Annotated in this window: 53 protein-coding genes, 1 tRNA gene and 1 pseudogene (2 of these 55 running past the window's edge); 30 read left to right on the forward strand and 25 right to left on the reverse strand. The window is 59.2% G+C overall.

Going from position 1 to position 57671, the window contains the following annotated elements:
• The 4 genes in view from CRO62_RS06995 to CRO62_RS07010 are tightly spaced (at most 14 nt apart) and all read right to left on the reverse strand, a layout consistent with a single transcriptional unit that may run on beyond the window.
• Positions 1-414, reverse strand: partial view of a branched-chain amino acid ABC transporter permease gene (locus CRO62_RS06995; protein WP_097099693.1) — the 5' end (the start) only. The gene continues 474 nt to the left of window position 1, outside the view; only the first 414 of its 888 coding nucleotides appear in the window; its start codon is at positions 412-414; its stop codon lies beyond the left edge, outside the window.
• Positions 415-416: 2 nt separating this feature from the next.
• Positions 417-1118: an ABC transporter ATP-binding protein gene (locus tag CRO62_RS07000; RefSeq protein WP_004431956.1), complete on the reverse strand. Its 702-nt coding sequence runs from the start codon at positions 1116-1118 to the stop codon at positions 417-419.
• Between the two features lies 1 nt (position 1119).
• Positions 1120-1905, reverse strand: a complete 786-nt coding sequence (locus CRO62_RS07005; RefSeq protein ID WP_025595206.1) for an ABC transporter ATP-binding protein — start codon at positions 1903-1905, stop codon at positions 1120-1122.
• A gap of 14 nt (positions 1906-1919) precedes the next feature.
• The gene (locus CRO62_RS07010) at positions 1920-3128 is read right to left on the reverse strand and encodes an ABC transporter substrate-binding protein (protein ID WP_013762102.1); all 1209 of its coding nucleotides are present in this window, start codon (positions 3126-3128) and stop codon (positions 1920-1922) included.
• A 232-nt stretch (positions 3129-3360) separates the two neighbouring features.
• Between CRO62_RS07010 and CRO62_RS07015 the strand changes: the two genes are divergently transcribed.
• Both CRO62_RS07015 and CRO62_RS07020 read left to right on the forward strand, forming a co-directional pair.
• The gene (locus tag CRO62_RS07015) at positions 3361-4278 is read left to right on the forward strand and encodes a LysR family transcriptional regulator (RefSeq protein ID WP_097100413.1); all 918 of its coding nucleotides are present in this window, start codon (positions 3361-3363) and stop codon (positions 4276-4278) included.
• Between the two features lie 135 nt (positions 4279-4413).
• A pseudogene (locus tag CRO62_RS07020) lies at positions 4414-5437 on the forward strand (LLM class flavin-dependent oxidoreductase).
• Positions 5438-5628: 191 nt separating this feature from the next.
• On the opposite strand, the gene CRO62_RS07025 reads toward CRO62_RS07020, so the two are convergent.
• Positions 5629-6747, reverse strand: a complete 1119-nt coding sequence (locus CRO62_RS07025; RefSeq protein WP_097099694.1) for a mandelate racemase/muconate lactonizing enzyme family protein — start codon at positions 6745-6747, stop codon at positions 5629-5631.
• 282 nt (positions 6748-7029) lie between these two features.
• On the opposite strand from CRO62_RS07025, the gene CRO62_RS07030 reads away from it, so the two are divergent.
• Positions 7030-7704 carry a GntR family transcriptional regulator gene (locus tag CRO62_RS07030; protein WP_097099695.1) on the forward strand — a complete coding sequence of 225 codons (675 nt, stop codon included), beginning with the start codon at positions 7030-7032 and terminating at the stop codon, positions 7702-7704.
• An 88-nt stretch (positions 7705-7792) separates the two neighbouring features.
• Here CRO62_RS07030 and CRO62_RS07035 read toward each other — a convergent pair whose 3' ends face one another.
• From CRO62_RS07035 to CRO62_RS07075, 8 genes are all read right to left on the reverse strand, one after another.
• Positions 7793-8638, reverse strand: coding sequence for an ATP-binding cassette domain-containing protein (locus tag CRO62_RS07035; RefSeq protein WP_004431943.1), 846 nt, complete (start codon positions 8636-8638; stop codon positions 7793-7795).
• Positions 8635-9474 (reverse strand): ABC transporter ATP-binding protein, encoded by an 840-nt coding sequence (locus CRO62_RS07040; RefSeq protein ID WP_051489722.1) that lies wholly within the window; start codon positions 9472-9474, stop codon positions 8635-8637. Before CRO62_RS07040 ends, CRO62_RS07035 begins: the two co-directional genes overlap by 4 nt.
• 3 nt (positions 9475-9477) lie before the next feature.
• On the reverse strand, positions 9478-10392 hold the full coding sequence (locus CRO62_RS07045) for an ABC transporter permease subunit (RefSeq protein ID WP_097099696.1): 915 nt from the start codon (positions 10390-10392) through the stop codon (positions 9478-9480).
• Positions 10389-11396 carry an ABC transporter permease subunit gene (locus CRO62_RS07050; RefSeq protein WP_004431937.1) on the reverse strand — a complete coding sequence of 336 codons (1008 nt, stop codon included), beginning with the start codon at positions 11394-11396 and terminating at the stop codon, positions 10389-10391. Before CRO62_RS07050 ends, CRO62_RS07045 begins: the two co-directional genes overlap by 4 nt.
• Before the next feature lie 63 nt (positions 11397-11459).
• Positions 11460-13064 carry an ABC transporter substrate-binding protein gene (locus tag CRO62_RS07055; RefSeq protein WP_004431933.1) on the reverse strand — a complete coding sequence of 535 codons (1605 nt, stop codon included), beginning with the start codon at positions 13062-13064 and terminating at the stop codon, positions 11460-11462.
• A gap of 121 nt (positions 13065-13185) precedes the next feature.
• Positions 13186-14373, reverse strand: coding sequence for a M24 family metallopeptidase (locus CRO62_RS07060; protein ID WP_097099697.1), 1188 nt, complete (start codon positions 14371-14373; stop codon positions 13186-13188).
• A gap of 555 nt (positions 14374-14928) precedes the next feature.
• On the reverse strand, positions 14929-15678 hold the full coding sequence (locus CRO62_RS07070) for an SDR family oxidoreductase (RefSeq protein WP_097099698.1): 750 nt from the start codon (positions 15676-15678) through the stop codon (positions 14929-14931).
• Positions 15675-16289, reverse strand: a complete 615-nt coding sequence (locus tag CRO62_RS07075) for a nucleoside 2-deoxyribosyltransferase (protein WP_097099699.1) — start codon at positions 16287-16289, stop codon at positions 15675-15677. The genes CRO62_RS07070 and CRO62_RS07075 overlap by 4 nt, the downstream gene beginning before the upstream one ends.
• Before the next feature lie 182 nt (positions 16290-16471).
• Here CRO62_RS07075 and CRO62_RS07080 point away from each other — a divergent pair, with 182 nt between their 5' ends.
• From CRO62_RS07080 to CRO62_RS07095, 4 genes are all read left to right on the forward strand, one after another.
• Positions 16472-17098 (forward strand): ribonuclease D, encoded by a 627-nt coding sequence (locus CRO62_RS07080; RefSeq protein ID WP_004431923.1) that lies wholly within the window; start codon positions 16472-16474, stop codon positions 17096-17098.
• An 82-nt stretch (positions 17099-17180) separates the two neighbouring features.
• Positions 17181-18413 (forward strand): hypothetical protein, encoded by a 1233-nt coding sequence (locus CRO62_RS07085; protein ID WP_097099700.1) that lies wholly within the window; start codon positions 17181-17183, stop codon positions 18411-18413.
• Positions 18414-18463: 50 nt separating this feature from the next.
• On the forward strand, positions 18464-18772 hold the full coding sequence (locus tag CRO62_RS07090; RefSeq protein ID WP_097099701.1) for a hypothetical protein: 309 nt from the start codon (positions 18464-18466) through the stop codon (positions 18770-18772).
• A 259-nt stretch (positions 18773-19031) separates the two neighbouring features.
• Entirely contained in the window at positions 19032-20588 is a 1557-nt protein-coding gene (locus CRO62_RS07095; protein WP_097099702.1) for a hypothetical protein, read from the forward strand.
• Between the two features lie 100 nt (positions 20589-20688).
• Here the strand turns inward: CRO62_RS07095 and rpsA are convergent, their stop codons facing one another.
• Together rpsA and cmk are read right to left on the reverse strand one after the other, a co-directional pair.
• Complete coding sequence (gene rpsA / locus CRO62_RS07100) at positions 20689-22389, reverse strand: 30S ribosomal protein S1 (RefSeq protein WP_004431908.1); 1701 nt, start codon at positions 22387-22389, stop codon at positions 20689-20691.
• A gap of 149 nt (positions 22390-22538) precedes the next feature.
• Complete coding sequence (cmk, locus tag CRO62_RS07105; protein WP_038494660.1) at positions 22539-23219, reverse strand: (d)CMP kinase; 681 nt, start codon at positions 23217-23219, stop codon at positions 22539-22541.
• A gap of 198 nt (positions 23220-23417) precedes the next feature.
• Between cmk and CRO62_RS07110 the strand changes: the two genes are divergently transcribed.
• Positions 23418-23807: a TIGR02300 family protein gene (locus tag CRO62_RS07110; RefSeq protein WP_004431900.1), complete on the forward strand. Its 390-nt coding sequence runs from the start codon at positions 23418-23420 to the stop codon at positions 23805-23807.
• Positions 23808-23959: 152 nt separating this feature from the next.
• Positions 23960-24035, forward strand: a tRNA-Ala gene (locus CRO62_RS07115).
• Between the two features lie 71 nt (positions 24036-24106).
• Here the strand turns inward: CRO62_RS07115 and CRO62_RS07120 are convergent.
• Both CRO62_RS07120 and CRO62_RS07125 read right to left on the reverse strand, forming a co-directional pair.
• On the reverse strand, positions 24107-24607 hold the full coding sequence (locus CRO62_RS07120) for a hypothetical protein (RefSeq protein WP_097099703.1): 501 nt from the start codon (positions 24605-24607) through the stop codon (positions 24107-24109).
• Between the two features lie 73 nt (positions 24608-24680).
• The gene (locus tag CRO62_RS07125; RefSeq protein WP_097099704.1) at positions 24681-25055 is read right to left on the reverse strand and encodes a PAS domain-containing protein; all 375 of its coding nucleotides are present in this window, start codon (positions 25053-25055) and stop codon (positions 24681-24683) included.
• 207 nt (positions 25056-25262) lie between these two features.
• On the opposite strand from CRO62_RS07125, the gene CRO62_RS07130 reads away from it, so the two are divergent.
• From CRO62_RS07130 to CRO62_RS07160, 7 genes are all read left to right on the forward strand, one after another.
• Positions 25263-26165, forward strand: coding sequence for an NUDIX hydrolase (locus CRO62_RS07130; protein WP_097099705.1), 903 nt, complete (start codon positions 25263-25265; stop codon positions 26163-26165).
• Between the two features lie 69 nt (positions 26166-26234).
• Positions 26235-27206 (forward strand): quinolinate synthase NadA, encoded by a 972-nt coding sequence (gene nadA, locus CRO62_RS07135; protein ID WP_179784472.1) that lies wholly within the window; start codon positions 26235-26237, stop codon positions 27204-27206.
• Positions 27203-28768 (forward strand): L-aspartate oxidase, encoded by a 1566-nt coding sequence (locus CRO62_RS07140; protein ID WP_097099707.1) that lies wholly within the window; start codon positions 27203-27205, stop codon positions 28766-28768. Before nadA ends, CRO62_RS07140 begins: the two co-directional genes overlap by 4 nt.
• Before the next feature lies 1 nt (position 28769).
• Positions 28770-29627, forward strand: a complete 858-nt coding sequence (nadC, locus tag CRO62_RS07145) for a carboxylating nicotinate-nucleotide diphosphorylase (protein WP_097099708.1) — start codon at positions 28770-28772, stop codon at positions 29625-29627.
• Between the two features lie 136 nt (positions 29628-29763).
• Positions 29764-30015, forward strand: coding sequence for a GlsB/YeaQ/YmgE family stress response membrane protein (locus CRO62_RS07150; RefSeq protein WP_004431872.1), 252 nt, complete (start codon positions 29764-29766; stop codon positions 30013-30015).
• Positions 30016-30027: 12 nt separating this feature from the next.
• Positions 30028-30447 carry a DUF3597 domain-containing protein gene (locus CRO62_RS07155; protein ID WP_097099709.1) on the forward strand — a complete coding sequence of 140 codons (420 nt, stop codon included), beginning with the start codon at positions 30028-30030 and terminating at the stop codon, positions 30445-30447.
• Between the two features lie 22 nt (positions 30448-30469).
• Positions 30470-30658 carry a hypothetical protein gene (locus CRO62_RS07160; RefSeq protein WP_004431853.1) on the forward strand — a complete coding sequence of 63 codons (189 nt, stop codon included), beginning with the start codon at positions 30470-30472 and terminating at the stop codon, positions 30656-30658.
• Positions 30659-30744: 86 nt separating this feature from the next.
• Here the strand turns inward: CRO62_RS07160 and cydX are convergent, their stop codons facing one another.
• The 7 genes from cydX to CRO62_RS07195 form a co-directional block, all read right to left on the reverse strand.
• The gene (gene cydX, locus CRO62_RS07165) at positions 30745-30867 is read right to left on the reverse strand and encodes a cytochrome bd-I oxidase subunit CydX (protein ID WP_097099710.1); all 123 of its coding nucleotides are present in this window, start codon (positions 30865-30867) and stop codon (positions 30745-30747) included.
• A 27-nt stretch (positions 30868-30894) separates the two neighbouring features.
• On the reverse strand, positions 30895-32052 hold the full coding sequence (gene cydB, locus CRO62_RS07170) for a cytochrome d ubiquinol oxidase subunit II (RefSeq protein WP_097099711.1): 1158 nt from the start codon (positions 32050-32052) through the stop codon (positions 30895-30897).
• A gap of 6 nt (positions 32053-32058) precedes the next feature.
• Complete coding sequence (locus tag CRO62_RS07175; protein WP_097099712.1) at positions 32059-33636, reverse strand: cytochrome ubiquinol oxidase subunit I; 1578 nt, start codon at positions 33634-33636, stop codon at positions 32059-32061.
• Between the two features lie 69 nt (positions 33637-33705).
• A complete protein-coding gene (gene cydC, locus CRO62_RS07180) occupies positions 33706-35397 on the reverse strand; it encodes a thiol reductant ABC exporter subunit CydC (RefSeq protein ID WP_097099713.1) in 1692 nt (563 codons plus the stop codon).
• Positions 35394-37178, reverse strand: coding sequence for a thiol reductant ABC exporter subunit CydD (cydD, locus tag CRO62_RS07185; RefSeq protein WP_097099714.1), 1785 nt, complete (start codon positions 37176-37178; stop codon positions 35394-35396). Before cydD ends, cydC begins: the two co-directional genes overlap by 4 nt.
• A gap of 17 nt (positions 37179-37195) precedes the next feature.
• Entirely contained in the window at positions 37196-37771 is a 576-nt protein-coding gene (locus CRO62_RS07190) for a GbsR/MarR family transcriptional regulator (RefSeq protein ID WP_097100414.1), read from the reverse strand.
• A 291-nt stretch (positions 37772-38062) separates the two neighbouring features.
• Positions 38063-39094: an L-idonate 5-dehydrogenase gene (locus CRO62_RS07195; protein WP_097099715.1), complete on the reverse strand. Its 1032-nt coding sequence runs from the start codon at positions 39092-39094 to the stop codon at positions 38063-38065.
• Positions 39095-39314: 220 nt separating this feature from the next.
• Between CRO62_RS07195 and CRO62_RS07200 the strand changes: the two genes are divergently transcribed.
• The 3 genes from CRO62_RS07200 (at position 39315) to CRO62_RS07210 (ending at position 42163) form a co-directional block, all read left to right on the forward strand.
• Positions 39315-40070 (forward strand): SDR family oxidoreductase, encoded by a 756-nt coding sequence (locus tag CRO62_RS07200; protein ID WP_065658778.1) that lies wholly within the window; start codon positions 39315-39317, stop codon positions 40068-40070.
• Positions 40071-40113: 43 nt separating this feature from the next.
• Positions 40114-41007, forward strand: coding sequence for an NAD(P)-dependent oxidoreductase (locus CRO62_RS07205; protein ID WP_097099716.1), 894 nt, complete (start codon positions 40114-40116; stop codon positions 41005-41007).
• Positions 41008-41179: 172 nt separating this feature from the next.
• Positions 41180-42163 (forward strand): aldose 1-epimerase, encoded by a 984-nt coding sequence (locus CRO62_RS07210; protein WP_097100415.1) that lies wholly within the window; start codon positions 41180-41182, stop codon positions 42161-42163.
• Between the two features lie 20 nt (positions 42164-42183).
• Here CRO62_RS07210 and CRO62_RS07215 read toward each other — a convergent pair whose 3' ends face one another.
• Complete coding sequence (locus CRO62_RS07215; protein WP_003498392.1) at positions 42184-42645, reverse strand: Lrp/AsnC family transcriptional regulator; 462 nt, start codon at positions 42643-42645, stop codon at positions 42184-42186.
• Positions 42646-42813: 168 nt separating this feature from the next.
• Here CRO62_RS07215 and CRO62_RS07220 point away from each other — a divergent pair, with 168 nt between their 5' ends.
• From CRO62_RS07220 to CRO62_RS07275, 11 genes are all read left to right on the forward strand, one after another.
• On the forward strand, positions 42814-43527 hold the full coding sequence (locus CRO62_RS07220; protein WP_013762076.1) for an aspartate/glutamate racemase family protein: 714 nt from the start codon (positions 42814-42816) through the stop codon (positions 43525-43527).
• The gene (locus CRO62_RS07225; protein ID WP_097099717.1) at positions 43528-44298 is read left to right on the forward strand and encodes a class II glutamine amidotransferase; all 771 of its coding nucleotides are present in this window, start codon (positions 43528-43530) and stop codon (positions 44296-44298) included.
• A gap of 442 nt (positions 44299-44740) precedes the next feature.
• Positions 44741-47203, forward strand: a complete 2463-nt coding sequence (locus CRO62_RS07235) for a glycogen/starch/alpha-glucan phosphorylase (protein ID WP_004431815.1) — start codon at positions 44741-44743, stop codon at positions 47201-47203.
• Positions 47203-49410: a 1,4-alpha-glucan branching protein GlgB gene (gene glgB / locus CRO62_RS07240; RefSeq protein ID WP_097099718.1), complete on the forward strand. Its 2208-nt coding sequence runs from the start codon at positions 47203-47205 to the stop codon at positions 49408-49410. Before CRO62_RS07235 ends, glgB begins: the two co-directional genes overlap by 1 nt.
• A gap of 21 nt (positions 49411-49431) precedes the next feature.
• The gene (gene glgC, locus CRO62_RS07245) at positions 49432-50694 is read left to right on the forward strand and encodes a glucose-1-phosphate adenylyltransferase (RefSeq protein ID WP_004431809.1); all 1263 of its coding nucleotides are present in this window, start codon (positions 49432-49434) and stop codon (positions 50692-50694) included.
• 5 nt (positions 50695-50699) lie between these two features.
• Positions 50700-52142, forward strand: coding sequence for a glycogen synthase GlgA (gene glgA, locus CRO62_RS07250; RefSeq protein WP_004431807.1), 1443 nt, complete (start codon positions 50700-50702; stop codon positions 52140-52142).
• 4 nt (positions 52143-52146) lie between these two features.
• On the forward strand, positions 52147-53775 hold the full coding sequence (locus CRO62_RS07255; RefSeq protein WP_004431805.1) for an alpha-D-glucose phosphate-specific phosphoglucomutase: 1629 nt from the start codon (positions 52147-52149) through the stop codon (positions 53773-53775).
• 133 nt (positions 53776-53908) lie between these two features.
• Complete coding sequence (gene glgX, locus CRO62_RS07260) at positions 53909-55864, forward strand: glycogen debranching protein GlgX (RefSeq protein ID WP_097099719.1); 1956 nt, start codon at positions 53909-53911, stop codon at positions 55862-55864.
• A gap of 54 nt (positions 55865-55918) precedes the next feature.
• A complete protein-coding gene (locus tag CRO62_RS07265; protein WP_097099720.1) occupies positions 55919-56407 on the forward strand; it encodes a MaoC family dehydratase in 489 nt (162 codons plus the stop codon).
• Between the two features lie 36 nt (positions 56408-56443).
• Complete coding sequence (locus CRO62_RS07270; RefSeq protein WP_097100417.1) at positions 56444-57166, forward strand: transporter substrate-binding domain-containing protein; 723 nt, start codon at positions 56444-56446, stop codon at positions 57164-57166.
• Positions 57167-57194: 28 nt separating this feature from the next.
• A protein-coding gene (locus CRO62_RS07275) for a DUF2332 domain-containing protein (RefSeq protein ID WP_097099721.1) crosses the window boundary here: on the forward strand, positions 57195-57671 show its 5' portion. It continues 564 nt past the right edge of the window; only the first 477 of its 1041 coding nucleotides appear in the window; its start codon is at positions 57195-57197; its stop codon lies off the right edge, out of view.

The following is a 57671-nucleotide window of genomic DNA, read 5'->3' on the forward strand; positions in this document are numbered from 1 at the left end:
GCCGCCGGCAAGCTCGCGCGGAACCGAATAGGGCTGACCCGCCGCACCGTAAAGCCAGCGGAACGTGCCTTCCACCACCAGCGCCAGGCCGAAGGTGAAGAGCAGCCCATACAGCGGATCGAGATCGTAAAGCCGCGACAGTAGCAGGCGCTCGATGATCGCGCCGAAAAGTGCAACGACAAGCGGCGTCACCACCAGTGCCCACCAGAAGCTGATGCCGAAATATTGCAGGCCGAGAAAGGCGACGAAAGCGCCAAGCATATATTGGGCACCATGGGCGAAATTGATGACGCGCAGCAGGCCGAAAATGACGGCAAGGCCGAGCGACAGCAGCGCATAAAACGACCCGTTGATGAGGCCGATCAGCAATTGCCCGAGCAGGGCCTGAACCGGAACGCCGAAGAGCATCGTCATCGTTAAACCCCCAGCACTTTATTGAGTTCGCCCATGCGGCCGGAAAGCTCGCCCACCGGAAAATTGCTGACCATCTGGCCATGATCCATCAGGTAGAAACGATCCGCGATGCGGCTGGCGAAGCGGAAATTCTGCTCGACCAGAACCACGGTCATTCCACGACTTTTCAAGGTCTTCAGCACCTCGCCGATGCGCTGCACGATTACAGGCGCAAGCCCTTCGGTCGGCTCATCGAGCAGGAGAACCTTGACCCCTGTGCGCAGGATGCGCGCCATGGCCAGCATCTGCTGTTCGCCGCCGGAAAGCTTGGTGCCGGGGCTCGCCCGACGTTCATAAAGATTGGGAAACAGCTCGTAGATTTCATCGAGCGTCATGCCGCCGGATGCGACGACGGGCGGAAGTTTCAGATTTTCCTCGACGCTCAGTGTCGCGAAGATGCCGCGCTCTTCCGGCACGAAACCGAGGCCGTATTTCGCCGTGCGATGCAACGGCACCGGCATCAGATCCTTGCCGCCGAGCTTGATCACGCCCTTGCGGTTGCGGATGATGCCCATGATGGTGCGCAACGTCGTGGTCTTGCCGACCCCATTGCGCCCGAGAATGGTGATGGTTTCGCCTTCGCCGACGGTCAGATCGACGCCGTGCAGCGCCTGGCTTTCTCCGTACCAGGATTTCAGGTTGGAGACTTCGAGCATTGCCGCCATATCACGCCTCCTCCGTGCCCATATAAGCCGTGCGCACGCGCGGATCGGCGGAGACGGTGGCATAATCGCCCTCCGCCAGAATTTCGCCCCGCTGCAGCACCGTCACCTGATGGCAGATATCTGCCACGACCTTCAGATTGTGTTCGACCATCAGCACCGCGCGCGTTTTGGCCACTTCGCGGATGAGATCGGCGACATGCGCGACATCCTCGCCCCCCATGCCCGCCATCGGCTCATCGAGAAGCAATACCTTCGGGTCGAGCGCAAGCGTGGTGGCGATTTCAAGAACGCGCTTGCGACCGTAGGAAAGATCGGCCGCAAGTGCATTTTTTTCCCGTGTCAGGCCAACCGTTGCGATCAACTCCTCGGCACGTGCATTGAGCCTGTCGAGTGAAGAGAGCGGCAGCCAGAATTGCGTTGAAAGGTTATTCGGCCGCTGCAACGCCACCCGCACGTTCTCCAGAACCGTCAGATGCGGAAACACCGCCGATATCTGGAAAGATCTGACGAGACCGAGCCGCGCCACCTTGTCCGGCGGCGTCTTTGTTATATCCGTTCCCATGAAGGTGATCGCCCCGCCTGTCGGCTGGAGAAACTTGGTCAACAGGTTGAAGACCGTGGTTTTGCCGGCGCCGTTCGGACCAATAAGTGCATGTACCCGGGCATGATGGACGTCGAGATCGACGTTTTTCACGGCCGCGAATGCGCCGAAGGTCTTGGAGAGACCGCGCGCCGAAAGCACGACGCGGGGTTCCGCCTGACCGGCAGGGGCGGGAGCGATCATCATGAAGTTCCCCCTTTTTACTGCGTTACCAGCGGGCAACCGCTTTTTGCGGGGTCCATGAAGGCTTCCTTGCCGGGGATCGTGGCAAGCACCTTGTAGTAGTCCCACGGCTGCTTGCTCTCATCCGGCTTCTTCACTTCCATCAGATACATATCGTGGATCATGCGGCCATTGGCGGCCACATGGCCATCCTTCGAGAAGACGTCGTTGACAGGCATTTCCTTCATGGCCTTTGCCACGGCGTCGGCATCGTCGGTGCCGGCCTTATCGATGGCCTTCAGGTAATGCAGCACGGCGGAATAGGTACCAGCGTGGACCATGTTCGGCATGGCGCCGGTGCGTTCCTTGAACCGTTCGCCGAATTTGCGCGATTCATCGTCGCGGTCCCAATAGAACCCTTCCGTCAGCGTCAGGCCCTGAGCCGCTTCGAGACCGAGGCCGTGCACTTCGGCAAGTGTAAAGAGAAGGGCCGCCAGCCGCTGCCCGCCCGCGACGATACCGAATTCAGCGGCCTGCTTGATGGCGTTGGACGTGTCAAGACCGGCATTGGCAAGGCCGATGACCTTCGCGCCTGATGACTGCGCCTGCAACAGGAAGGAGGAATAATCCGTAGAGGCCAGCGGATGGCGCACGGAACCCAGCACCTTGCCGCCATTGGCCTTGACGAAGTTGGACGTGTTTTCTTCCAGCGAATAACCGAAGGCGTAATCGGCAGTCAGAAAGAACCAGCTGTCGCCGCCCTGTTTCACCAGCGCACCGCCGGTACCGACTGCCAGCGAATAGGTGTCGTAGGCCCAGTGGAAACCATAGGGGCTGCACTGCTTGCCCGTCAGCTCGGTGGTTGCCGCGCCCGTGTTGATGGTGATCTTCTTTTTGTCCTTCGAGAGTGCCTGCACGGCAAGGCCGACCGACGACGAGGTCAGTTCCATGATCGAATCGACCTGTTCGGTGTCGTACCACTGCCGGGCGATGTTGGAGGCGACATCCGCCTTGTTCTGGTGGTCAGCCGTTACCACTTCCACCGGCGCGCCCAGCACCTTGCCGCCAAAATCCTCGACCGCCATCTTCGCGGCCTCATAAGAGTATTTGCCGCCGAAATTGGCGTAGACGCCCGACTGGTCGTTCAAGATGCCGATCTTGACCTTGCCGTCCGAAATCTCGGCAGCGTAAGCGGCGGTGCCTGCCGCCAGTGCCATGGCCGTGGATAAAACGATACTCTTGCGCATGACTTCTCCTCCCAGAGATGATTGCGAGCCTCAGATAGGTCTGTGCAACGGTGAACGAAGGCGCATGGCGATCGTCCCACGGTGTTGCATCACAACGGTCGCGCCACCCTCCTCAAAGCAGCGCCTCCCTATGTAGACTTCTCGAATTCGGCCGTTGACACAAGAGCGGGGCATCATCAAATTGCGAACAGGAACTGTTCATTTTTGAACAGACCTGGCAATGGAGACCGAATTGGCCACGCCTTTTACCTGGGACGACCTGCAATATTTTCTGGCGGTGGCCCGCACCGGACAACTTTCATCGGCAGCGCGTAGCCTGCGCACCAGCCACGCCACCGTCTCCCGCCACATCGACCGGCTGGAATTCTCGCTTAAAACCAAGCTGTTCGAGCGAAATCCGCGTGGTTACGAACTGACGACGGTCGGGCGGCGGCTGGTCGATACCGTCGAGCGCATCGAGGCGGAAGCGGAAAGATTGCAATCGGATATTTCCGAAAGCGGCAGCCTGCTACGCGGCGTGGTCAGGCTCAGTGCGCCTGAAGGTTTTTCCAACTTTTTCTTCGTGGAAAGGCTGAAAGACTTCGCCACCACCCATCCGCACATCATGGTGGAGATGGTGACGATCCAGCAGATCATGGCATTGTCGAGGAAAGAAGCGGATGTGGCGGTCACGCTCGATCCACCGAAAGCAGGCCCCTACATCAACGAACAGATCGTCGATTACACGCTGCATATCTACGCATCGCGTTCCTATCTTGCCAGCCACCCGAAAATCACCCGGCGCGAAGATTTGCCCGATCATTTCTTTATCGGTTACGTGCAGGATCTGATCTTCTCGCCGGGCCTCGATTACATGCGCGACGTGATGCCCGGCCTCAGGCCCAACTTCCAGTCATCGAGCATTTTTGCGCAGTTGACCGCAACGCTGAGCGGCCGTGGCCTTTGCATATTGCCCAACTTCATCGCCGCACGCTTTCCGGACCTGCAGATGGTGCTGGCAGGCGAAGTGGAACTGCGGCGGGGTTACTGGCTGACGAGCCATCAGGACCTCGCCAATGTGCCGCGCGTGCGCTCGCTGATGGATTTCATTCTCACGACGGCGCGCGCGCACCAAAATCTCTTCATCCTCGACCGCAAGACGATCGCCTGAAACGACCGTCGTTCACATTTCGGCGACACCGTGTCTACGCGTGGCGGATTGGAGAATCCGCACTGCTGCCTATATGACTGACAACAACGATGCCGGCTCAAGTCAGCTGCATCCTTAAACATTTGGAAGGTCATCATGAAAAAGATCGGATTTCTATCCTTCGGACACTGGACGCCCTCGCCCCAGTCGCAGACCCGCTCTGCCGCAGACACCTTGCTGCAGTCGATAGACCTCGCCGTTGCTGCGGAAGAACTCGGCGCCGACGGCGCTTATTTCCGTGTCCACCACTTCGCCCGCCAGTTGGGATCACCTTTCCCGCTGCTTGCCGCCGTTGGCGCCAGAACGAAAAGCATCGAGATCGGCACCGGCGTCATCGACATGCGTTATGAGAACCCCTTTTACATGGTGGAGGATGCGAGTTCAGCCGATCTCATCGCCGGCGGACGCCTGCAACTCGGCATCAGTCGCGGTTCTCCCGAACAGGTGATCGACGGCTGGCGCTATTTCGGCTACCGCCCTGCCGAGGGCCAGACCGAAGAGGACATGGCGCGCCAGCACACCGAAGTCTTCCTCGAGCTTCTGAAGGGCGAAGGTTTCGCCGAGCCGAACCCACGGCCGATGTTTCCCAACCCGCCCGGCCTGCTGCGGCTGGAGCCTCATTCCGAAGGGTTGCGCGAGCGCATCTGGTGGGGTTCCAGCTCCAATGCGACGGCGGTTTGGGCGGCAAAGCTTGGCATGAACCTGCAAAGCTCCACCCTGAAAACGGATGAGACCGGCGAGCCCTTCCATGTGCAGCAGGCCCGAACAGATCCGTGCTTACCGCGCCGCATGGAAAGAGGCTGGACACGCCCGCGAGCCACGCGTGTCGGTCAGCCGCAGCATCTTCGCTCTCGTCAACGATCGCGACCGGTCCTATTTCGGTTACGGCAGCGAGGGTGACGACAAGATCGGTTACATCGACGACAAGACGCGCGCGATCTTCGGGCGCAGCTACGCCGCCGAACCGGAAGCGCTGATCGAGCAGCTAAAAGCCGACGAAGCCATCGCCGAGGCCGACACACTGTTGCTGACCGTGCCGAACCAGCTGGGCGTCGACTACAACGCCCATGTTATCGAGACGATCCTCAAACAGGTGGCTCCTGCACTCGGCTGGCGCTAAGTCTGGCAAAACCTGCATCATACCCACACCGTCACCCCGGATTAGATCCTGGGTGACGGTGTGATCAAGCCTTTGATCGCGCACGATTCCTTTGACGGCACCGACGCTCCGTGGCCGGATGCCGGGTAAAGCCCGGAATGACGGAGAGAGGGCTTTCGCTTTTCCTGCAATCCGGGCTGAACGCCTCTGTTTCATTTCACCGCTTTGCCGTAGCGGGCGATGCTTTCGGCCAAAGGCGTGGTGCTGGCGCCGGGATGCTCCGGGCGTTTGTAAACACCGTCGCGAACATGGATCGGCTCTTCGAAATGGTCCTTTATCCACGGAATATATTCGAGGATGGTCGATGCCGGATGCCAGTAACTCAGATGCACATGCACCTGGCTCATCTCACCGGCATGCGGAACGACGGGCAGGCGATGGGCGAGCGCGAGGTCAGCGACCTGGATATATTCGGTGATGCCGCCAAGCCGGGTTACATCCGGCTGGACATAGGCAACCGCGCCCGCATCGATGAATGACCGGAACGCATCCACCGTATAAAGCTGCTCTCCGAGAGCGATGGGAATGGATGTGTTGCGTGCCAGCCGCGCGTGGCTGGTCACATCGTCGTACCAGAGCGGTTCTTCGAACCAATAAATATCCAGATCCTTTGCCACCGCGCAGAAGCGCTGGCATGTCGGCAGATCCCACTTGCCGTTGCCATCGATAGCGATGCGTATCGAGGAGCCGAGACGCTTGCGCACCGCCGCGAGGCGTCCGATATCGATATTCGGATCATCGTGCCCGACCTTGATTTTCAGGCGGGTAAAGCCATCCTCTTCCACTGCCCTGGCGCTGCCCGCCAGCAGATTTTCGAGATTGAAGGAAAGCCACCCTATATCGGTATTGTAGGCTTCGACCCCTGCGGTGCGCGCGCCGCCGAGATATTGCCAGAGTGGCACGCCCGCCTTCTTCGCCTTCAGATCCCAGAGCGCCACATCGACCGCGGCCAGCGCCAGATGGGTAATGCCCGCGCGGCCGACCCATTGCAGGGACGGATAACGAGCAAGTTTTGTCCACAGCCGCGAATGTTCGGATGCATCCTCGCCGATCAGCAGAGGTGCATAGCAATCGCTGATGCAGGAGGTGATCAACCGGTCGGACGGCAGATGCGCATGGGTGCCGGTAAAGCCGTAACCCTCAAGACCGTCACTCGTCGTAATTTTTGCGCCGACGACGCCCCAGTGGGTGATGCTGTGGGTGGAATCGGAAATGGATTCCGATGTCAGCGGCAGATGCAGGATGAAAGGTTCGACAGCGGTTATTTTCATGATCGGTCAATTCCTCGACGCTTGAGCAGCCTTTGGGGAGGAAAAAACGGAAGTCCAGTCCTGATCGAAGCTCCACCGATTAATCGGCGGAATATCGCCACTGCCCGCGATCATTGACCGCAGGAGATGAAACCTCAGGGGATTGCCCGGCCACCCTCCTCCAGCAGCCAGCTTCCGATGACCGATACAGCTAAAGCAAAATCGATCATTGTAAAATAAAAAATTTTTTATTTTTTATATTCTGTCATTGCCTGTCATTCGCGGTTGGGCGATGGTGCTGCCATGAACACACTGATCAAAGTCACGCTCGCCGACCAAGCGCATCAGGAACTGCGGGCGCGCATCGTCAGCGGCAGATTGCGCGGCGGTGAACGCCTGTTGCCCAACGAACTTGCCGCCGATCTTGGCATCAGCCCCACGCCGGTCAAGGAAGCATGCCTGAAACTCGAGGCAGACGGACTGGTGGTCAATTCCTCAAGGCGCGGCATGGTGGTGCGCGATTTTACCGTGGAGGATGTGGAAGAACTCTACGCCGCCAGAATGCTGCTGGAAAAAGGCGCCGTGGAAGTGGCCTTCGATGCCGGGCAGCTGGACGAAGCCTTGCATGCGCAGCTTCTGGAAAGCCTTGCGAAACACCGCGAATTTGCCAAGAGCGCGACGCTGGACGATCTCTCCAAGGCGCTGTTTCACGATCGCAGCTTCCACACGGCCCTTGTTTCGGCCGCGCGCATTCCGGTCATTTCCGGCACGCATGGGCGCATTCTCGACCAGACCCACACGGTTTTCGTATCGATCCTTGGCGACTACGCCCGCTCTGTCGAGGAACACCAGAATATTGCCGACGCCATCGCCGCCCGCAGCAAGGCTCAGATCGTCGACGCCCTATGGCGCCATCTGGAGCGTAGCAGGCAGAATACGCTGCGGCAGGTGCGTCTGCTGAGAGAGGTCGGGGCCTGAGCGTGCCCCCGCAATCTTTTGAAGTCCTGAAAAAACAACAGGCCGGAAATCCGGCCTGTTCCATTTATTCATCGGTCAATCGTCGATCTCAAGCCGTCGCGGCCTGCCGTGCCGCCTTGCGGCGCTCCACGCGAGCGCGGATGGCGTCTACATCCGTTACCGGAGTGGCGGCAAAAAGCTGGCGCGTATAGGCGTGTTTCGGATCGGCGAATAGTTCCTCGCGCGTGCCCTGCTCCACGGCTACACCCTTGGAAATAACCATGACGTCATCGGCGATATAGCGAACGACGGAAAGGTCGTGGCTGACGAAGACGTAGGTCAGCTCGAACTCTTCCTGAAGGTCTCTCAGCAGGTTCAGCACCTGCGCCTGCACTGAAAGATCGAGTGCCGAGACCGGCTCGTCCAGCACCAGAAGTGCGGGGTTGAGCATCAGCGCCCGCGCAATCGCGATGCGCTGCCGTTGGCCGCCGGAGAACATGTGCGGATATCGGTTGAAGTGTTCGGGACCCAGCCCAACCTTCACCAGCATGGCTTCAGCCCGCTCACGACGCTCGGACGCCGGCATTTTGGTGTTGATGACAAGCGGCTCCATTAGCACGTCGCCCACCTTCTGGCGCGGATTGAGGCTGCCATAGGGGTTCTGGAACACCATCTGCACCTTGGAGCGCATGTCCGTGCCGGGACGGCGCTTTGCGATATCGACCGGCTGGCCGTCGATCTTCAGCTCGCCACCGGATGCCGGGTCGATCAGCGCGATGATGCGCGCAAGCGTCGATTTGCCGGAACCGGACTCGCCGACGATGGCGAGCGTCTTGCCGCGCTCGACGGCAAAATCGATGCCTTTCAACGCCTGCACGGTCTTTGCTCCGCCGAACAGGCCGCCGGGAACGTGATAATGGCGGGTAATGCCCTTGCCTTCGACAACGATGCTCATTGAACGCCCTCCTTGCCGAAGAAGTCGGAAACCGTGGGCAGGCGGTCGCCGGTCGCATGTTCCGGCAGCGCGGAAAGCAATGCCTTGGTATAGGGATGTTGCGGGGCCTCAAACAGGCTCAGCACATCCGCTTCCTCCATCTTGCGGCCCTTATATTGCACGACCACGCGGTCTGCTGTTTCGGCCACGACACCCATGTCATGGGTGATGAGGATCAGCGCCATGCCGTATTCTTCCTGCAGATCCATCAACAGATCGAGGATCTGTTTCTGGATCGTCACGTCGAGCGCGGTGGTCGGCTCGTCGGCGATCAAGAGACGCGGTTTGGAAGCGATGGCGATGGCGATCATCACACGCTGGCATTGACCGCCGGACATCTGGTGCGGATAGGCATTGAGCTTGGTCTCCGGCTCGGGAATGCCGACGGACCGGAAGAGCTCCAGTGCACGTGCACGCGCCGCAGACCGGCTCATGCCGAGATTGAGGCGCAGCACCTCCTCGATCTGGAAACCGACCGTAAAGGACGGGTTGAGCGAGGCAACCGGCTCCTGGAAGATCATGGTGATCTCACGGCCGATCAGCTTGCGGCGCTCCTGCGGCGACATGGCCAGCAGGTTTATACCGTCGAAGATCATCTCGTCGGCGGTGATCGTCGCCGTATCGGGCAAAAGCCCCATGACGGCGAGCATGGATACCGACTTGCCGGAACCGGACTCGCCGACGATAGCCAGCACTTCATGCTTGTCCACGGAGACGTCGATGCCGTTGACGGCCGTGAACGCGCCGGTGGCGGTGGCGAACTTGACGGTGAGGTTCTTGATTTTCAGCAGGCTCATCGCTTAGCTCCGCTTCAGTTTGGGATCGAGCGCATCGCGCAGCCCGTCACCCATCAGGTTGATGGCGAGCACCGATACGAGGATCGTCAGGCCGGGAAGGGTAACGACCCACCAGGCGCGCAGGATGAACTCGCGGGCTTCGGCCAGCATCGTGCCCCATTCGGATGCGGGCGGCTGCGCGCCCATGCCGAGGAAGCCGAGAGCCGCCGCATCGAGAACGGCAGATGAGAAGGAGAGCGTCGCCTGCACGATCAACGGTGCAAGGCAGTTCGGCAAAATGGTCTTGAACATCAGCCGGAAATTGCCGGCACCCGCCACACGGGCGGCGGTGACATATTCACGCCGAAGCTCGCTCATGACAGCTGCACGCGTCAGACGCGCGAAATGCGGCTGGTAGACGATGGCAATTGCGATCATGGCATTGGTCAACCCGGGACCCAGGATCGCGACCAGCACCAGTGCCAGAAGCAGCGATGGAAACGCCAGGATGACGTCCATCACGCGCATGATGACAGTGTCCACCCAGCCGCCGAAGAAGCCGGCAACGAGACCGATGACAATGCCGCCGACAAGGGCGATGGAAACGACGACGACGCCGATGAAGAGCGAATATTGCGCGCCGTAGATCAGTCGGGACAGCATGTCGCGGCCGACAGCATCGGTGCCGAGCAGGAATGCGGCACGGCCTCCATCCTGCCAGACCGGCGGGACGAGCAACGCATCTCTATATTGCTGGGTCGGGTCATGCGGGGCAATCACGGCTGCGAAAACCGCGATCAGAACCAGAAGAAGGAAGACGGCGAGGCCGATGACGGCGCCACGGTTCTGGCGGAAGTAGAACCAGAAATCGGCGATCATCCGGCGGCGGATGGCGGCGTCGGAAAGCCTGACGCCGGGAGCTGTGGTCACATCGCTCATTTGTGACGGATCCTTGGATTGATGAGGCCATAGGTGAGATCGACAAGCAGGTTGACGATCATCACCAGACCCGCAATCAGAAGCAGGCCGCTCTGCACGACCGGATAGTCGCGGCGCGAGATTGAATCGATCATCCACTTGCCGATGCCCGGCCAGGAGAAGATGGTTTCGGTCAGGATTGCACCCGCCATCAGCACGCCGATCTGCAGGCCGATGGTGGTGATGACCGGGATCATGGCGTTGCGCAATGCGTGAACGCCGACGACACGGGACGGCGACATGCCCTTTGCACGCGCTGTCCGCACATAATCCTCACCGAGGACTTCGAGCATTGCCGACCGTGTCTGGCGGGCAATAACTGCAAGCGGGATGGTGGCAAGCACCACCGAAGGCAGGATGAGATGTGACAGAGCCGAAGCGAAAGCACCCTTCTGCCCCGAAATCAGGCTGTCGATCAGCATGAAACCGGTGACGGAAGGGAAGAAATACATCAGCGAGATACGGCCCGACACCGGTGTCCATTGCAGGATGCCGGAGAACATGATGATAAGCAGCAGGCCCCACCAGAAGATAGGCATGGAGAAGCCAACCAGCGCCGTCGTCATGGAAATCTGGTCGAACCACGAGCCGCGGCGGATGGCGGCGATGACGCCGACCGGCACACCGATCAGGGTGGCGAGGATGATGGCGACGAGGCCAAGCTCGACTGTCGCGGGGAAGAGCGCCAGGAACTCGGTCAGAACGGGTTTCTTGGTGACCAGCGAATTGCCGAGATCACCCTGAAGGAGCCGCCCCAGAAAATGGAGATATTGCTGCCAGATAGGCTGGCTGAAGCCGAGCTGTTCGGCAAGTTGTGCATGCCGCTCCGGCGAAATGCCGCGCTCACCCGCCATCAACAGCACGGGATCGCCCGGCAGGACGCGAACGAAGGCAAAGGCAACGATGGTAATCCCGAGAAATGTCGGAACGAGATAGAGAAGTTTGCCGAAAATGAACCGGATCATGGTTTTTTCCTGAAAAGACGCGCGAAAGAACCTGAGTTCTTCCGCGCGTCCTGTTGTTTGGGATTACTCAGCGATATCGACGGATTCGAAGGTGAAGTCGCCAAGCGGGCTCATGGTGAAGCCGGAAACCTTGGCGGACATCGGAACGAACTGCGTGGAGTGCGCGAGCGTCGCCCACGGAGCCTGTTCCTTGAAGATCACCTGCGCCTGCTCATAAAGCTTGGTGCGCTCGGCAACGTCAGTGGTCTGTTTTGCCTTGGAAAGCAGTTCGGAGAACTCCTTGTTGCACCACTGAGCGCGGTTTGCACCGCCTTCGCCGGTTGCAGCGCAGGAAAGCAGAACGCCCATGAAGTTATCAGGGTCACCGTTGTCGCCGGTCCAGCCGAGGATGACGGCACCGTCGCGGTTCACTTCGGTCGACTTCTTGAGGTATTCACCCCATTCGAAGGAGACGATCTCGGCCTTGACGCCAACCTTCGCGAAATCCGACTGGATCAGCTCGGCGGTGCGGCGGGCATTCGGCATGTAGGGACGCTGAACCGGCATCGCCCAGATCTTCATCGTCAGATCCTTGACGCCAGCGGCTTCGAGAGCCTTCTTGGCAGCTTCCGGATCGTAAGGATCGTCCTTGATGCTGTCGTTGTAGGACCACATCGTCGGCGGGATCGGGTTCTTGGCAACCGTGCCGGCACCCTGGAATACGGCGTCGATGATCGCCTGCTTGTTCATCGCCATGTTCAGCGCCTTGCGGACTTCCGGCTTGTCGAAAGGTGCCACGGTGGTGTTGTAGGCGAAGTAGGCAACGTTCAGGCCCGGCTGTTCATCGAGCTTGAGGTTGGAATCGGCACGAATGGTGGCGAGGTCGGCCGGTGCCGGATAAGGCATCAGGTGGCATTCGCCAGCCTTCAGCTTCTGCAAACGAACGGCAGCGTCCGGCGTAATCGCGAAGATCAGATCGTCGATCTTCGGAGCTTCGCCCCAGTAGTCGGCGTTCTTCTGGTAGCGGATGACCGCGTCCTTCTGATAGGCGACGAACTTGAACGGGCCGGTGCCGATCGGCAGGTTGTTGAAGTCTTCCTTGGTGCCGGCCTTATCAAGCGTATCGGCATATTCCTTCGAAACGATCGAAGCGAAAGGCATCGCGATATTGGCAAGGAACGGTGCTTCCGGACGGGTCAGCACGAACTTCACGGTGTAATCGTCAACCTTGACGATTTCCTTGATCAGCGACGGCATTTCCATGGAGTTGTAATATTCGTAGGTGATGCCTGCGATATACTGGTTCCACGGGTTCTTTGTGTCACCCTGGCGGTTGTAGCTGAAGATCACATCATCGGCGTTAAAATCGCGGCTTGGCGTGAACTTCTCGTTGGAGTGCCACTTTACGCCCTTGCGCAGGTGGAACGTGTATTCGAGGCCATCGCTCGAAACTTCCCACTTTTCGGCAAGGCCTGGCTCAACTTCGGTCGTGCCCTTCTTGAACTCGGTCAGACGGTTGTAGACCGGATGCGCGGAGGCATCGAAGGTGCCGCCGGCGGTATAAGGCGAAGGATCGAAGCCTTCCGGAGATGCCTCGGAGCAATAAACGAAGGTCTTCGCCATGGCGGGCACGGCGGAAGCCATCGCAAGCGCAGAGGCTATAAGCAAACTGCGGGTCAGCGTTTTCATCTGGTGGTCCTTTCCCTCTTTTTCTGAGTTTATGCGACCCCGTTTTAAGGGGCCTACCTGTCCTGGTCAGCGACGACGCGGAGCCCCCGTGTCGCCGTTCGGTCCTGTGCCTCCCGACCAATTACCCGGCGACCGGCTGGAACAGCCGGTCGAGGTTCTTTTCCGGCGGGCAGAACCAGCGTGGTCCCGCCTCCGTCATATAAGCTATATCCTCGAGACGGACGCCGCATTCCCCATAAACGCACAGCATCGGCTCGATGGAAAAGCACATTCCCGGCTGAAGAGCCGTGGCATTTCCTGCAACGATATAGGGTTCTTCGTGAATATCCAGCCCAAGCCCATGGCCGGTGCGATGCGGTAGACCCGGAACCTGATAATCCGGCCCAAAACCGGCCGCTTTCAGGCTGTCGCGCGCGGCCTTATCCACGTCCGAGCAGGCAGCACCGACCCGGGCCGCGTCAAAGGCAGCAGCCTGCGCGTCCCGCTCGGCGTTCCAGAGAAAACGCTGCCGTTCCGTCGGCTGGCCGAACACATAGGTGCGGGTGATATCCGAACGATAGCCATGAAGGATGCCGCCGAGATCGACCAGCACCATGTCGCCGTCATCAAGCGTCTGCGCATAGGGCACGCCATGCGGATAAGCCGTCGCCTCGCCGAACTGAACCGCCACGAAAAGCGGCTTCATGCCAAGCGCAACATGTGCGGCGTTAACGAAGTCAGCCACTTCCGTGGTGGATATGCCGGGACGCAGCCCCTCGAACACGGCCTTCTGCACGCCGTAGCTCGCATCCATCGCCGCCTGGATGATGGCAATCTCGGCGGCGGATTTGACCTGCCGCTGTGCGACGATCATCGGTTGGGCGGAAATGATGCGGCCTTCCAGACGCTGCATCAGGGCCGATGCGAAAACGAAAGGAGTGGCAGGATCGATCGCGACAAGGTGGCCGGGACAACCGAGCGCTTCGATGCGCTTTGCCATCAGGTCAAAAGGACTTTCATCCTCTTCCCAGACGGCAACTTCGCCCTCGATACGGATCATCGTCCGTAGTTTCGGCTCTTCAAACGCAGGACTGACATAGACCGGCTTGCCTTCTGCCGGCACCAGGGCGCCGTGAATGCGCTCCGAAAGACCAAGCGACAGGCCAGTATAATAGGTCAGCGACGATGATGCATCGAGCCAGACCGCCTTGATATTTTGCTGGATTAGTTGCGCTTGCAGGCCGCGCAACCGCAACCCGAGCTCGTCTTCAGCGATCGATGAAACCGCGATCGGCTGAAACCGCTTCAGCGCCTCTTGAAAGTCTGCCATTCTCTCCCCGCCGCTTTCAGGCGCACAGACACAAGCGTGTCGGCAACTCCCAAGCGTTCTTTTGCCAATGCTTAAACATAGGCCGGGGCCTAAGCAATGGGCCAACACCATGCACCGCCACAAAACTGTGCATATTCATCTAGACATAACGAAATCGTGATCGACACGCGCCCGATTTCGACAATCATTGCCTTGACGGGAAAATCAAAAATCCCCCGGAAACTTAAGGGGAAAAGCGGAGTATCGGTCATCCGGGCGCAGACGGCGCGCAGAAACCTGACCGCAAGATGCATCGGAAAAAGAAGCCCAGAAAAGGAAAAAGCCTGCCGCGGGAGGAGGTGCGGCAGGCTTCAAACTTGATCGGCGATTGGGAGGAGGAGTACCACCGATCCGCATCGAGCGACACTGGGAGGAGGAGTGCGTCGCTTCGATGATTTGAATATAGCGGTATCCGAGATTTTTAACAGAGCAAGTCTCGCAATGCAGCATTGCATTTTTGCATAGCTCGAAAATTCCTGCTTTGTTTTTTAGCACTCCCGCAGAAAACGTTGGAAATCAACTTTCCCGATGCACCTGAAAACCGGCAAAGGACTGGTTGACCGGCATGAGTTCGAGGCTGTTGATGTTGATATGTTTGGGCTGCGAGGCGACCCAATGGATCGTATTGGCGATATCCTCGGCCGTGATCGGATTGACGCCCTTGTAAAGATTGTCCGAGGCATCCTGATTGCCGCCGGTGCGAACGAGCGTGAATTCCGTTTCGCACATGCCCGGTTCGATCGAGGTGACGCGCACGCCCTTGCCATGCAGGTCGGAGCGCAGACCGAGCGAGAATTGCCGCAGGAAGGCTTTCGTTCCGGCATAGACATTGCCGCCCGCATAGGGCCAGTGCGCAGCTACCGAGGAAAGGTTGACGACAATGCCCTTGCGGTCGATCAACGTGGGCAAAAGATGGTGGGTGATGTTCAAAAGACCGGTGATGTTGGTGTTCACCATGGTCTGCCAGTCTTTCAGCGGCACCTGCGGTGCAGGTGCGGTGCCGAGCGCAAGCCCCGCATTGTTGACGAGAATATCAATGTCCCGGAAACCTTCCGGCAAAGCCGCAAGTGCCTTTTTAGTGGCATCTTCGTCGGTAACATCGAAGGCAGCGCCGTGAAAGGCGGAGCCGAGTTCTTGCGCCAGCGCCTCCAGCCGTTCCGCCCGCCGACCGGTGCCGATGACCTTCCAGCCTTCCTTGACGAAGCGCCGCGCCGTGGCCTGTCCGAAGCCGGACGTGGCGCCGGTGATGAGGATGGTACCGCTCATGATGATGTCTCCAGTAAATTCGTTCTATCGGGATCAGTCTGTTTCAATAATCTTTCAGCGGCAGCCGCCAGACAGAGCTTGTAGGCCTCGAGATCCGTATAAAGGGCCTCTGCCGTGGCGTTGCCGACGATGACGACGCCGCCGCGCCGCAAAATTCCGCCGTGCAGCATGAGATTGTCGACCATGTCGAAATTCTCGATCGACAAACCATCCGGGCCGCGATAGCGCCCTGTTTCATCGATTGCGGCAACACCGTTATATTGCGCCTTGATGCGGGTGAAGTGATTGGCCGCGACATTGGTGTAGGCGAAAACCGGCTTGCCCAGCGCGCACATGAACCCCAGTTCGTAGCTCGTTCCCGTATCGGCGGCGATGCCGCGAAACGGCGTGAGATTGGCGATGACCGCATCCGCTTCCAGCATCATCCGCTCGTCTATGGCATTGATGTTGCAGCCGTGGCCGATTTTCGTGTCCGCGGGCGGAATTTCCAGATCGCCCGGCGAAAGCGGCGTAAAACCGGCCTCGCGTGCAAGCGAGGCCTTGAGGTCGAGCATTTCACGGGCATTCGGGAGGAAGACCTCCGGCCCGGCGAGATAGATTTTCTTTGTCATAGGAAATTTCATACAATTTGGAGAAACAGGATTTCCGCAAACCTAACCCGGAGACTTTCGCAAACGCAAGTACCAAGGGGACATGCGACAAGGCACGTCGGAGCGACCTACAAAACGGTATCGTCAAACCTGTCTTTCCGTTATAGCCGGAGCAACGAACTGGACATTCTCGGAGCAAGACAATGGCAGCAACCATCCGTTATCACGAAGGCGATATTTCCGCCGCAGATGCCGCACGCTACCTTGGCGCCATCGCAATCGATACGGAAACACTGGGGCTGGTGCCACGCCGCGACCGTCTCTGTGTCGTTCAGCTTTCTCCTGGAGACGGCACGGCGGATGTCATCCGCATTGCTGCCGGCCAGAAGGAAGCTCCAAACCTCACCCATATGCTTGCAGACCCTGCCCGGCAGAAGATTTTTCACTATGGCCGTTTCGATATCGCCGTTCTGTTCCACACGTTCGGTGTGACGACGACGCCGGTTTTCTGCACCAAGATCGCCTCCCGCCTGACCCGCACCTATACCGACCGGCACGGGCTGAAGGACAATTTGAAGGAAATGCTCGAGGTCGACATTTCCAAGGCGCAGCAATCGTCCGACTGGGCAGCAGAAAAACTGTCACCCGCACAGCTCGAATATGCCGCCTCCGACGTGCTGCATTTGCATGCGCTGCGCGACAAGCTGACCCACCGACTCGTGCGTGATGGTCGCCTCGATCATGCCGATGCCTGCTTCGCGTTTCTGCCGACCCGTGCCAAGCTCGATCTTCTGGGCTGGGACGAAACGGATATCTTCGCCCATAGCTGAGCGCTTTCACGCTTCGTTTAAGGACTGATTTACCGAAACTGCCTATTCTCGGCCGCAACTTTGGGTGGCCGGGGACTTCCAGATGATTACACCGTTGCAGCAGACGGCAAGCATTGCAGTCAGCGACCTCATGCGGTCGATGGTGGAAACCATTGAGGAACGCCATCGCGAAGAGCAGGAAAAAGCGAACGGCACCAAAAAAGACGAGACGATAAGGACCCAGCCGCAGCCGGACCAAAGCCATCGCGTTGCCAATGAAAAGATAAGCGCCTATCTGTTCGGCGCCATGAAGCCTGATGGCGATGCCTTCGCCTCACTTGTCTCCCGTTTCTCGTCTGCGCTTGGCATCACCCAGGAAAACGATGAATCGAACGCCGCTTTCGCGCAGAGGCTTCAGGACGCGCTGACGCTAACCGACGGCTTTGAAAAAACCGGCGCGACAGGAAAAGCCACGACGATTTCGCTGAAATCCTTCGGCGTTTCGGAAGCGCAGGTCGTGGAAGTCCTGAATAACGGCGTAACCGCCAAGACCGCGCCCATGGCAGCTCTTGCCGCACGCATTGCCCAAAATGCCGGCCTGACGGGCAAGGAAGGAGATTTTGGCGTGCAGATGTCGAAAGCAATCATGGCAGTGCGCGCCACCGCACCCAAAAATGTCACTGATCTCGAAGAATCGACTGGCCTCAAGGAACTTGGTATTTCCGCGCAGCAGATGATCGCCGCAATCGCAAACCCATTTGGCGATGCGGCACGCGCCGTGAAGAATGCGCTGAACGAGCAGGCGCAGGGTACCCAATTCATGACACGGGAAACGATGAAGGTCATCCAGCGCCTGGAAGACGTTGCCGATCCGAAAACCAAGGAAGAATTGCAGGCCGAACGCGGCAAAAACCGCATGGGCGAAATCAACGATGCCGAAGTTGCGGCCGAGCGGGAAGAGGATATCCAGACCCGAGACGCGCAGGGCAAGCTGGAGGATGTGCAAAAACTTCAGGACGTCGTGAAGGAACACATAGACGCTACCGCCGAAGAAAAAGCGCAAGGCACTGACGGGCAAGGCCCGGTCGATATTTCATCGGAAATCGCCCTGATCTCCGTGCTCGCGGCAACGCCATCAAGCGAAACGGCCCCGGCTGAAAATGACAACGAACCCGCAGAGACAGACGCCGCCGCCAAGACGGAAGCCGATCAGAAAGACGACGCCGAAAAACTGCTTGATGCTCAGGCAGTCGTCGATAACGCCCGCAACGCCATTTTGCCGATCTCGATAGACGACAATGGAATTTATGCACTGCTGAAGAAGAAGGCGGCATGATCTCGCCGCTACCGATAGTCACTTGAGCGAAACATGATGTGAGTTCAAAAATGTCTCAAATTTCCGGCATATCCGGCAGCGTCGGCCTCGATGCCGAACCGAATGCGGCGCAAGCGCTGCTCTCCATCGCCGCTCCGCCGCTGGCGCCGAATGACGACAATTTCGTTGCCGCAAGCGAGGAAGACAACCTCATGGCCCCCGTGGAAAATCGCCCCGAGAGAGGTTTTCCCAAGGCAAGCTGGCTCGACGCGATGCCACCGGAAGCCTTTGAGGCAGCGGATAGCGAACCGGACCATATTTCATCGGTCAATTCCGACGATAACGGGCTTTACCGCATGTTCATCAGCGTCTCTCCCTGATTGCCATATCGACACGATTTTTATGGTTAGCGAATTCTTAATATCTACGGCCCAGACTCAGGGTTGATGATTCTGTGTGCATCGCGAAGAGCTGGCATTCCTGCCAGCGACGCACACGGCGCTCCCGCATGAGCGGGCGAGATGACACCTGTACATCACCGGCGCGGCAATCTTTCAACATAGGCCAAATGCGGATCAGAGAGCCAGGGACTGGCCCTTTCGCAGCCAGCGGCGGTAATCGATAGGAACGGAGCGCAGCATGTTACCGCCTGTACCGAAAATTCCGGCAGCCGATGCCGCCTATGGAGCCGCAGCCTCGCAGACGCAGCGCGGGGAGCCGAAGGAGGCCGTACAGCCGCAGGCAAGCAATCTTGCTCCCGATAATGGCAGCAGTCTTTTCGCCAAAGCCGCAGTCACCTCGCTCGCCAGCGAATATCAGCTTTCCCGCAGCACCGCCGTTCTGGCGGAGGCGCTTGGCAAGCTGATGAACCTGCCAAGGCGCGATGGCGAAGCCATTCAAACCTATGTGGTGCGCCTGACGGATGCGCTGCGCGCCCTGCCCGCACCGCAGCGCCTGGCGCTGGAACAACAGGTCAGCAAAATCCTGCAGGGGTTGAGCCTTTCGATGCTCGCAGAAATCCTGAAACAGCCAACCGGGCCGGATGCCGCAAGGCTTGCGCTGCTGATCGAGCTTTCCCGCTACAAGGGAACGGATCTTGCGGCGAAGGCGGTGGTGTCCTCTTATCAGCAGAACAATTCGGCCAACCCGGTGACCGCGCAGCCAGTGCAAGTAAGACAGCAGAACGGCCCGAGCCAGAATACTGACGGCCGCCCAAACCCGGCAACGACCACCACAACAACAGCACAACCGGCAAACGCCGCCGCGCCCGGCCGGCTGTTGCCTCTGCTTATCGGCCCGCTCGCCCAAAGCGCCGCCGCGATAAAAGCCATGGTGGCGGCGCAGGCAGCGCCGCAAGGCCCACAGGTCAATCTTCCCGCCCCACCTGTCGACATGTCCGACTCTCCGCACGATGCGGCAAAACCGGAAGGGAAAGCCGAAAACACGGCACGTCCGCTTCAACCGCAAACCGGCAACGCGTCAAAAGAAGCGCCGGCAGAGGCCCGCACGGCAAATCCGCCACGGACCGAGAACGGCGAGATGCGCCCTGCGCTCCAGCATCGGGACACGATGAAGCCGGAGCCGAAGGAAACCCGCACTACCTTGAACCCGCCATCCGGCCAGTCCACGGCTGGCGTCAAGGATATGGAAAACCTGCTGCTTGCTGCCGTGGCCGGCAAACTTCCCGCCAAGGCCACCACCGCTGGCCAGCTTTCCGCCACGCCACCGGGCGCCATACCGCAACCACTCGAAGAACAGCCTGCCGAAAAAACTCCCCTCGCTACGCCCATCACCCACCCGACCGGTGAGGATGCGGAGACGATTGCCAACCGGCCAGAAGCCCAGCCCATGCCGCGCGCCGCTCTCGACCCGGAAGCAAGAATGGCGATGCTGGAACAAACGGCTTCGCAATCGCTGATCGCTGCGGCTCTGGCAAAAGACGGCACGCCGTTACCGCTCGTCGCATACCCACCGGCGGAAGAGGACCACGAATCGGAAACGCCGCATCGCGGGCGTGGTCCATTTTCCGAGGATGAGGCGAATGGCGAGGCGGAGGGCGAAAATTCCGACGGTCAGGACGAGATGGAAGAGCGGGTGGCCGCCAATGACGAGATTGGCGATGGGGAAAATTCGCGGACAGCGGCTTTCGACGACAGTGCGGAAAATTATTACCTCAAGATGAGTGGCATGCACTGAATTCCGTGCCGCCCATTGGCCTATGACACGAACACGGCAGCCAACAAAAAACCCGCCGGAAAATTCCGGCGGGTTCTTTATATCAAACGATCTCTAGCGATTATTCGCTGCGGTTCTTCAGAGCCGCACCGAGGATGTCGCCGAGCGAAGCGCCAGAGTCGGACGAACCGAACTGTGCGACGGCTTCCTTCTCTTCAGCGATTTCCAGAGCCTTGATCGAAAGCATGACCTTGCGGTCCTTCTTCGAGAAGTTGACGACGCGAGCGTCGAAAACCTGGCCAACTGCAAAACGCTCCGGACGCTGATCGTCACGATCGCGTGCGAGGTCGTTGCGGCGGATGAAGGAGGTGATGTCCTCGTGGTTGACGAGCTTCACTTCCACGCCACCGTCGTTAACGGCGATGACTTCGCACGAAACGACTGCGTTCTTGCGCAGGTCGCCGGACGTTGCGGCTTCACCGACAGCATCCTTGCCGAGCTGCTTGATGCCGAGCGAGATGCGTTCCTTCTCGACGTCAACATCGAGAACGACGGCCTTGACCACGTCACCCTTGTTGAACTCTTCGATGACCTGTTCGCCCGGACGGTTCCAGTCGAGATCCGACAGGTGAACCATGCCGTCGACATCGCCTTCGAGGCCAATGAACAGGCCGAATTCGGTCTTGTTCTTGACTTCGCCTTCGACTTCAGTGCCGGCCGGATGGCTGAAGGCAAATGCCTGCCACGGGTTTTCCAGCGTCTGCTTGAGGCCGAGCGAGATACGGCGCTTGGACGGATCGACTTCGAGAACGACAACGTCGACTTCCTGGCTCGTGGACAGGATCTTGCCGGGATGTACGTTCTTCTTGGTCCAGGACATTTCGGAAATGTGGATCAGGCCTTCGATGCCCGGCTCCAGCTCGACGAATGCACCGTAGTCGGTGATGTTCGTGACCGTACCGGAGATCTTCTTGCCAACCGGGTACTTGGCGGAGATGCCATCCCACGGATCGGACTCGAGCTGCTTCATGCCGAGCGAGATACGGTGGGTTTCCTGGTTGATGCGGATGATCTGAACCTTGACCTGCTGGCCAATGTTGAGGATTTCCGAAGGATGGTTGACGCGGCGCCATGCCATGTCGGTAACGTGCAGCAGGCCGTCGATGCCGCCGAGGTCAACGAACGCACCGTAATCGGTGATGTTCTTGACGACGCCGTCAACAACCTGGCCTTCTTCGAGGTTCTGAACGATTTCAGAACGCTGCTCGGCGCGCGACTCTTCGAGAACCGTGCGGCGCGAAACAACGATGTTGCCGCGACGCTTGTCCATCTTGAGGATTTCGAAGGGCTGCGGGTTGTGCATCAGCGGGGTAACGTCGCGGATCGGACGGATGTCGACCTGCGAACGCGGAAGGAAGGCAACAGCGCCGTCCAGATCGACGGTGAAACCACCCTTGACCTGGTTGAAGATAACGCCTTCGACGCGCTCGCCAGCTTCGAACTTGGCTTCGAGCTTGACCCAGCTTTCTTCGCGGCGAGCCTTCTCGCGCGACAGAACGGCTTCGCCGAGTGCGTTTTCGATGCGCTCGACGTAAACTTCGACTTCGTCGCCGACCTTCAGCGTGCCGTCCTTGGACTTCGCGCCGAATTCCTTCAACGGTACGCGGCCTTCAACCTTGAGGCCAACGTCGACGATGGCAACGTCCTTCTCGATTGCCGTTACGATACCCTTGGCAACATAGCCTTCGGCAAGATCGTTAGAGGCAAAGGATTCTTCGAGAAGCGCTGCGAAATCTTCGCGCGTGGGGGTAGATACTGACATGAAATCTCCTGATTGCATCCGCGCGAGAGCGAATACAAAAGCGCCGGTGGGCTAGCGTTGTTGATACCCGAACCCATGCCCGCCTTTTCAAAAGGCTTCCCGGCGCAAGGACATGTCTTCAGGCAATTCCGGACTAAACGCGGACCAATTCAAGCGGTTCCGCGAAAAACCTGTTTCTTCAGGGCGGCGTCGATAATCATCCGCGCGGCCTGAAACGCCGCCTCTATACTCATTTCCGACGTATCTAGCAAGTGCGCGTCTTCAGCCGGTTTCAGCGGGCTGTCGGCTCGTCCCATGTCGCGCTCGTCGCGTTTCTTCACCTCGGCGAAAATGGCGTCGTAATCGGCAACGCTGCCGTTGGCGACGATTTCATCATAACGCCTGCGTGCCCGCACGTCCGGCGAAGCGGTGACGTAGAGCTTCACTGGCGCCTCCGGGCACACCACCGTGCCGATGTCGCGGCCATCCAGAACCGTGCCCGGTTCCTTTGCGGCAAACCGCTGCTGCGCTGTCACGAGCGCGCGCCTCACCGGCGTCATCACCGCAATCCTGGACGCCGCCTCGCCGATATCGTGCCTTGAAAGCACCGCGCGGTCGAGGCCGGCAAGGTCGAGTTGCAGCGCCACCTTTTCAGCGACGTTCTCATCATCGAGCGGCAGGCCGGCGTCAAGAAGTGCCTTGGCCGTAGCTCTGTAGGTCAGCCCGGTGTCGAGATGATGGAAACCATAGGTCTCCGCAATCTTGCGTGACAAGGTCCCTTTGCCCGCCGCAGCTGGCCCATCTATGGCAATCGTAAAGGTCATGAAGCTTTCTGCCTGTGCGTCCATCATTAATACAGTAGAGTGCGCCGGCCTCCAATCTTTATGAGCAACCTGACATACAAGTCGCATCATGGGAGGGCGGCCTCCAAAGTTTGTCTTTGACACGAAAGACCGCAACGATTAAGGGGACCGGCTAGAAATTTTACCGTCTATGCCGGTTTTACGGCGTACACACCGAAACTCATTCGACAATTTGAGGCTTAGACAGTGGCAAAAGCGGACCTTGGTACCAAGCGCACAGACCCCGATACCGGCAAGAAGTTCTACGATCTGAACCGCGACCCGGTCGTTTCTCCCTATAGCGGCAAGTCCTGGCCGCTCTCCTTCTTTGAAGAAAGCACCGCTCAGGCAAAGCTCGAGCAGGCTGAAGAAGAAGAAGTCGCGGAAGTCGATGCCGAAAACACGGAAGTGGAACTCGTATCGCTGGAAGACGCCGACGGCGACAACAGCGGCGACGACATCCCGGACCTGGGCGACGATGACGACGACGTGGAAATCGGCGACGACGACGACACCTTCCTCGAAGCCGACGAAGACGACGATGACGACGACATGTCCGGCATCATCGGCGTACCGGGCGACGACGAAGAAGCTTGATCTTATTGGATAAACCAGCCCGGCGACAAAAAAATGAAGCCGGGCTGTTTTTTGTGCTTGCACTCTTCGATTAGCCGAAGTAGTAAGCCGCCACCGAACGGAACAACAGCCGCTTCGGTTCCCGGAACCGGACGAAATGCCGGAACCCTTATGGGGCTATAGCTCAGCTGGGAGAGCGCTTGCATGGCATGCAAGAGGTCAGCGGTTCGATCCCGCTTAGCTCCACCAAACCTTTTAAAATACAAATTTCCATCTTCCAGCACGGGCTTTCGTGCGGCATTGTCTGTTCTTCGTGTTGACTATTGCAAGAGCGCCCGCACATCCTGCCCATTGATCCGGCATTCCACTGACGGAACGCCGCCTCCTTCTTCCAGCATGCGGCATTCGAGATATTTGCCACGCAGGCGGTTCTCCAGCGCCTTGAAGGCGTTCAGGCCGCAGGCATAACGGCGGCCGTCAGGTCCGGCGCAAACCCGGTTGCGGTCGATGTCTTCCACGCCGGCGAGGCGGAACTCCTGTCCTTTGAAGGTAAAGCGGTTGTTGGACGCAACGCGCAGGCGCTGATCCGCGTATATTTTCAGAGGGTATGGATCGGGCGGGGTCGGAATACGCTCATAATTCTGATGGCGGGGATCGACCCGGACCGGAGAGGTTGTCCACAGCGTTTCAGTGTTTGCGGAGAGGCCAGCTGCTGGATATGCCGCCTCGCCATTCATGAACGAGGCGATGCGGATGCCGGCTATACCAAGCCCCGTGACCAGCACGATCTGAAACAGCAAAATGAAAACCTGCCGAACCATGTCACCGCAACATCAAAACAATCGACAAGAAATAGATCGGCATTTTTTCAAAACAGGCCGAACACGATAAATATTACATCAATAAAATCTTGCGCGAGGTGATGTCTCGCACCGTGCCCATCGCCATGATTGGAATGCGGTCACCATCAAGGATAACCCTGCCCGTTGTCCGCAGCCAGCGAAAATCGCCGGATTTGAGTTCGATACGGTATTGCTGATCATAGAACACGCCGTTCGTCAGCGAGTTGTGAACCGCCTTGGCCACGCGCGCGCGCGAGCCGCTTTCGATCTGATCTATGAAATCCTCCACGGGAATGCCGCGGGCGGCTTTCTCTTCGGAAAATTCGCGCAGGCGAGCCGCCACAGCATCCAGATAAACCAGATTCTGCCCCACGTTCCAGGTGTAATAACCCACAAGTGTTTCTTCGAGAGATATATCCTCTAACATCGGCCTTCTACATTATGGATGCTTTTGACGCGGGTCTAACATAAAGGACGATACGCGACTAACCACAAGCACTTATTCTTTTGTCTGATCGCTACGTAAAGTTTTACATGCGCGGCGGCATCCGCGTTTCCCCGCCCGCTTGTTGGCGAACAGGCATTCCTGTGCCAAAGAAGGTCGATACCGACGCCATCTACCAGAGGAGCCGCCGTGACCATAGGGCTTGCCCACGCCGAACTCATCGCCGTCGTCACCGCCATCACCACGGACGAGCCGCGGGTAATGACCGTGCGGGCGGGCGCGGCACTTCCATCAGGGCCGTTTGAATTCGGACACAGAACGCTTCAGAGCGGGTTGCGGGAGTGGATACACGAACAGACGCATCATCCCGTCGGCTATCTCGAACAGCTCTACACTTTCGCCGACCGGGACCGCAACAATGACATTCTTGGCGGAAGAACCATATCGATCGGTTATCTCGGGCTGGTTCGCGAACAGGAGCCACCCGGCAATGGCCGCCCTCTCTGGCATGGCTGGTACGAGTATTTTCCCTGGGAAGACCATCGGCAAGGCCGGCCTGCGGTTCTGGACACCATCATCGAAAAGCTGCGCTGCTGGGCAGATTCCGACCCTGCCTGCAAGGGCCAGCGCCATTTACGGGCCGACTTCACCTTCGGCCTTGATGGCGGCGGCTGGAACGAGGAACTGACCCTTCAGCGCTACGAATTGCTCTATGAAGCCGGACTGGTCGAGGAAGCCCAGGGCGAGCCTCGGATCAATTTCGGCAGGCCGATGTTTGCCGATCACCGCCGCATTCTTGCCACCGGCATCGCGCGCCTCCGGGCCAAGATCAAATACCGGCCTGTGGTTTTCGAACTGATGGCCGATGCTTTCACCCTGCTGCAATTGCAGCGCGCGGTAGAGGCGCTCGCCGGGCTGACGCTGCACAAGCAGAACTTCCGCCGGCTGATAGAACAGCAGCAGCTGGTGGAAGAAACTGGCGACATGGCGACCGAAACCGGCGGACGCCCTGCGAAGCTCTTCCGATTCCGCCAGACCGTTGTGGATGAACGCGCCCTTTCCGGAACCAAACTGCCACTCTCCCGCAATTGACATATGCTCACAATGAGAATATCTCTTTGCCATAGATATACTCAAATAGAGTATAAATGGGAGAGTGCCGTGAACGAACAGATATCTGCCGCAAGCCTTTACGACCGCGTCAGCCGCGTCATTCCCAAGGCGGAATGGATGGGTTTTCAGGATGATGTGGAGGCGATCCTCGATCTGAAGCGCAGGCGCAACGCCGTCATCCTCGCCCATAATTACCAGACGCCGGAAATCTTCCACGGCGTTGCCGATATCGTTGGCGACAGCCTCGCCCTTGCGCGCAAGGCAATGGAAGTTGAGGCGGATGTGATCGTTCTCGCCGGCGTGCATTTCATGGCCGAGACGGCAAAGCTGCTCAATCCGGGAAAAACCGTGCTCATTCCGGATATGGCCGCCGGCTGCTCGCTCGCCGATTCCATCACGCCCGAAGACATCGCACTTCTGCGCAAGGCCTATCCCGGCGTTCCGGTCGTCACCTACGTGAATACCTCGGCGGCGGTGAAGGCGGCTTCCGACATATGCTGCACCTCCGGCAATGCCCGCCAGGTGGTGGAATCGCTCGGCGTGCCGCGCGTGCTGATGCTGCCGGACGAATATCTGGCGAAGAATGTGGCACGGGAGACCAATGTCGAACTCATCGCATGGCGCGGCCATTGCGAGGTGCATGAGCTTTTCACCGCCGACGACATCAGGGAATTGCGCGAAAGCCATCCCGGCATCACCGTTCTCGCGCATCCCGAATGTCCGCCCGATGTCGTCGAGGCCGCAGATTTTTCCGGCTCAACCGCTGTCATGTCGGATTACGTCGGCCGGGAAAGACCGGCCCGCGTGGTGCTTTTGACGGAATGCTCGATGAGCGACAATGTCGCCGTGCATCATCCCGATGTCGAATTCATCCGCCCCTGCAACCTCTGCCCGCACATGAAACGCATCACGCTCGGCAATATCCGCACAGCGCTTGAGGAAAACCGCCACGAGGTGACAATCGATCCGACGGTTGCGGTAGCCGCCCGCCGTGCGGTGGAAAGGATGCTGGCGGTATGAGTGACGCTCTGTCGCAATATGCGGGCAGGACGGTCATCGTCGGCAGCGGTATTGCCGGCCTGATGGCGGCATTGACGCTCGCACCGCAGCCGGTTCTGCTTCTGACCCGCGGCGCGCTCGGTTGCGAAACGTCCAGCGCCTGGGCGCAGGGCGGCATTGCCGCAAGCCTTGGCGCTGACGACAGCGCTGCACTGCATCTTGCCGATACGCTCGCCGCAGGCGACGGCCTCTGTGACGCGGCTATGGCAGCAGATATCGTCTCCACCGCCCCCGCCGTCATCGATGCCCTAGAACGGGCCGGAGTTCGCTTCGATCGTGATGCACAAGGCAGGCTCGTTTTCGGGCTGGAAGCCGCCCATGGCCGCCGGCGCATCCTGCATGCCGAAGGTGACGGCTCGGGCGCGGCCATTGTGAGGGCTCTTGCAGCCGCCGTTCTCGACACGCCGTCCATCGCAGTTCTGGAAGGCGCGGAGGTGCGCCGGCTGCTGACAGCGGGCGAGGCCATAACCGGTCTCATATGCGCCGGGCAAAAGGGCAGCTTTGTTCTGCCGGCAACAAACGTCATTCTTGCAACCGGTGGCCTCGGCGGGCTGTACGAGGCCACCACCAATCCCTCCGGCAATTTCGGACAGGGGATCATGCTCGCCGCGCGCGCCGGCGCCATCCTCACTGATATGGAATTCGTCCAGTTCCACCCGACCGCGCTTTCCTCTCCCCGGCGGCCGCTGGCTCTGGTCAGCGAGGCGGTGCGGGGCGAAGGTGCCGTTCTTCTCAATGAAAACGGCGAACGTTTCATGGCGACCGTTCCGGGTGCAGAACTCGCTTCCCGCGATATTGTCGCCCGCGCCATCGACCGGGAAATCCTGCGCGGCGGCAAAGTCTTTCTAGATGCCCGCCAGGCGATCGGCAGCGGTTTTTCGGCGCGTTTTCCGTCAATCGACCTGCTATGCCGCGAGGCTGGTATAGACCCCGCCCGCGAACTCGTGCCCGTCCGTCCCGCCGTGCATTACCACATGGGCGGTGTCGCCACGGATGGTAATGGCCGTAGTTCCGTGCCGGGCCTATGGGTTGCGGGCGAAACTGCCTGCACCGGTCTTCACGGGGCCAATCGGCTGGCCAGCAACTCCCTGCTGGAGGCGGCTGCCATGGGCATGCGTGCGGCAAAAGATATTGCCGCCCGACCGGCATCAAAACGGGTGACAGCTGTCACGCCATTCGCAACGCCTGTTCTTTCGGCAGCAGACCCGTCTATCGTCCGGCCCATCGTCTCCCGCCATCTCGGCATCGCCAGACATGAAGCGGGGTTGATCAGCGCGATCAGCGAACTTCTCCCACTGGCCGAACAGAACGGCCCGGCATCCGATCCCGCCATCGTCGGGCTCGCAATCGCCGTCTTCGCAGCCTTGCGAAGAGAATCGCGCGGGGCCCATTTCCGTAACGATTTCCCGGAAAAGGACGCGACCGCCACAAGGCGCAGGCTTTGCCTGTCCGATGTCATCGCCATTGCCCATGACCTCTCATCGTCCAATCTTTTTTCTTCCAGCATTGCGCGGAGCGCCTGACATGACCCTCACCCCTCTGCCACGCATTATCGTGGAGCCGCTTGTCCGCAACGCCCTTCTGGAAGACCTGGGTCTGGCGGGCGACATCACGTCCGCCGCAGTCATCCCCGCCGCTCATCGCTCAGTCGTCGTCATGGCGGCGCGTGAACCGGGTGTCATCGCAGGTCTTGATGCCGCAGAACTGGCTTTCCAGTTGGTGGACCCGACAATCGTGATGAGGCGGCAGGTGCAGGATGGCGCGGCGGTCGCTCCCGGCGATATCATCGCGACAATCGAGGGTCCCTCGCGCGGTCTTTTGACGGCGGAGCGCACCGCCCTTAATTTTCTCGGCCATCTCTCAGGCATCGCTTCCGTCACCGCCACAATCGCTGCCGCCATCTCCGGCACCAAAGCCTCGGTTGCCTGCACCCGCAAAACGACGCCGGGCCTCAGGGCGTTGGAAAAATATGCCGTGCGCGCCGGCGGCGGCATGAACCACCGTTTTGCCCTTTATGATGCTGTTCTCATCAAGGACAACCACATCGCCGTGGCCGGCAGCGTGCGTGACGCTATCCGCAGCGCCAAGGCGGGTGTCGGACATCTGGTCAAGATCGAGGTGGAGGTCGATACACTCTCGCAATTACGCGAGGCGATGGAGGAAGGGGTCGATGCGGTTCTCCTCGACAACATGACGCCCGAACAGCTGCGCGAGGCGGTGCAGATCGTCGCCGGACGCGCCATCACCGAGGCCTCCGGACGCATCACCCCTCAAACCGCAGCAGCCATTGCAGCAACCGGCATCGACCTCATCTCCATCGGCTGGCTGACCCACAGCGCGCCGGTTCTGGATATCGGGTTGGACTTCCAAAGCCAAAGCTGACGAAAGCAAGGAGACTGGAACAAAATCCTCGCTTGGCCGTTAATCCCCTGCCTGGGGTCAAAGAGGCGGGGGGATCAGTGCGCGCAAAAGCCTGTCCATATGCCTGCGGACCTCTCTCACAAAGGAAAGGCCTGTTATGGAAGACGCACAAATCGGCTGGATTGCAGCAATCATCATCGGCGGCGTAGCCGGTTGGCTTGCCGAACAGTTCATGAAAAGCAACATGGGTCTTTTCATGAACATAATTCTCGGCATCGTTGGCGCCATCGTCGCCAATTTCCTGCTTGGGCTTGTGGGCATTTCGCTCGGAGGCTGGATTGGATACCTCATCGCCGGTTTCATCGGCGCATGCATTCTCATTGCCATCGGGCGCGCATTTCGCCGATAGAGGGAGGACACAATGAGCTTTTTCGACAAGATCAAGAACGCGATTTTTGGCAAGGCCGAGGCTGCACCGCAGACTTCGGCTCCGGCTGGCTCGCCCACGACAGGCGCAAGCCCGGCCGCTCCGGCTCAGCCAGCAGCACCCGCACCGACACCCGCTGCTCCGGCATCCACCGGCAGCGTCGATGTCGCATCCATTCTGGACGCGGCGGTCAAGCAGAACGGGCAGAAACTAGACTGGAAACATTCGATCGTCGATCTTCTGAAAGCGCTCGATCTGGACAGCAGCCTAACCGCTCGCAAGGAACTGGCAAGCGAACTCGGCTATACCGGTGATACCTCGGACTCAGCCACAATGAACATCTGGCTGCACAAGGCCGTCATCAAGAAGCTGTCTGAAAACGGCGGCAAGGTTCCGGCAGAACTTCTGCATTGAACCAGTGACCGGGAGAACCGCGATGGACGACTATTCAAACTTGCGAGAGCAGATCGGCCAGGACCTCGACACCCTGCACAGGACCGAGAATCCGAAATCGATTTTCGAGATTGCCGACGACTATCTTCTGGGAAACCCAAATCTCAAGAGAGCGCTGGTCGAAGACATCATCAAGGAAGAAGCGGACAAGCGCGGCATCGCGATCCACTGAAACCGCGCGTGTCAACTGCGGCGATTTCTACAAGAGGGGCGGCATCCAGATCGGACGCCGCCCTTTTTTGCCCCGTGCCCGAAGCGTTATTTATCCGGCTTGGCCTCGGCCTTTCTGGCGTTTTCTTCCATCAACTCATACCACATGGCGTTCATGACGGCGAAAATGGCGGCGAGAGGCAGGCCGAGCAGCCAGGCGAAATACCACATGTTCGATCTCCTTGTGTTTGTTCGATATTAATAAGCGTGGCCGCTGTCTTCGCGGATCGCCTTTTCATCCACCTTGCCCCACAGCACGCGATAGACCCATGAGGTGTAAGCGACGATGATGGGGATGAAGATGAGGGCGACGACCAGCATGATGAACAGCGTCATATGGCTCGACGATGCGTCCCAGACCGTCAGGCTCGATTTCGGATCGATCGAAGAGGGCAGGATGAAGGGAAACATCGTCAGACCGACCGTCGAGATGATGCCGAATATGGCAAGCGAACTGGAAAGCAGCGCCAGCACCTCACGCCCGCCCCTTAACAACAGGAAGGCGACGAGCGGGAAGGCAAGACCGAGCGCCGGTGCCAGCATCATCCACGGATGGTCCGCGTAATTCGCAAACCAGACGCCGCTTGCGACCTCGACCGTCTTTGACAACGGATTGGACGGACCGTCGGTCACGACTTCCGAGGTGAAGCGATACCCGTCGATACCGAGCCACAACAATACGCCACCAAGCGCAAAGAGAACTGTGGTGGCAAGTGCTGCAATGCTGCCGAAACTACGGGCACGCGCAGCAACCGGCCCTTCGGTCTTCAGCACCAGCCAGGCCGCACCATGCATCACCAGCATGCAAACGGAAACAAGGCCGCAAAGGATTGCGTAAGGGTTGAGAAGCTCGAACAACGTCGTGCCGTCGTAAAAAATCCTGAGGTCATCGTTGAAGCGGAAGGGTACACCCTGCAGCACATTGCCGATCGCCACACCGAAGATCAGGGCGGGAACAAAGCCACCGACAAACAGTGCCCAATCCCAGGTACTGCGCCATGTCGTGCTCTCGCGCTTGGAGCGGTATTTGAACCCCACCGGCCGCAGGATCAGCGCAAACAGGGTGGCGAACATCGCCAGGTAAAAACTAGAAAACGACACCGCATAAAGCGGCGGCCACGCGGCGAAGATGGCGCCGCCGCCAAGGATGAGCCAGACCTGATTGCCTTCCCATACCGGGCCAATGGAATTGATGACGACACGCCGCTCGAGATCCGTTTTCGCGACGAAAGGCAGCAGCGCGCCCGTGCCAAGATCGAAACCGCCGGTCACGGCAAAACCGATCAGCACCACGCCAAGCAGCAGCCACCAGATGACGCGGAGGACTTCGTAGTCGATGAGTTGATGCAATATCATGATCGTTTACTCCGCAGCGACGAGTTTTTCAGGAACGAGCGGCGCTTCCGGCTCGTGATCCGGATCCGGCCCCTTGCGGATCGCCTTCAGCATCAGCCCCATTTCGACGATGAACAGCACCGTATAGATGGCGATGAAGCAGAGAAGCGTAATCAGAACCGTTGAGGCGCTGAGGCTGGAGACGGCAGCAGCCGTCGGCAGCACGCCCTCGATGATCCATGGCTGGCGGCCGAATTCCGCGACCACCCAGCCCATTTCCGCAGCAATCCACGGCAGCGGAATGGCGAAGACGGCTACCTTCAGCAAGAACGGATAGTGATCCAGCCGGCGGCGGGCGGAGAGATAAAAGAAGGTCGCCGTCAACAGGATGAAGAACATGCCGAGACCGACCATGATGCGGAACGCCCAGAACAGCGTCGGCACATGCGGGATGGTATCGGCGGCGGCCTTGGCAATCTGCTCCTCCGTCGCCTGACGCGGATCGTCGACATAACGTTTCAGCAACAGGGCGTAACCAAGCTCGTGGCCGAGTTCCGCAAAGGTGCCACGCACCTCTTCGGGCAGTTCCGCGCCCTTGCCGGTGGCACGTATCTGCATCAGCGCATCATAGGCCTTGATGCCATCGCGGATGCGGGTCTTTGCGAGTTCCACCAGATCGTTGATGCCGGGGATTTCAGTGTCCAGCGAGCGCGTGCCGATAAGGCCCATCACCCACGGAATTTTCACGGCGAAATGCGTTTCGCGGGCTTTCTGATCAGGAAAACCGATGGCGGTGAAGGGGGCGGGTGCCGGTTCCGTTTCCCACATGGCTTCGATCGAGGCGAGCTTCATCTTCTGGTGTTCGGTCGAAAGATAACCGCTTTCATCTCCCAGCACGACGACCGACAGCGCAGCAGCCAGGCCGAAAGAAGCGGCAACCGTCATCGACCGCTTGGCGAGATCGACATGGCGGCCTTTCAGCACGTACCAGGCGGAAACGCCGAGCACGAAGATGGAGGCAGTGACATAACCCGCAGAAACCGTGTGCACGAACTTCGCCTGGGCGACCGGGTTCATCAGCACCGCGAAGAAATCCGTCACCTCCATGCGCATGGTCTGGGGGTTGAAGGCCGATCCCGTCGGGTTCTGCATCCAGCCATTGGCGATCAATATCCACAACGCCGAGAAGTTCGAGCCGATCGCCACGCACCATGTTGCGATGAGATGGCCGAGTTTCGACAGCTTGTCCCAGCCGAAAAAGAACAGACCGACGAAGGTGGCTTCCAGAAAGAAAGCCATCATCCCTTCGATCGCCAGCGGCGCACCGAAGATATCGCCGACATAGTGGCTGTAATAACTCCAGTTCATGCCGAACTGGAATTCCATGACGATGCCGGTGGAAACACCAAGCACGAAGTTGATGCCGAACAATGTACCCCAGAATTTCGTCATCTGCCGCCAGATGGTGCGGCCGGTCATGACATAGACCGTTTCCATGATGGCGATCACCACCGACAGTCCGATCGTCAGGGGAACGAATAGAAAGTGATATAAAGCGGTAACAGCGAATTGCAGGCGCGATAGCGCCACGATGTCGAGTTCCATGTTTTTACCCCACCTTTCAGGAAAGGCCGGCCTTCTGTTACGAAACGGCGCCGGCCCTGAAAAAATCACTCAGTCCGGACGCAATGTTTGCAGCATTACGTCGTATTCCGGGGTGCCGCTTTGACATTGATCAAGTTGACGCCCCTCTCTCAGCATGATGATGCGATCGGCAAATTCCGCCTCACGGCGATTATGGGTTATCATCACGATAGTCTTGCCTTCCGCCCTGGCAAACAGCCGGCCGAGCACGTCACGGGCGGTTTCGCCGTCCAGCCCTTCCGTCACCTCGTCGAGAAGCCAGAGTGGTTTGTCGCGTAGAAGGAAACGGGCAAGGGCGAGCCGTCGTGACTGACCGCCGGAGAGACCCTGCCCCGCCTCGCCAAGTCTCGTATCCAGCCCGGCGGCCAAGGTTTTGACATGCTCGCCAAGGCCTGCCGATTGAAGGGCATCCCACAGTTCATGCTCCGTCGCGGCAGGTTTTGCCAGCCTCAGATTATCAGCGATGCTGTCTCGGAAAAGCTGACTTCTCTGCGTCATGAGCGAGCAAGGCAACGCGCTGACCGTGCCCGCCGCCGGTTGCACTTCACCAGCCAGAAGCTGGATGAGGCTGGTCTTGCCTGCACCGCTCGGCCCGATAATCGCAACCGTCTCCCCGGCGGCGATTGCAAGGTTGATATTCGTCAGGACAGGATTTTCGTTCCCATCCCGCTCCAGCCGCACACCATCAAGCTCAGCCGCCATGCCCTTGGCAGGCAGGCGCGGACAGTTGGCAGCTGCCTCGGCGGAAAGACGCGGCGCAATGCGTCTTGCCGAAAAAAGCGTGCGCCCGAGCTCCATTGCACCACGGCGCAGCGCCGTGAAGGGCTCCAGCGCGGCGAAACAGACGAGCAGGCCGAGGGCAGCAGTCGGCGCGGTCACAACGCCCTGCTCCGCAAGCCAGGCCATGCCGAGGAGAGCCGCACTCAAAAGAGCCGCCGCTGAGATGCCGAAGGAAAAACCGGCATTGGTTTCGATCCGGTTCAAGCGGTCGTCGCAGGCGAGCAGATAATTGTCGGCCCGTTCAATCGCCGCAACCTGCGTGGAAAGACGGGCAGTCGTGAGCAATTCCACCTGCCCGTTGACCAAGTCCGCCGTGCGGGCACGAAGCGCTTCAAGCCCGATTGCCCGGCGACGCGCAAATTTTTCCGCCGTCAACGCCGAGCGCACTGAAATGCCAAGACCCACCGCAATGAGGAAGAGAGCAACCAGAACGCCCGCAAGCAGATTGAGGAGGGCAAGTCCGATGCCTGTTGCGATTGCGGCGAGGATTGCGACGGCGGCGGGTACCAGCACGCGCAGATAAAGCGAATCCAGCGCGTCGATATCCGCAGTCAGCCGGTTCAGCAGGCGGGCGGGCCTCGCCTCCAGATGTTTCGCCGCCTGCGGTGCTGCAAAGCCACGAAACAGCTTTTCGCGAAGCGCTGCAAGCACGGACAGCGTCGCCTCATGGGTGGTCATGCGTTCGCCATAACGGGCAGCGGTGCGTGACAACGCCAGCAGACGGATGGCCGCCGACGGCGCAAAGACGTCGAAAGCATAGGCCGTCGCCGGGACCAGACCGGCAATCGCGGTCGCAGTAATGAACCAGCCGGAAACGCCGAGAAGGCCTATACCCGCCAGCACCGTGGTTGCTGCCAGAACCGCGCCAACGAGCAGCATGCCGCGACGCGCCGACCAGAACAGGGAAATGACAGGTTTCAATATGGCAAAACGCGCGATCATGACTGCCCCCTCGAATGGATCGTCGTCATATCCACGACCCTGTCCATACGCGCGGCGAGCACAGGATCATGGGTTGCGACGATCAATGTCCTGCCCTTTGCGAGTTGCAGCAGGTTTTCGGTAACGAGCACAGCCGTCTCCCGGTCGAGATGCGCTGTCGGCTCATCGACCAGAACAAGCTGCGTCGCAGGATCGGCGAAAGCACGCGCAATGGCGAGGCGCACCGCCTCCCCGCCCGAAATGCCGTAGCCGCCGTCTCCTATAGGCAGATGCCGGCGTGCTTTCGACAATGTATCCAGCCCAGTGCAGCGCAGCGTCTCCTCGACCATGCCTTCGCTGACATCGGCACGGCCAAAGCGAATATTCGCCTTCAGGGAACCGGCAAAAAAGAACGGCTTCTGGCTGACCCAGCCGATTGTCTTGCGTAGTCCATCGGCAGTCGCATCACCAAGCGTTACGCCCCCGATCCCTATTGTACCGCTGTCAGCCTCGGCCAAACCGGCAATCAAGGAGAGTACAGTGGATTTACCACAACCGGAAGGCCCAAGAATCGCAACTGTCTCGCCTGACTGGACCGTTAGGTTTAGATTCCGAATGACAGGCGGAGCATTCGGATAGGCGAAGGAGATATTGACCAACTCCACCAGACCGGGAGTCGGAAAAGGCGCCATTGCGACCTCCTTACCCTCACCCACGATGGCTTTGCCAGCCCGCGTCAATGTGTCGAGCGCGCCCAGCGCCGCCTCGCCGGCTGCGCGGTCGTGCCAGACGGCAGACAACTCCCGCAGCGGTTCGAAAAAGGCAGGCGCCAGAAGCAGGATGAACAGCCCCTCGGCAAGTGTCAGCTTCTGGCCCCACGCGCCGAAATCGAGAAAACCGAGCAGATGGAAACCGATATAAACGGCGGTCATGGCAACGCCGAGGGCAGCGAAAAGCTCCAGCACCGCCGAGGACAGAAAGGCGATCCGCAGGACAGCCATCGTCCGCTTCTTGAGGTTCTCCGCGTCCGTGCGCAGGCGTCCAGCGGTCAGATCAACGGCTTCCAGTGCGCGGATCGTTTCCAGGCCGCGCAGGCGATCGAGCAGGAAAGCATTCATGTTACCGGTCTCGGCCAGCTGCTTTTCACTGGCAGCCTTCGCCTGCCAGCCGATCAACGCCATGAAAAGCGGAATAGTGGGCATTGAAAGCAGCAGAACAAGCGCCGCAATCCAGGTAAATGGCAGGATTGCCAGCACGAAAACCAAGGGGACAATGGTAGCTTTCATACGCGCAGGCTGGAACCTGGAAAAATAAGGTACCAGCGCTTCGGCTGCCTCGGCGATAACGCTTGCCGCCTCGCCGGAGGCCGTGCGCGCCAGATCGAGCGGCGACACCTTCGCGACGGCATGAAGCGCTTGCAGCCGCCGCCGCGAAAGGGCGGCACGCGCGGCGCGAAACGACAGTCTCGCGGCAACTTTTTCCAGCCATGCCTTGATGAGACCGAGAATGAGAACAGCAACAGCCGCCGGAAGGATTGCCGTCATCGGCGCACCGTCGGCAATTTTTCCGACCGAAAATGCAAGCAAACCCGCCTGGGGCAACCAGAGCAGAGCCGGCAGGACGTGCAGCAGGGCGACCGATCTTCCTACCGCGGGTGCCTTCGCCATTTCCGCCGTGCCGGCGCCCTTATCATTGGCGGATTTACCGAAGAAGCGCCGCCGTGCCTTATCGGGAGAGACCGCCGCTGGAACTGGACAGTCTGCATCATCGCCATTGGCGGATTGCCGGATTTCTGCGGACATGCTCACGGATGATCTCCTCACCTGTCCTTCTTGGCACGGGGTCTGGCAAGAGAGACGATCTTGTCCTTGGCCTCCAGAAGCTTCGTGACCTTCGAGCCGAGTGCCAGAAGCGAAGCCAACCGCTCCGTCTCCAGCTTCTTCACATCGTCATACCAGCCGGTGAGCTGCTCGATTAGCGTTTTCATCTCATCGATGCGCTTCTGCGCATGCCGCTCCTCTTCGTTTTCCGGTTTCTCCATCAGGATTTCACGAAGCACGCTGAGTGTCGGGTCGATCTCGCGCTTCTTGCGCTCCTCGGCAAGGGTGCGCAGAATTTGCCACACATCCTCCGGCGTCGTGAAAAAATCGCGCCGGTCGCCGGGGAAATGCTTGAGAATTGCAAGGTTCCACGCCTGAAGCTCTTTCAGGCTCATCGACACATTGGAACGGGAAATGCCGAGCGCCTCGACAATGTCGTCCGCGCAGAGCGGCTTCGGCGAAATGTAAAGCAAAGCATAGACCTGGCCGACCGTGCGGTTGATGCCCCAGCGGCTGCCCATCTCGCCGAAATGCAGCACGAAGGACTGAACGAGCGGAGAAAGATTGGTGGGCATTTCTTTGCTTCCTGTATTTTCAGTAATTTCTGAAATTTCGATAAAGCAAAAAATGGCAGTCGGCAAATCACCTTTTTGACCTGCGTCAAAATGTGCAAATCAGAAGAGGCAGCGTCTGCCTAGGATCAGGGCTACGCCCTCGACGATACTTTCCCAGCCCGCGACGCACGAAATGATATCGATAACATCAAAGACGTCATGTTGTAGATGGAAGCGCACGCATGAAAAATCGGCGGCGGATTAATCCACCGCCGATCAAGACGTCGACAAACCGGCGTGCGCAACAGGCGCTTACGAAAAAGCGATCTGCACCTTCATGGCACGGCTGCGGTCGGAGGCGAATTCGAAGGCGGAGATGGCGTCATCGAGGTCCACCGTCTGGGTGATGAACGGCTTGACGTCGATCAGGCCTTTGCGCATCAGTTCGACGCCCGTCGCGAATTCCTCGTGGAACCGGAAAGAGCCGCGCAGATCGAGTTCCTTGGCGGTAATCGCCATCATCGGCAGGCTCATATCGCCACCAAGGCCGAGCTGGACGATGATGCCGCGTGGACGCAACGCCGTAATCCCGCCCGCCAGTGCAACGGCGGCACCGGAGCATTCATAGAGAACGTCGAAGGTTCCCTTGTTCGCGCCATAAGCCGCCAGTGCATCAGGCTCATCCTTGCTGTTTATGACGCGGTCCGCGCCCGCTTCCCGAGCCTTGGCAAGCGTGAAGTCCGAAAGATCGGTCGCGACAATTTCAGCGGCACCGGCACGGCGGGCAGACAGGATGGAGAGAATGCCGATGGGGCCGCAGCCGGTGACGAGCACGCGTTTTCCGAGCAAATCGCCGGCGCGGCGGGTGGCATGCAGCGTTACCGCCAGCGGTTCCGCCATAGCCGCCTCGCCGGCACTCAAGCCGTCGGCCGGAACGCATTGCAGGGCGTCCGCGATGAGAACCTCGCGGAAAGCGCCCTGAATATGCGGAAACGGCATGGCGCTGCCATAAAAGCGCATGTTGAGGCACTGATTGTGCAGGCCTTCCTGGCAAAAGCGGCAGGTCCTGCACGGACGGGACGGCGAAACCGCGACCAGACCGCCAACCTTCAGCCCCTCGACGCCCTCACCCAGCTCTTCAACAATGGCGGAAACCTCATGTCCCAGCACCATTGGTTCGCGAAGCCGTATCGCGCCGAAACCGCCGTGATTGTAATAGTGAAGATCGCTGCCGCAAATTCCGCCCCGAGCCAGACGAAGACGCACTTCTCCTGCCCCCGGCGCCTCCTCCGGCCGCTCCTCGATGCGCACATCCTTTGCCCCGTGGGCGACAATCGCTCTCATAAATATCTCCCGTTCGATATCGCGCCTTAAACGGCGCAACAAAATAATCCCTATCCCAATCATTGCCGCCGGCCGCGTCTCCGCCGCCTTGCAGCCTCCCCGCACGCATGTTCCGTACCGGAAACAGGCGTTTAAGCCTTGACATCCACGTCTGAAAGGGATGAATGTTATCGATAACATAAACCGGCATGAAAGCAATGTCGAGAGACTGGAGGAAACAGTGGGCCTTAATTTGTTCGATCTTTCCGGCCGCCGCGCCCTGATCACCGGTTCGTCCCAGGGCATCGGCTTTGCGCTGGCGCAGGGCTTGGTGGAGGCGGGAGCCGAAGTGGTGTTGAACGGCCGCGACGAAGCGAAGCTGAAAGCAGCTGCCGCAGGCATCAAGGGTGCCAAGACGCTCGCCTTCGATGCCACCGATCATGAAGCGGTGCGCAAGGCCATCGACGGTTTCGAGGCGGAAGTCGGCCCCATCGATATTCTGGTCAACAATGCCGGCATGCAGCACCGCACACCGCTGGAGGATTTTCCGGCGGACGCCTTCGAGCGCCTGTTACAGACCAACATCGCCTCGGTGTTCCACGCAGGGCAAGCCGTCGCGCGTCATATGATCAGCCGTGGACGTGGCAAGATCATCAACATCGCCAGCGTCCAGACCGCTCTTGCCCGCCCCGGTATCGCGCCGTACACCGCCACCAAGGGCGCCGTCGGCAATCTGACGAAGGGCATGGCGACGGACTGGGCCAAATATGGCCTGCAGTGCAACGCCATTGCGCCTGGCTATTTCGACACGCCGCTCAACGCGGCTCTGGTGGCCGACGAGACATTTTCGGCATGGCTTGAAAAACGCACACCCGCCGGCCGCTGGGGCAAGGTCGAAGAGCTTGTCGGCGCCTGCATTTTCCTGTCGTCCGATGCCTCGTCTTTCGTGAACGGACATATTCTTTACGTCGACGGCGGCATTACCGCCTCGCTTTGAAGAAGCCGTAACCACGACGCTTTGGGAGGAGACCGTGAGCACCATGACCGAGAAGAACAAGATCGCCCTCATCGGCGCTGGCGCGATGGGCGGCGCGATCGGTACGCGACTGATCGAGACCGGCAATCACCTGATGGTTTTCGATCTGGACGCGGAAAAGGTGGCGGCTTTGACCAGCCTTGGTGCGCATAGCGCCGAGACGGCGGCGCAAGCGGCTTCGGTCTCCAATGTCGTGATCCTCAGCCTCAATTCACCGAAAATCGTCCGCGCCGCCGTCTTCGGCAAAGATGGCGTGGCGGCGGGGGCCAGGCCCGGCACGCTGATCATCGACATGTCCTCCATCGATCCGGAAGCGACAAAAGAACTGGCGGCGGATGCTGCTGAAAAAGGGCTGCGCTGGGTGGACAGCCCGCTTTCCGGCGGCGCGCCGAAGGCACTCGTCGGGCAACTGACCCTGATGGCCGGCGGCACCGAAAAGGATGTAGCCGATGCCCGTCGCGTGCTGCGGCACGTGGCCAGCAACTACACCCATATGGGTCCAAGCGGCGCCGGCCAGACGACGAAGCTCATCAATCAGGTTCTTTGCGGGCTGAACTTCCTTGCCGTGGCGGAAGCAACACAGCTTGCGCTGGATGCCGGCGTCGATGCCGCCAAAATTCCGCAGGCGCTGAAAGGCGGCCGCGCCGACAGTGCGATCCTGCAGGAATATATGCCACGTTACGTGGCGAAGGATTACCGCCGCACTGGCCGTATCGACAATATGGTCAAGGACCTGAATGGCGCGCAGGATCTGGCCCGACGCACCAACACGGCCATGCCGCTGACGGCGGTTTGCGCCGAGGTGCACCGCATGCTGACAGCGGCAGGACTGGGCGGCGAAGATCAGGCCGCACTAATGGAATTTTTCACCGGCGCGAAACGCACCTTCACGGAATGATTTGCGCCATGGCCAGGGCAATAACACCTTAGTGGCCGAGCTGACGCGAGGTCATTAAGGTGTGCCACCGTCTTGGCCATTGCGAAATGTCTCCGCAGCGAAGATGATCGGGCGAATCGGCGGCGCAATCGGCCCGACGGCCGCAGACGCATGCATGAAGGACAATTTCCCGATGACCACTTCCGCAACAGGCACGGGGATTGCGAGCCTGACCGTTTCCGGAAACGGCTTCAGCGCCGAGATCGCTTATGAGGGCGCGACCCTTCTGAGCTGGCGGCCGAGGCTTTCCGACGGCAATGAAGAAAACCTTGTCGACGGATATTCGTCGCTCGAGGAATTGCAGTCGCAGAACGGCGTGAGAAATGGCATTCTCGCCCCCTTCACCAATCGCATTTCTCAGGGCCAGTTTAAATTTGGCGGGGAGATACACCGTATCGAGCCGGTGCTTGCCCACGAGGACCTCGTCTTCCACGGATTTGCCCGTGCCCTGCCCTTCGGCCTCGACCGGTCTTTCGAGGAAAACGACGCGCACATTATCGTCTTTCGTGCCGAGATATTGCCGGCCGAATTCAAGGGCTATCCCTACCATCTCGCCATCGAGGTGGAATACCGGTTTGCAGGCCATGCGGTTACAATCGATATACGCGGCATCAATGGCGACGACCGGCCTTTGCCCTTCGCGGCCGGCTGGCATCCCTATTTCCGTCTGCCCGGCATATCCTCCATCGACGATCTCCTTCTCACGCTACCCTCGCGAACAGCGATCAAAACGGACGAGAATTTGATACCACTCACCGACAGTGAGACGGGCATTCTCAAACGGGACGATGCAGCGTTTCTTTCTGCCGCGCCGCTCGCAGGCCATGTGCTGGATGTCTGCTTTACCGATCTGATCCCATCCGCAAACGGGCTTTACGAGACTCGGATCGAAAACCGGAACGATGGTTCGAGCCTGACCGTTTGGCAGGACCGTGGCCACATGCATGTCTTTACCGGCGATACGCTTGCCCGCGACAGGCGAAAATCCATCGCGCTTGAACCTGTGGAAACACCGACAAACGCCTTCAACCAGCCGCAACTTGAAGCGGACATCACCCTTCAACAGGGTGAGACCCGGAGTTTCCGCTTCGGTTTCCGTTTTGAAGCCGGGCGCTGAAAAACGACCAAATATCGCGATCAGATATGCGTCGTCGGGAGTGAAGACGACAGCTTGACCGTCTCCATGGAGATATAGGCGGACATGTCGTAAAGTTCGACCCGCCGGAGGATCTGTTTGTAGATGGTGTCGTAATATTCGACATTCGGCAGCACGAGTTTCAGAATATAATCGAAATTGCCGGTCAGCCGGTGCACCTCGACGATCTCCGGTATGGTGCTGACGGCGGCATGGAACCGGTCCAGCCAATCCTCCGCATGCAGGCCGGTTCTGACGAGCAGGAAAACCGTGGTCGGCAGGTTGATTTTCCGCCGGTCGAGCAGCGCCATCGTGCCGGTCACATATCCTTCCGCACGCAGACGCGTGATACGGCGAGAACAGGCGGAAAGCGATAGCGACACCTCATCCGCGATATCGGCTAGAGGTGTTTCTGCATTCTCCTGGAGAATCGCAAGGATTCGGCGGTCACGGTCGTCAATCATCGTTTCAGAATGCACCGGTTAACTTATTGGCGCAAGAAATTTGCGAGCTGAGCCTCATATACGCCCAGAATTTGCAATCTGCCTTCCAAATCCCTGAAAAAACGCATGCCGTTTTCATCGCGGCAATGGCATTCTTGTCATCAATCAAACTTTGATAAGGGAACTCCTATGAAACGGATCGGTCTGATCGGCGGCATGAGCTGGGAATCCACCGCAACCTATTATCGCATGATCAACGAGGCCGTTCGTGACAGCCGCGGTGGGCTCGTATCGGCCGATATCGTCATGCATTCGCTCGATTTTTCCGAGGTTGTCGCCCTTCAGAAGGCAGACCGCTGGGATGAGGCCGGCGCGCTTTTGGGCGCTGCGGGTGCGCGTCTTGCCAATGCGGGTGCCGATTGTGTGCTGATCTGCACCAACACCATGCACCTCGTTGCGGAAACCGTTGAAAAAATGTCGGGCGTCACTCTCATCGACATCATTGATGAAACTGCCACCGCATTGAAGGCGGACGGACGCCGTAAGCCGCTTCTGCTCGCAACGCGCTACACGATGGAACATGGGTTCTACACCGACCGCATGCGCCGCCACGGCGTCGATGTGGTCGTGCCGGATGAGGAAGACCGGGCCGCCATCCACGACATCATCTTTGGCGAATTGTGCCAGGGCGAGATCAAGTCGTGCTCGCGCGAGCGCTACATGTCGGTCATCGAGAAAGCCCGTGCGCTCGGCGTCGATTCCGTCATTCTCGGCTGCACCGAAATTTCCCTGCTGATCGATCCCGATGCCCTGCCTTTGCCGGGTTACGATTCGACCGCCATTCACGCCCAGGCCGCTGTCGGCTTCGCGCTCGGAAACAAGGCCCTGAACAGAGCCGCATGAATGTGCCGCCTTTTTGCCTATTCCGGTAAACCGGTCTGGCTCGACAGTCTTCTGATCGAGCCGGAAGCATCGCTGGTCAGCCAGTCCATGGCCGCAAGGGAAGCGAAAACCGTCGTCAATGGCGACGGTTGCGGTCTTGGCTGGTATGGCGAGCGCGGAACGCCCGGCGTTTTTCGCGACACCAGACCCGCCTGGTCCGACGCCAATCTGGCCGCCCTTTGCCACCAGCTTCGCTCGGGCATGTTCATGGCCCACGTCCGCTCCGCCACATCAGGCGAAGTATCCCGTGCCAATTGCCACCCCTTTGCGCATGGTCAATATCTGTTCATGCATAACGGCCAGATCGGCGGCTATGAGCAGATCCGGCGCGACATTGATTCCCTCATACCCGATGATATTTATTCCGCCCGGCGCGGCACCGGCGACAGCGAAGCCATCTTCCTGATTGCCGCCGGCCACGGCCTTGATGCGGACCCGGTTCGGGCCATTTCCACCGCGCTGCGCCTCTGCCTGGAAAAGATGATCGCCGCGGGCGTTTCTTCCGCGCTGCGGTTCAGCGCCGTGCTGATGGATGGCGATTGCCTGCACGCCTTCCGCTGGTCAAGCGACGACAAGCCGCCAACGCTTTATTGGCGCGGGCTTGAAGAGGGCATCGCGCTAAGCTCGGAACCCTTTTCCTTCGATTGCACCCCGTGGTGTGCGGTGCCGCCAAATACCCGGGTGACGATCCGCGCCGGCGGTATGACCACTGAACCTTTTTGCCTTCCGTAAACGTCGCATTTCATGACGACCGAGTCCATTTTTTACAGTTTGACCGCCACCGGTGGGCGCGGCTGCGGCAGCGTCGTGTTTATTTTCATTGAATTATCTCCGCCGCGAAGGCTAGTGTGTGATCCGATAGACCGAAACAGATTTCAGGACCGGTGAACCATTTCAGAAGTGTTGCAGCCCCTTTCCCTTTCTTGAACGATGCCCTGCATCGCAACGACCATGCAAACCCGTTCATGAATGACGGACAATGGGCAGGCAATGCCTTTGGCGATCCTCGGGACGCTGAAGAAAAAGTGTTATTTTTCATTACCCTAAGCTGTTCAAATTTCCACAAAAAATGCTGTTGCCACGCCTCCATATCGATGCATAAACTGGCATCAGTAAAGGCAAACCGGATCGACCTCATCAGACCCTCTCCTCCCACCAAGGTGCTGACCGACCAATGATCAATAATCTAAACGCCGCCGATCTTCCCCGTCCCGCCCCGCGCAGTTCCAACCCGGAAATCATGGCAGCGGAAATCATCGAGCGCCTCACCTACCGTATCGGCAAGGACGTAAAAGTTGCCAAGCCGCATGACTGGCTGACCGCGACCATTCTCGTCGTCCGTGACCGCATCATCGACAAGTGGATGGCCTCCACCCGCAAGGCCTATGCCAACAATTCCAAGCGCGTTTATTACCTGTCGCTCGAGTTTCTGATCGGCCGCCTGATGCGCGATGCGATCTCCAATATCGGACTGATGCACGAAATCAGGGACGCGCTTTCTTCGCTCGGCGTCGATCTCGATGTCATTGCCGGGCTGGAACCGGATGCGGCACTTGGCAATGGCGGTCTTGGCCGTCTCGCTGCCTGTTTCATGGAATCGATGGCAACCGTCGATATTCCCGCCTATGGCTACGGCATCCGTTATGTGCACGGCCTTTTCCGCCAGCAGATGGCGGACGGATGGCAGGTGGAATTGCCGGAGACGTGGCTGGCGCACGGCAATCCCTGGGAATTCGAACGCCGCGAAAGCTCGTATGAAATCGGCTTTGGCGGATCGGTGGAAACCATCGGTGGATATGAGGAGCCGCAGCGCTTCGTCTGGAAACCGGCCGAACGCGTCATTGCCATGGCTTACGACACGCCTGTCGTCGGCTGGCGCGGCACCCGCGTCAACACCTTGCGCCTGTGGTCGGCGCAGCCTATCGACCCCATTCTGCTTGCCGCCTTCAATGCCGGCGACCACATTGGCGCGCTGCGGGAGAGCAACAAGGCCGAAAGCCTGACGCGCGTTCTCTACCCCGCCGATGCGACCCCGGCCGGCCAGGAACTGCGTCTGCGGCAGGAGTTCTTCTTCTCCTCCGCCTCCCTGCAGGACATTCTGCGCCGTCACCTGCAGCAATATCCCGACTTTACCTCGCTGCCCGACAAGGTTTCGATCCAGCTCAACGACACGCATCCGGCCATTTCCATCTGCGAAATGATGCGCCTGCTCTGCGATGTCCACGGTCTTGAATTCGACGAAGCCTGGAAGATCACGCAGGGCACCTTCTCCTACACCAACCACACGCTTCTGCCCGAAGCGCTAGAAAGCTGGCCCGTCCCGCTGCTCGAGCGGCTTTTGCCGAGGCACATGCAGATCGTCTATGCGATCAATGCCAATACGCTGGTCTACGCCCGCAAGGAAAAGAAGATGCCGGATCAGCAGATCCGCTCCATCTCGCTGATCGACGAAAACGGCGAGCGCCGCGTGCGCATGGGCAATCTCGCCTTCATCGGCTCGCATTCCATCAACGGCGTCTCGGCACTTCATACCGAACTGATGAAGGAAACGGTCTTTGCAGACCTCCACAGCCTTTATCCTGAGCGCATCAACAACAAGACCAACGGCATCACCCCACGCCGCTGGCTGATGCAGTGCAACCCCGGCCTGACTGGATTGATCCGGGAAGCGATCGGCGACGATTTCCTCGACGATGCGGAAAAGCTGACGGCGCTCGACCGCTTCGCCGACGATGCCGGTTTCCGCGAAAAATTTGCCGAAGTGAAGCGTCTGAACAAGGTGCGGCTTGCCAATACGGTGGCGCAACGCATGGGCATCCGTGTCGATCCCTCGGCCATGTTCGACATCCAGATCAAGCGCATCCACGAATATAAGCGCCAGCTTCTGAACCTTATCGAAACGGTGGCGCTTTACGACCAGATCCGTTCTCACCCGGAACTGGATTGGGTACCGCGCGTTAAGTTCTTCGCAGGCAAGGCAGCGCCGAGTTATCACAACGCGAAGCTGATCATAAAACTTGCCAACGATATTGCCCGGGTCATCAACAATGACCCGGCCGTGCGCGGGCTTCTGAAAGTGGTGTTTATTCCGAACTACAACGTCTCGCTTGCGGAAATCATGGTTCCGGCCGCAGATCTGTCCGAACAGATCTCGACGGCTGGCATGGAAGCCTCGGGCACCGGCAACATGAAATTCGCGCTGAACGGCGCGCTCACCATCGGCACGCTGGATGGTGCGAACGTCGAAATGCTCGAACATGTCGGCGAGGACAACATCGTCATCTTCGGCATGACGGCGGAAGAGGTGTCGAAAGCGCGCGCCGAGGGCCACAACCCCCGCGCGATTATTGAACAGTCGGTGGAACTGTCGCAGGCGCTGTCATCCATCGCCTCCGGCGTCTTCTCACCCGACGACCGCTCCCGCTTTGCCGGGCTGATCGACGGCATTTACAACAGCGACTGGTTCATGGTCGCGGCCGACTTCGACGCCTACGCCGAAGCGCAGCGCAAGGTGGATGCGATCTGGAGCGATCCGGAAAGCTGGTATGCGAAAACAGTCCGTAACACGGCGCGTATGGGCTGGTTCTCGTCCGACAGGACGATCCGGCAATACGCCGCCGATATCTGGAGAGCCTGATGAAAAAACCGCTCAATTCGGCCGAAGAGAAAAAGACTGGCGAAATCACGAAGGCTGAAATCGAGGCGATCAAGAGCGGTTTGCATTCCAACCCCTTTGCACTTCTCGGCGTTCACGAAACGCCGGGAGGTTTTTCTGCGCGGTGCTTCATTCCGGGGGCTGAAGAAGTGTCTGTCCTCACACTGGACGGATCTTTCGTCGGCGAACTGAAGCAACTCGATCCGGAGGGTTTTTTCGAAGGCCCGGTCGATCTCACCTCGCGTCAGCCGGTGCGTTATCGCGCCTGTCGTGACGATGCGGAATGGGCAGTGACCGACCCCTACAGCTTTGGTCCGGTTCTTGGACCGATGGACGATTATTTCGTCCGCGAGGGATCGCATCTGCGGCTGTTCGACAAAATGGGCGCTCATCCGCTCAAGCTTGAAGGCGTCGAAGGTTTCCACTTCGCCGTCTGGGCTCCCAATGCGCGGCGCGTCTCCGTCGTCGGCGATTTCAACAATTGGGATGGCCGACGGCATGTGATGCGCTTCCGCAAGGATACCGGCATCTGGGAAATTTTCGCACCTGACGTCTATGCCGGCTGCGCCTATAAATTCGAGATCCTCGGCGCAAACGGCGAGCTTCTGCCGCTGAAGGCCGACCCCTATGCGCGGCGTGGTGAACTGCGGCCGAAGAACGCCTCCGTCACCGCACCGGAACTGGCGCAGAAATGGGAAGACCAGGCCCACCGGGAACATTGGGCGCAAGTGGACCAGCGCCGGCAGCCGATCAGCATTTACGAGGTGCACGCCGGTTCCTGGAGGCGTCGCGAGGACGGCACCTTCCTCAGCTGGGACGAAATGGCCACCCAGCTCATTCCCTATTGCACGGATATGGGCTTCACCCATATCGAGTTTCTGCCGATCACCGAACATCCCTACGATCCGTCCTGGGGTTACCAGACGACCGGGCTTTACGCCCCGACCGCCCGTTTCGGCGATCCGGAAGGTTTCGCCCGCTTCGTCAACGGCGCCCACAAGGTCGGCATCGGCGTGATCCTCGACTGGGTTCCCGCGCATTTTCCAACCGATGAGCACGGCCTGGGCCTGTTTGACGGGACAGCGCTTTACGAACATGCCGACCCGCGTCAGGGTTTTCACCCCGACTGGAACACAGCCATCTACAATTTCGGCCGCATCGAGGTATTGTCCTACCTCGTCAACAACGCGCTTTATTGGGCCGAAAAATTCCATCTCGACGGATTGCGCGTCGATGCCGTCGCCTCGATGCTCTATCTCGATTATTCCCGCAAGGAAGGCGAGTGGATCCCCAACGAATATGGCGGGCGCGAGAACCTGGAATCCGTCCGCTTCCTGCAGAAGATGAACTCGCTCGTCTATGGCACCCATCCGGGCGTCATGACCATTGCTGAAGAATCCACCTCCTGGCCGAAAGTGTCGCAGCCGGTTCACGAGGGCGGCCTCGGTTTCGGCTTCAAATGGAACATGGGTTTCATGCACGACACGCTGAGCTATTTCTCGCGTGAGCCGGTGCACCGCAAGTTCCACCATCAGGAACTGACCTTCGGGCTGCTTTATGCCTTCACCGAAAATTTCGTGCTGCCGCTTTCCCATGACGAAGTAGTGCACGGCAAGGGATCGTTGATCGCCAAGATGTCCGGCGACGACTGGCAGAAATTTGCCAATCTCCGGTCCTATTACGGCTTCATGTGGGGTTATCCCGGCAAGAAGCTGCTGTTCATGGGGCAGGAGTTCGCCCAGTGGAGCGAATGGAGCGAAAAGGGATCGCTCGACTGGAACCTTCGCCAATATCCGATGCATGAGGGCATGCGCCGCCTCGTGCGCGATCTCAACCTCACCTACCGTTCGAAAGCCGCTCTGCACGCCCGTGACTGCGAACCCGAAGGTTTCCAGTGGCTGGTGGTCGATGATCAAGAAAACTCGGTCTTCGCCTGGCTGCGCTCGGCGCCCGGCGAAAAACCAGTGGCGGTTATCTGCAATCTGACCCCGGTCTACCGGGAAAACTATTATGTGCCGCTTCCTGTTGCGGGGCGGTGGCGGGAGATTCTCAACACCGATGCCGAAATTTATGGCGGCAGCGGCAAGGGAAATGGCGGACGCGTTCAGGCGGTCAATGCCGGTGGGGAAATCGGGGCGATGCTCGTCCTGCCGCCCTTGGCAACGATCATGCTCGAACCGGAAAACTGACAGACAGAACGGGAGGACACCATGTCGGAAAAAAGAGTTCAGCCCCTGGCGCGTGATGCAATGGCCTATGTTCTCGCGGGCGGTAGGGGAAGCCGTTTGAAGGAATTGACGGACCGCCGGGCAAAACCAGCGGTTTATTTTGGCGGTAAGGCCCGCATCATCGATTTTGCACTTTCGAACGCGCTGAATTCCGGCATTCGCCGCATCGGCGTCGCCACGCAATACAAGGCTCACTCCCTCATCCGCCACCTGCAACGCGGCTGGGACTTCTTCCGTCCCGAGCGTAACGAAAGCTTCGACATTCTGCCGGCCTCGCAGCGCGTGTCCGAAACGCAATGGTACGAAGGCACCGCCGACGCCGTTTACCAGAACATCGACATTATCGAGCCCTATGCGCCCGAATATATGGTCATTCTGGCCGGCGACCATATTTACAAGATGGACTACGAATACATGCTGCAACAGCATGTCGATTCCGGCGCGGATGTAACGATCGGTTGCCTTGAAGTGCCACGCAAGGAAGCGTCGGGCTTCGGCGTGATGCATGTGAACGAAAAAGACGAGATCATCGACTTCATCGAAAAGCCGGCCGATCCGCCCGGCATTCCCGGCAATGAGAATTTCGCGCTTGCCTCGATGGGGATCTACGTCTTCCATACGAAATTCCTGATGGAAGCGCTGCGTCGCGATGCCGCCGACCCAACCTCCAGCCGCGACTTCGGCAAGGACATCATTCCCTATATTGTCCAGCACGGCAAAGCCGTCGCCCACCGTTTCGCGGACTCCTGCGTGCGTTCGGATTTCGAGCACGGACCATACTGGCGCGATGTCGGAACCATCGATGCCTATTGGCAGGCCAATATCGACCTGACGGATGTGGTGCCTGACCTCGATATCTATGACAAGTCCTGGCCGATCTGGACCTATGCGGAAATCACTCCGCCGGCGAAATTCGTGCATGACGATGAGGACCGCCGCGGTTCTGCCGTGTCGTCGGTTGTGTCAGGCGATTGCATCATTTCCGGCGCCGCCCTCAACCGTAGCCTTCTGTTCACAGGCGTGCGCGCCAATTCATACTCCCGCCTTGAGAATGCCGTAGTACTGCCGAGTGTAAAGATCGGGCGCCACGCCCAGCTCAGCAACGTCGTCATCGACCATGGAGTGGTCATTCCGGAAGGACTGATTGTAGGAGAAGACCCCGAACTGGATGCCAAACGTTTCCGGCGCACGGAAAACGGCATTTGCCTTATCACCCAATCGATGATCGACAAGCTGGACCTGTAGAGCCCATGAATGTCCTTTCGGTTTCATCCGAAATTTATCCCCTGATCAAGACCGGAGGGCTCGCCGACGTTACCGGCGCCCTCCCCATCGCGCTCGAAGCCTATGGCGTGAGAACGCGCACATTGATACCCGGATATCCGGCGGTGAAAGCCGCCGTGACGGACCCCGTCAAATGTTTTGAGTTCACCGATCTGCTTGGCGAAAAGGCCGATCTGCTCGAAGTCCAACATGAGGGGCTAGACCTTCTGATCCTTGACGCGCCCGCCTATTACGAGCGTTCCGGCGGCCCCTATCTCGGCCAGACCGGCAAGGATTATCCTGATAACTGGAAGCGCTTTGCGGCGCTTTCGCTGGCAGCGGCACGAATCGGCGCCGGTGTGCTTCCCGGCTGGCGGCCGGATATGGTGCACGCCCATGACTGGCAGGCAGCGATGACCCCGGTCTATATGCGTTATGCCGAAACGCCGGAGATTCCGAGCCTTCTCACCATCCACAACATTGCTTTTCAGGGTCAGTTCGGGGCCAACATCTTCAGCAAGCTCGAATTGCCCGCCCACGCCTTCGGCATGGAAGGCATCGAATATTATAACGATGTCAGCTTCCTCAAGGGCGGCTTGCAGACGGCAACCGCGCTCAGCACGGTCAGCCCATCCTATGCGGAAGAAATCCTGACCGCGGAATTCGGCATGGGGCTGCAAGGGGTGATCGGCAGCCGCGCCCATGTGCTGCACGGTATCGTCAACGGCATTGACGCCGATGTCTGGAACCCGGCCACCGACCATCTGATCCACGACAACTATTCCGCCACCAATCTCAAGAACCGCGCGCTGAACAAGAAGGCCGTCGCAGAACATTTCCGCATCGACCAGGATGACAGCCCGCTTTTCTGCGTCATATCCCGCCTCACCTGGCAGAAGGGCATCGATCTGATGGCGGAAGCCGTGGACGAGATCGTTTCCCTCGGCGGCCGTCTGGTTGTGCTGGGCGCCGGCGATGTGGCATTGGAAGGCGCGCTACTGGCGGCGGCATCCCGCCACCATGGCCGCGTCGGTGTCGCCATCGGTTATAATGAGCCGCTATCGCATCTGATGCAGGCGGGTTGCGATGCGATCATCATCCCCTCACGCTTCGAGCCCTGCGGCCTCACCCAGCTTTACGCGCTGCGTTATGGCTGCGTTCCCGTGGTTGCCCGAACCGGCGGCCTTGCCGATACGGTGATCGACGCCAACCATGCCGCCATCGCCAATAAATCGGCGACCGGTGTACAATTCTCACCCGTCACGCTCGACGGTCTGAAACAGGCGATCCGCCGGACCGTGCGTTATTATCACGACCCGAAACTTTGGACACAAATGCAGAAACTCGGCATGAAATCCGATGTTTCCTGGGAAAAAAGCGCTGCGCTCTACGCCGCGCTTTACAGCCAGCTTATTTCGAGAGGCCATTGAAACAATGATCAAGACCGTTCAGACGACACCCTTTCAGGATCAGAAGCCGGGCACATCCGGCCTGCGCAAGAAGGTGCCCGTCTTCGCCCAGGAAAATTATGCCGAAAACTTCATCCAGTCGATCTTCGACTCGCTTGAGGGCTTTCAGGGCCAGACGCTGGTGATCGGCGGCGATGGCCGTTATTACAACCGCGAAGTCATCCAGAAGGCGATCAAGATGGCGGCCGCCGCCGGTTTCGGCAAGGTGCTGGTCGGTCAGGGCGGCATTCTCTCCACCCCCGCCGCCTCCAATATCATCCGCAAATACAAAGCCTTCGGCGGCATCGTGCTTTCCGCCAGCCATAATCCTGGTGGCCCGACCGAAGATTTCGGCATCAAATACAATATCGGCAATGGCGGCCCAGCGCCGGAGAAGATCACCGACGCGATCTATGCCCGCTCGAAGGTCATCGACAGCTACAAGATTTCCGACGCTGCCGACGTCGATCTCGACAAGGTGGGCAGCTTCAAGGTGGATGAACTGACGGTCGACGTCATCGATCCGGTCGCCGATTATGCCGCTTTGATGGAAGAACTGTTCGATTTTGCCGCCATTCGCGCCCTGATTGCCGGCGGCTTCAAGGTTGTCGTCGATTCCATGAGTGCCGTCACCGGCCCCTATGCCGTGGAAATCATCGAAAAGCGTCTCGGCGCGCCGAAGGGCTCCGTCCGCAACGCAACGCCTCTGCCCGATTTCGGCGGCCACCATCCCGACCCCAACCTGGTGCACGCCAAGGAGCTTTATGACGATGTCATGAGCCCGGAAGGTCCCGATTTCGGCGCGGCGTCGGATGGCGACGGCGACCGCAACATGGTGGTCGGCAAGGGCATGTTTGTCACCCCGTCCGACAGCCTGGCGATCATCGCCGCCAATGCGCGGCTCGCGCCCGGTTATGCCGCCGGCATTTCCGGCATCGCCCGTTCCATGCCGACAAGTGCCGCAGCCGACCGCGTCGCCGAAAAGCTTGGGCTTGGCATGTACGAGACGCCAACCGGCTGGAAATTTTTCGGCAACCTCATGGATGCCGGCAAGGTTACAATCTGCGGTGAGGAAAGCTTCGGCACCGGCTCCAACCACGTGCGCGAAAAGGATGGCCTGTGGGCCGTGCTCTACTGGCTGAACATTGTCGCCGCCCGCAAGGAAAGCGTGAAGGACATCGTTACCAAGCACTGGGCCGAATATGGGCGCAACTATTATTCCCGCCACGATTATGAGGAAGTGGATTCGGACGCAGCAAACACTCTGGTGGCCATCCTGCGCGAAAAACTCGCAACACTTCCCGGCACCAGCTATGGCAATCTTAAGGTCGCAGCTGCTGATGATTTCGCCTATCTCGACCCGGTCGACCAGTCCGTCAGCAAGAACCAGGGTATCCGCATCCTGTTCGAAGGTGGTTCGCGCATCGTGCTGCGCCTTTCCGGCACGGGCACTGCGGGCGCAACGCTCAGACTTTACGTCGAGCGCTATGAGCCGGATGCGGCCCGTCACGGCATCGAAACGCAGGCGGCGCTTGCCGACCTTATTTCCGTTGCCGATACGATCGCCGGCATCAAGGCCCATACCGGCCGCAACGAACCGACCGTCATCACGTAAGGTTTTGCATTGCACGCACCGTTTCCGGCAACGGGCATAGCGAAAAACTTGGCAGGCGGCCATGAGGCCGCCTGAGGTTACTGACTAACCTCCCCGCCAGACTCGATATCATCATCTTCCGGAGAGAGAGACCATGCAGAAACCAGCCGTTTTCCCCAAAGGCGTAACCCAGACGGAAAACGGAACGGAATTTGCGGTCTATTCCCGGCACGCCTCACAAATCGACCTTTGCCTTTTTGATGCGACGGGCGAAAAAGAGACGGCGCGTTTGCCAATGAGGCGCGATGAGAATGACATTCACCGGCTGACAGTTGCCGAGACCGGCCCCGGTGCGCGATATGGCTACCGCGCCGACGGCATTTATGCCCCCGAACATGGCTTGTGGTTCGACCCCGCAAAACTGCTGCTCGACCCCTATGCCACGGAGATAGACCGGCCATTCCGGCATGATGCCGCGCTTTTGGCCTATGGCGAAGACACGGGCGCGATCATGCCAAAGGCGATCCTGTCGCAATATGAGCAGGTCAGGCGCCAGCCGCCACGCTTTGCCGAAGGCGGGCTGATTTACGAACTCGCGGTTAAATCCTTCACCAAATTGCATCCTGCCGTGCCGGAAGAGCTGAGAGGCACGGTGGCAGCGCTGGCTCATCCTGCCATTATCGCGCATTTGAAAAAAATCGGTGTCGATGCGGTGGAGCTGATGCCGATCACCGCCTGGATCGACGAGCGCCACCTGCCGCCGCTTGGCCTTTCGAATGCATGGGGATACAATCCCGTCGGCTTCATGGCGCTCGATCCGCGCCTCTGCCCCGGCGGAGTGCGGGAGCTGCGCGACACGGTTGCAGCCCTGCACGCGCAAGGCATTGGCGTCATTCTCGATCTGGTCTTCAACCATACGGGTGAAAGCGACAGCGAAGGCTCCATCCTGTCTTTGCGCGGACTGGACAATCTCACCGCTTTCCGTCACCCGGAAGGAAAGCCGGGCGTGCTGGTCAATGACACCGGCACCGGCAACACGGTGGCCTGCGATCATCCCTATGTGCGCCAGCTCATTATCGATTCCCTGAGGCATTTCGTTCTCAATGCCGGTATCGATGGCTTCCGTTTCGATCTCGCGCCCATATTGGGACGAACGGCTAGTGGCTTCGACATGGCCAGCGAAACGCTTGCCGCCATGCACTCTGACCCGGTACTATACGACCGCGTGCTGATCGCCGAACCATGGGATATCGGCCCCGGCGGCTATCAGCTCGGCAATTTTCCGGAGAGCTTTCTGGAATGGAACGACCGCGCCCGCGACGACATGCGCCGGTTCTGGCGCGGCGATGCGGGAACGACCGGGGCGCTGGCCAATGCGCTTTCCGGCTCTTCGCCGATCTTTTCCCGCCATGGACGTTCGAAAAGCCGCAGCGTCAATTTCCTTGCCGCCCATGACGGTTTCACCCTGTTCGATCTCGTCAGCCACGAACACAAGCACAATGAGAAAAACGGCGAGAACAATCGCGACGGGCATAATGAAAATCATTCCTGGAACAATGGTTTGGAGGGATTGACGGACGATCCTGCCGTCGTGGCCGCCCGCCACGCGGATGTGAAAGCGCTGCTTTCCACGCTCTTCGTCAGTCGCGGCACGTTGATGCTGACCGCCGGCGATGAGGGTGGCCGCAGCCAGTATGGCAATAACAATGCCTATTGCCAGGACAACGAGATAACGTGGGTCGACTGGTCGTCGCTCTCCCAGGAGCTGACTGACCACACGGCATTTCTTGCCGCACTTCGCAAACGCTTCGGCGTGTTTTCGCAAACCGAGTTTTTCTCCGGCAACGGCGATGTGGCATGGCTTGCCCCCGGCGGAGAACCGATGACGGTCGCGGAATGGGAAAGGCCGGACATGCCGGCTTTCGCCATGGTGCTTGCCACGCCGGACCACGAGACCGAAAACGACGCGGAGCTTGCCGTGCTCATCAACCGCAGCCGTGAGATCGTGCCTTTCACCCTGCCGGGCGACGACTGGCAAGCGATCGGCACGGATTTCGGCAATCCGGCCTTCCTGCCTGCCCGCTCGGTGGTGTTTTATCTGCGCGGTTGATCGCTTGGCCCCGGCACCTTTATAAGTTCCGAAAGGCAATCGAGAAGAGGTAACATGGCAAAGGAAATAGCGCTGGCGGAAATGAAAAATTTCGTCGGCACGGAGCTGGGCGTTTCCGACTGGATCACCGTCGACCAGACAATGATCAACGCCTTCGCAAAAGCAACGCTGGACGAACAGTTCATCCACACCGACCCGGAACGCGCCAAGGCGGAAAGCCCCTTTGGCGGCACTATCGCGCATGGGTTCCTGACGCTCTCGCTGCTTTCAGCTCTGAATTACGATGCCCTGCCCCGCATTCGCGAAACGACCATGGGCATCAACTACGGCTTTGACGCCGTCCGCTTCGTCACGCCGGTCAAAAGCGGAGCACGGGTGCGTGGCCGTTTCACTTTGGCCGAGGCGCGGTTTCGCGGCGCCGCCATGCTGGTGACGACCTATGATGTGACGGTGGAAATAGAAAACGAGAAAAAACCGGCGCTCACTGCCCGCTGGACCACTATCACCCAGTTCAACCCCGAGGACAGGCCACAAGACGCCTGATGGCGAAGTAAATCCCAATTTGAGATCGGAGTGTCTGTGAGATTCGCATATTTGATAGAACCTCCGTTCAACTACAGGAACGAATGCGGCGATGTGACCGGGTGCGATGTGGAGTTGGCGCGAGTCATTCTAGCCATGATCGGTATTCAGGACATTGAATTCATCGAAGCCGAATTCTCGCAATTGTTGCCTGGGCTGAACGAAAACCTTTGGGATATGACTACTGGCCTCTTCGATACCCCTGAACGCAGAAAGATCGTGACGTTCAGCCATCCCATCTGGGCGTTGCCTGATGGCCTCTTGGTGAGGAAGGGCAAGCTCAGAAATCTCTACGGATACGCGTCGGCAGCAAAAAATCCGGAATTTACGCTGGTCGCGATCCGTGATCAGATCCAACATCGCGCAATTATGGAAGCGGGCGTGCCCAATGACCGCATTCTCATTTGCGAGACCTACGACGAGGCCGCTCAGGCCGTATTGGATGGCCGTGCCGACGCCTATGCCAGCGTGGCCATGGCCCATCTCGGTTTTATGCAGCAAAATCCAGAGCTCGATTTGGAAGTTGTCTCCGTTTTACCGAAAGAGAGACCAGCAGCCTCAGGCGCATTTGCTTTCCGCCAATCCGACCGGGAACTCCAGAGCGCGGTCGATGCGGCGCTCCTTTGTTATATCGGATCAGACGAGCACCGTGTGCTGATGCGCAATTTTGGTTTTGATGATCAAGCCCTCGTCAACGGCGAGGCCAGTCTGGCAAAGTAACGCCAGACTGCGCAAAGGAGACGGCCCAATGCATGATGAAGCCGTAAGAGACGCGTTTCTCGCACAGGCAAGAGCCTGCGACAGCCTCGGTTCGCCCTTTACCGCACGGCTTTGCCGCGCAGTGGCGGCGCGGCTGGATCGCCAGACGGATGTTGGCGAGAGGATTTTATCCTGGTCCGGCGATGTCGGCCCGTCCGGCGATTCCGTCCCACTGCGGCTTGCCGGTGCCCTGCATGCGCTTGTCATCGAGGACAAGATCGCTCCTCTTGTCGATATAGCACCCGAAGACGAGGATGCGCTCTGGCAGGCTTGCGCAAGTGCTTTGCGCTTCCATTCGGGCTTTATCCTCGAAAGGCTGAAATCGCCGCCGCAGACCAACGAAGTCCGCCGTTCCGCTGTGCTGCTGCCGGGTTTTCTCTCCATTGCGGAGCTTTTCGGCAAGCCGCTGGTCCTTTCAGAGGTCGGCGCCAGCGCCGGGTTGAACCTGCAGTTTGACCGTTACCAG

This window comes from Rhizobium sp. AN6A, assembly GCF_900215635.1.
Lineage (GTDB): Bacteria > Pseudomonadota > Alphaproteobacteria > Rhizobiales > Rhizobiaceae > Agrobacterium > Agrobacterium tumefaciens.

Excerpts from the sequence above, each read along its gene's own strand:
- cydB (WP_097099711.1), bottom strand. The coding sequence starts at position 32,052 with ATGATATTGCATCAACTCATCGACTACGAAGTCCTCCGCGTCATCTGG.
- CRO62_RS07095 (WP_097099702.1), top strand. The coding sequence starts at position 19,032 with ATGTTACCGCCTGTACCGAAAATTCCGGCAGCCGATGCCGCCTATGGA.
- CRO62_RS07050 (WP_004431937.1), bottom strand. The coding sequence starts at position 11,396 with ATGATCCGGTTCATTTTCGGCAAACTTCTCTATCTCGTTCCGACATTT.
- CRO62_RS07120 (WP_097099703.1), bottom strand. The coding sequence starts at position 24,607 with ATGGTTCGGCAGGTTTTCATTTTGCTGTTTCAGATCGTGCTGGTCACG.
- CRO62_RS07085 (WP_097099700.1), top strand. The coding sequence starts at position 17,181 with ATGATTACACCGTTGCAGCAGACGGCAAGCATTGCAGTCAGCGACCTC.
- cydC (WP_097099713.1), bottom strand. The coding sequence starts at position 35,397 with ATGATCGCGCGTTTTGCCATATTGAAACCTGTCATTTCCCTGTTCTGG.
- CRO62_RS07140 (WP_097099707.1), top strand. The coding sequence starts at position 27,203 with ATGAGTGACGCTCTGTCGCAATATGCGGGCAGGACGGTCATCGTCGGC.
- CRO62_RS07205 (WP_097099716.1), top strand. The coding sequence starts at position 40,114 with ATGACCGAGAAGAACAAGATCGCCCTCATCGGCGCTGGCGCGATGGGC.
- glgC (WP_004431809.1), top strand. The coding sequence starts at position 49,432 with ATGTCGGAAAAAAGAGTTCAGCCCCTGGCGCGTGATGCAATGGCCTAT.
- CRO62_RS07195 (WP_097099715.1), bottom strand. The coding sequence starts at position 39,094 with ATGAGAGCGATTGTCGCCCACGGGGCAAAGGATGTGCGCATCGAGGAG.
- CRO62_RS07070 (WP_097099698.1), bottom strand. The coding sequence starts at position 15,678 with ATGAGCGGTACCATCCTCATCACCGGCGCCACGTCCGGCTTCGGACAG.
- cydD (WP_097099714.1), bottom strand. The coding sequence starts at position 37,178 with ATGTCCGCAGAAATCCGGCAATCCGCCAATGGCGATGATGCAGACTGT.
- CRO62_RS07190 (WP_097100414.1), bottom strand. The coding sequence starts at position 37,771 with ATGCCCACCAATCTTTCTCCGCTCGTTCAGTCCTTCGTGCTGCATTTC.
- CRO62_RS07225 (WP_097099717.1), top strand. The coding sequence starts at position 43,528 with ATGTGCCGCCTTTTTGCCTATTCCGGTAAACCGGTCTGGCTCGACAGT.
- rpsA (WP_004431908.1), bottom strand. The coding sequence starts at position 22,389 with ATGTCAGTATCTACCCCCACGCGCGAAGATTTCGCAGCGCTTCTCGAA.
- cmk (WP_038494660.1), bottom strand. The coding sequence starts at position 23,219 with ATGATGGACGCACAGGCAGAAAGCTTCATGACCTTTACGATTGCCATA.
- CRO62_RS07235 (WP_004431815.1), top strand. The coding sequence starts at position 44,741 with ATGATCAATAATCTAAACGCCGCCGATCTTCCCCGTCCCGCCCCGCGC.
- CRO62_RS07000 (WP_004431956.1), bottom strand. The coding sequence starts at position 1,118 with ATGGCGGCAATGCTCGAAGTCTCCAACCTGAAATCCTGGTACGGAGAA.
- glgB (WP_097099718.1), top strand. The coding sequence starts at position 47,203 with ATGAAAAAACCGCTCAATTCGGCCGAAGAGAAAAAGACTGGCGAAATC.
- glgA (WP_004431807.1), top strand. The coding sequence starts at position 50,700 with ATGAATGTCCTTTCGGTTTCATCCGAAATTTATCCCCTGATCAAGACC.
- CRO62_RS07035 (WP_004431943.1), bottom strand. The coding sequence starts at position 8,638 with ATGAGCATCGTTGTCGAAGGCAAGGGCATTACCCGCCATTATCACGTT.
- CRO62_RS07045 (WP_097099696.1), bottom strand. The coding sequence starts at position 10,392 with ATGAGCGATGTGACCACAGCTCCCGGCGTCAGGCTTTCCGACGCCGCC.
- CRO62_RS07030 (WP_097099695.1), top strand. The coding sequence starts at position 7,030 with ATGAACACACTGATCAAAGTCACGCTCGCCGACCAAGCGCATCAGGAA.
- CRO62_RS07160 (WP_004431853.1), top strand. The coding sequence starts at position 30,470 with ATGGACGACTATTCAAACTTGCGAGAGCAGATCGGCCAGGACCTCGAC.
- CRO62_RS07075 (WP_097099699.1), bottom strand. The coding sequence starts at position 16,289 with ATGACAAAGAAAATCTATCTCGCCGGGCCGGAGGTCTTCCTCCCGAAT.
- CRO62_RS07080 (WP_004431923.1), top strand. The coding sequence starts at position 16,472 with ATGGCAGCAACCATCCGTTATCACGAAGGCGATATTTCCGCCGCAGAT.
- cydX (WP_097099710.1), bottom strand. The coding sequence starts at position 30,867 with ATGTGGTATTTCGCCTGGCTGCTCGGCCTGCCTCTCGCCGCCATTTTC.
- nadC (WP_097099708.1), top strand. The coding sequence starts at position 28,770 with ATGACCCTCACCCCTCTGCCACGCATTATCGTGGAGCCGCTTGTCCGC.
- CRO62_RS07010 (WP_013762102.1), bottom strand. The coding sequence starts at position 3,128 with ATGCGCAAGAGTATCGTTTTATCCACGGCCATGGCACTGGCGGCAGGC.
- CRO62_RS07150 (WP_004431872.1), top strand. The coding sequence starts at position 29,764 with ATGGAAGACGCACAAATCGGCTGGATTGCAGCAATCATCATCGGCGGC.
- CRO62_RS07265 (WP_097099720.1), top strand. The coding sequence starts at position 55,919 with ATGGCAAAGGAAATAGCGCTGGCGGAAATGAAAAATTTCGTCGGCACG.
- CRO62_RS07005 (WP_025595206.1), bottom strand. The coding sequence starts at position 1,905 with ATGATGATCGCTCCCGCCCCTGCCGGTCAGGCGGAACCCCGCGTCGTG.
- CRO62_RS07125 (WP_097099704.1), bottom strand. The coding sequence starts at position 25,055 with ATGTTAGAGGATATATCTCTCGAAGAAACACTTGTGGGTTATTACACC.
- CRO62_RS07055 (WP_004431933.1), bottom strand. The coding sequence starts at position 13,064 with ATGAAAACGCTGACCCGCAGTTTGCTTATAGCCTCTGCGCTTGCGATG.
- CRO62_RS07025 (WP_097099694.1), bottom strand. The coding sequence starts at position 6,747 with ATGAAAATAACCGCTGTCGAACCTTTCATCCTGCATCTGCCGCTGACA.
- glgX (WP_097099719.1), top strand. The coding sequence starts at position 53,909 with ATGCAGAAACCAGCCGTTTTCCCCAAAGGCGTAACCCAGACGGAAAAC.
- CRO62_RS07090 (WP_097099701.1), top strand. The coding sequence starts at position 18,464 with ATGTCTCAAATTTCCGGCATATCCGGCAGCGTCGGCCTCGATGCCGAA.
- CRO62_RS07220 (WP_013762076.1), top strand. The coding sequence starts at position 42,814 with ATGAAACGGATCGGTCTGATCGGCGGCATGAGCTGGGAATCCACCGCA.
- CRO62_RS07210 (WP_097100415.1), top strand. The coding sequence starts at position 41,180 with ATGACCACTTCCGCAACAGGCACGGGGATTGCGAGCCTGACCGTTTCC.
- CRO62_RS07255 (WP_004431805.1), top strand. The coding sequence starts at position 52,147 with ATGATCAAGACCGTTCAGACGACACCCTTTCAGGATCAGAAGCCGGGC.
- CRO62_RS07060 (WP_097099697.1), bottom strand. The coding sequence starts at position 14,373 with ATGGCAGACTTTCAAGAGGCGCTGAAGCGGTTTCAGCCGATCGCGGTT.
- CRO62_RS07155 (WP_097099709.1), top strand. The coding sequence starts at position 30,028 with ATGAGCTTTTTCGACAAGATCAAGAACGCGATTTTTGGCAAGGCCGAG.
- CRO62_RS07215 (WP_003498392.1), bottom strand. The coding sequence starts at position 42,645 with ATGATTGACGACCGTGACCGCCGAATCCTTGCGATTCTCCAGGAGAAT.
- CRO62_RS07175 (WP_097099712.1), bottom strand. The coding sequence starts at position 33,636 with ATGGAACTCGACATCGTGGCGCTATCGCGCCTGCAATTCGCTGTTACC.
- CRO62_RS07040 (WP_051489722.1), bottom strand. The coding sequence starts at position 9,474 with ATGAGCCTGCTGAAAATCAAGAACCTCACCGTCAAGTTCGCCACCGCC.